Origin of the sequence: Acinetobacter sp. AS5, assembly GCF_048957595.1 — a bacterium.
Lineage (GTDB): Bacteria > Pseudomonadota > Gammaproteobacteria > Pseudomonadales > Moraxellaceae > Acinetobacter.
Genome location: NZ_JARDAL010000026.1, coordinates 1 through 54,704, shown reverse-complemented (window position 1 = coordinate 54,704; position 54,704 = coordinate 1). Strand labels below are relative to the sequence as shown.

Sequence of the window (54,704 nt, the reverse complement as noted above, 5' to 3'; positions counted from 1 at the left end):
TCACCCGATAAAATACCCATAAAACAAGAGGAAGCTCAAATGAGCTTCCTCTTGTGAAAAATTGTGGGACAGCAATGAGCTTAAGCTTCCTTTTTTTATAGATGCTCGATTTTCTAAGTATTTGAAATTTATTATCTCTGTCTATTCTTGTAAGCATTCGCTTACATCAATTCCAGCACTTTGCGGCTGTTTTGAATAGTGTAAATTTCCTATGATAGCTTTAACAGGAACAGGACGTTCCGCACAAGAATAACAATAGATAAATACAAGGAAAGTAAGGTAAGACAGGAGTTATACCAAGCGAACCCATACGGAAAACCCCTGGCAGATGCCAGGGTTTTTCATTTCTATTTCTTTATAGAGCAACGCTTACAACAGCAGTGATTCAGAAACATGATTCTTAAAAATTCACTGTTAATGAGCTAAACAGACAAGTAGAAAACCTTTCACCGAAATTATGAATCTTCAGTGCTAAAAAAAGCACCTAAAGGTGCTTTTTCTTATTGCTGGGCTAAATTATAGCGCAACGATATTGATCGCATTTGGACCTTTTTGACCATCAACCACGCTAAAAGAAACGCGTTGACCTTCAAACAAAGTTTTGAAACCAGAACTGCTGATTTCTTTAAAGTGTGCAAAAACGTCAGGACCTGATTCTTGTTGAATAAAACCAAAACCTTTAGTTTCGTTAAACCATTTTACTGTACCGGTAACTGTAGTAGACATAATATAACCTGTTAAATTTTAATAATTTTAGTCATGCAAATGACTATGGATAACTTGGAAAAACAACAAGAATTGAAATAAAGATCTGAAAAAACTGAGGATTATAAATAATACTGCGGCACTTAAAGAAGCTTAACTAAACAACGCTTTTTTCTAGTTAAACACAGCATAGCCTAAATCATAAAATATTCAAGTTTTTTATATTTATTATTTATTTTTCTTATAAAAGTGGCTCCATTCTCTTTTTTAAAAAAATTCAAGCTAGTCTAGTTCTATTGATTACATTTAAGCTTTAGCGAAGCAAAACAATAAATAAACGTTGTGTTTACGTTACTTTATGTTAATCAGAATCGTTCAGTACTCAGCAAGATTTTACTAAGTCAGTGTATTTTATAACTTTGGGTAAATTAATATTTGTAGCTTTAAGATAGTTATCGTCATTGCTCATGTATAAAAATCCACCTATATTAAAACTCAATTGGAAAAATTAACTATAAGAATTTCTTAATTTTAATTTAAAACCAAATACGAGTGAGTCTCATGGATTACTGGAACAGTGTGTTACTTATATCCATCATCACCATGGTTGGATTGGCCATGATCATCCTGTTCGTCGGATGTAAAATGTGGAAGAACTTGGTGGTCACTTTACTGATTGCCACCTTGATTGGTTTTCTGATTGTATGTGCAATCAATTTTGTTTTTGGCGATCGTCTTCAATTTCTATGGGGTGCCCCTGAGACTGGCGATAGCAATTTTATGCTGGAAATGGGGCTGATGAGCCTGTTAATTGGCGGCGTGAGTACCTTTATCATTATGTTAGGCACTTTGGTTGCTAAAAGTAACAGTAGAAATCAAGGCGATGAAGACTAATTTTTCGCAAAATGCCAAGTGTCTTAATGAGCGGGAAAGTGCAGAAAAACATCGCATATGCAGTGCGTAGGCTTAAAAAATCTTTGTCAGCCAAATGTATAGTGCCATAGCGCTACGGGGCATAAATGGAGCTTCATATCCCGTAGCTGCATAATTTTCTGTATCAAAAATTTAGAACATCATTCTTAGACCTGCACCATAGATCCAGCCTTTTTCAGAATCAGAGCTTTGCTGCCAGGCTGTCTGTTTGTTGCCTTTACTATATTCATAACCCACTTCCAGATAAGGCATGAGCTTTTTGCTCAGTTCATAGCGTGTTTCCAGGCCCAAGGTGGCATGACTAAGGCCGGTTTTTTTCGCATTCGCTGCCTGATCATTCAGGATGACATCCAGTTCGACAAAGGGCTGCATAATCAGTTTCTGAGTCAGTAACAGGTCACGCTCTGTTTCCAGTTTTAATCCGACAAAGTCATCTTCACCGACATAGACATGAGCATCCGTTTCGAAAAAGTAGGGGGCCAGGCCATGCAGGCCAAATACTGCATCGAAGCGCTCGTTCTGCTGGTTTGTAGAAGGCTCGGCTAAATTTTCCTGTCGATAGCGCACCCCGGTCTGCACATCCCAAAAATCGGAAATATTGCGGCTATACAACACTTTGGCATCATATTCGGCCTGATGGGATTCATGTTTGTCGGCTTCTAACTTGAGGAAGATTTTATTTTCATCCGTGCCGACTCTGGCCTGGTTCTTGGACTTGAATGCTCCATTTCTCTCTGAACTATGCTACCATTTCTGGTCCAGAATAATCTGGCTATAAATCTGTGCACCATGTTCTTTACGATGATCATGTGCGCTGGCAGAACTGACTGAATTTTGTGGCGTGCTCAGCACCTGCTGTTGATGCAATAACTTTGGTGGCGGTTGATAGGATGAGGCATCTGCTGTTCCAGTATGCTGTGCGTGGTTATCAGCCATGTTTTGCATGGCATGATGTCCGCTATGATGCTGATGTTCAGCATGGCTTGTATGATCGCTAGAAGCTGCCGCAAAAATACTCAGACTGCTTAGGGTAAGCGCACTGCTGAGCACTGACTTTACAAAAAGATTAGTGATGTGCATGGCTTTCTCCTTGAGCAGCTGCTGGTTTTGAAGGCATTTTTTGTGAAGAAGGGTGAGATGTTTGATCTTCATCTACATGTGCCACAATCAGCTTGTTCATCATGCCGGCACTCATGTGATAGAGCAGATGGCAGTGAATCGCCCATTCTCCCAGTTCGTCTGCTGTGAGCAAGGTCGTGACCGTTTTCCCGGGCGGCACAATCACGGTGTGTTTATTTGGCATATTTGCAGCAGACTGACCATTTTCCAGCTGCATAAACATGCCATGCAAATGCATCGGATGGGCCATCATGCTGTCATTGATAAATTTCAGCTGGATCCGCTCGCCATATTTCACTTGAAGTGGCTCGGCATCACTGAATTTTTTACCATTCATGGTCCAGATGTAGCGCTCCATGGTTCCACCCAGACGAATCACCAGTTCACGTTCTGCTGCGCGGGTATCAGGTTGTGGTGTCAGGGCTTTGAGGTCTTGATATTGCAAGGCTTTGTGCCCTGCAGGCGTAGACATATTGGCCCAGCCCTCAACCGGCTGATGAGGCTGATTGGTTCCGGACATGGCATTATGACTTGCATGCATGTCGTGCTGGGCATGTTGATCATGTTCACTTGTGGCAGTCTGCATGGTCTGACTGCTGTGTGTGTCATGTGACATGTCATGTTGTTCGCCATGTCCCATATCTTCCATGGTCAATAAGGCACGAGGGCGCGGTGTTGGTAATTGAACCGGAGCCAGGGCTTTACTTGAATCAGTTGCCTGATGCAGACTGCCAATGGCAAAGCCTGAGCGGTCGATCGATTCCGCTTCAATCTGGTAATGCGCTGCAGTGGGTTCCACAATCACATCATAGGTTTCAGCGGTTCCGATACGGAATTCATCTACATTGACCGACTGCACCGGTTGTCCATCGGCACTGACCACGGTCATTTTCAGCTGGGGAATACGCACATCGAAAAACGACATGGCAGAAGCATTGATGAAACGCAGGCGGACTTTTTCATTGGGCTGGAACTGGCCACTCCAGTTTTGTTGCGGCGTTTTTCCATTGACCAGAAAGGTATAACCGGTAACATCAGATAGGTCGGTTTTCAGCATACGCATCTGGTTCCACATCTTGCGGTCTGACCAGGTGGCCTTCAGGCCATCACGTTTCACCTGCTTAAATACATCACCCACGGTTTCGCGCTGGTTCTGATAATATTCGGCCGATTTTTTTAAATTGTTCTGAATCTGCTGGCTGCCCTGTTCGTGAAAATCCGACAGCATCACTACATAATCCCGCTCGGTTTGTTCATGTGGAGGTAGCGATATCTGTGCTTTGGGGCGAATCACCAATGCGCCATAGAGGCCGTCCTGTTCCTGACCTTTGGAATGTGCGTGATACCAGTAGGTGCCGTTTTGACGAACCTTGAAGCGATAAGTAAAAGACTGCTTCGGTTTGATCCCCTGAAAACCGTTAAATCCGGGCACACCATCCATCAGCCCAGGCAGGAGGAGGCCATGCCAGTGCAGCGAGGTATCCTGATTGTTCAGGTTGTTTTGTACATGAATGACTGCATCATCACCTTCTTCAAATTCCAGCAAGGGTGCAGGGAATTTTCCGTTTACAGTGATACGCTTGACCGTCTTTCCGGTGAGATTGATCGGGCTTTCATCAATGACCAGATGATATTCTTTTACGGCTGCAAACAAGGCAGACGACGAGATGAGACCGAAGCCCAGACACAGGCTTTGACTGATTTTAAGCAACATAACTTAATCCTTAATGAATAAAAAAATTTAAAAATTCAGGATCAAGCTTTGGGTGGGCGCAGGATTTCTTGCCAGTAACCGGCAAGGTGCTGGGCATGGTAAGCAGGGAGGAGGGTTTTTTCCGGATAACCGTGATCAGGCACGCTTAACTCGGGCGTTGTAATGGGCAGGCTGGTGACCAAGTTCTGGCAGGCCATAGTGCCACAATCCAGACAATCTGATGACTGCTGGGTGCTGTCACTGACACAGTCCGGCTGAATCAGTTCCTGATCTTGATGATGATCAGTCTTATGCAGCGAGTGAGAAGCAGAGGGTTTTGTCATTTCCAGACAATGAGGATTCGTTTTTCAGACGGCATAACCAGATGCATGGTGTTTGCAGATGCGACAGACACACTGCTCCAGCCTATGGCAAAAACCACAAGCATCACCAACCAGATCTGTTTGACGAGCCGTATGAGCAAAAGTACACCCTGAAAAAATGCGCTGCATGTTTGAGCAATAAAAGCATAAACGCAGTAACTCAAATTAGCAAATTCTGGACAAGATTATTTTTTAGGTCACCTACATACTACTTTTTTCATAGGTTCAGGTTGCAGTTTCGCACTTTTCGCATTTTTTACAGTCTAGCAGCATCCCGAGTTTTTCTTTACGTCCTTGCTCGGTCATCACCCATGGGCGATTTTGCCAGGGCGGGGTATGCCGCACATGCTGGCCATGTCCGCAGGCCAGTTCTGCAACCCAATGCTGTTCCTCATCCAGGTGAAAACCGATAATGGCCTGTTGCATGGCATACCTCCCTTGAGCTCAAATTGCCTGAGCATCTATCTAAAAACCTATACAAAATAAGTCATGCAAAATCACCATAAACAAAAGAATCCACACAAGCTATACTCCTTGCCAAGTCATTTTTTGAAAAAGAGCAGAGACACATGCGCGTACTTGTTGTGATGGATCCCATTGAAAATGTAAACCTGAAGAAAGACTCGACCATGGCCATGCTGTGGGCAGCAGCACGTCGCGGGCATGAACTCGGTTATGCATTGCAGGAAGATTTATATATCGATCAGGGCAAGGCCTTTGGTCTGATCGCGCCGTTACAGGTATTTGAAGACTACGACTATTATTATGAACTTGGCGAAAAACAAAAAGAGTCGATCGCTGCTTATGACGTTGTCTTGATGCGTAAAGATCCGCCTTTTGATATGAACTTCGTCTATACCACTTATATTCTGGAGCAGGCAGAGCGCGAAGGGGCATGGATCATCAACAAACCGCAAAGCCTGCGTGACTGTAATGAAAAACTGTTCGCGACCCAGTTCCCGCATCTGCAAGTTCCGACCTTGGTGACTTCGCAGCAAAGCCTGATCCGGGAATTTTTAAAGGAACAGGTCGATGTGATTGTAAAACCGCTGGATGGTATGGGCGGCACCGGGATTTTCCGCCTGTATCAGGATGGCATCAACATCGGTTCAACCATTGAAATGCTGACCAATAATGGTACCCAGCCGATTATGGCGCAGCGTTATATTCCGGAAATTGTCGAAGGCGATAAACGCATCCTGATGATTAATGGTGAGCCAGTGCCGTATTGTCTGGCCCGTATTCCACAAAATGGTGAAGTGCGCGGTAATCTGGCCGCGGGTGGCCTAGGTGAGGCACGCCCCCTGACTGAAAATGACAAAGCCATTGCAGCAAAAGTAGGGCCGTATCTCAGAGAAAAAGGTCTGGTCTTTGTAGGGCTGGATGTGATCGGAAATTATGTTACTGAAATTAATGTAACCAGTCCAACCTGTATTCGTGAAATTGATGCGCAGTTTGGCACCTCGATTGCAGACGATTTATTTGCTGTGCTGGAAGCGGGGCAGGCCAATCAGGTTTAAAAGCAAAATCAGGTGAAAAAAGAGTCTGCTTGCAGGCTCTTTTTTATTTTTTCATTGGGGATAGCGCTTAAATAAAAATGCCGTCATTACCATACCCAGCATCGAAAGGCAGACGGTGATAATGGCAAGATTGGCCCAGTATTGAGTGGCAGATATCAGCGCAGCGCTCAGGGTCGGTATAAAAAACTGTGCGCAGGCTGAGATTTGTAAAACCAGACCCACACTGGCCGCTGCTGCATAGGCGCGTGGTGCATAGTGCAGGGTAATCGCAAAAACAGTGGTTGGGATCATCCCGCCAATCAGTGAAAACAGCACGGCACTGACAACCTGCAATTCAAATGAGAGCCAGGAATTTGCGGCAAATACCAAGCAACTGCTACAGAGCATTGCCACAAATCCGGTACTCAATAAGGTGTACGGTCTATAACCCTGTTGCAGCAACATGCCTGCGCCAAAAGTGCCCCCCAGATTGGCCAGCACGACCATCGAGACCAGCATCCCTGCACGTTTTAAGTCCAGTCCCTGTTCAACATACAGTGTAGGCAGGAAGCCCGTGACAGTAATCCATTGACTGGTATAACAGGCGAAAATAATCGCCAGACAGATAATGGGAGGATGGGTCAGGGTAATTTTAACAATCTGCCAGAATGAGGTATTTTCCTTAGTTGCCTGGGAAAAGTCGGGCTGTGTTATCAGGACAGGTTCAATATTTAAATATTGTTTGATCATGCCAGCAATGATAAGGCACAGGCAGCCCAAAATGGCCCAGATCGTTTGCCAGTCCAGATATTCAAGCAGGATAGGAATCATCAATACGGCCAGACTGACACCCACACCCATATAGGAACTCCAGAGTCCCAGCTTGAAATTCAGTGTTTCAGCGCGGCTGGTACGTTTTAAAATTGCAGGCGCGCACAAGGAGATGGTTAAAAATCCAATTCCTTCCATAAAACGCAATACATATAAAGTGGCAGGTTGCGTAATCCAAAGCCCAGCAAGACTGCTCAGCCCTAAAATGATTAAGGCCATGATCAGGCAGCGCTTTAATCCCATTTTTTCCGAGAAGGCGCCAATGCATAGCGCAAACAGCATTCCGGCGGCCTGCACCAACGCTAATGAAAAACCAGCCTGGGTAAAACTCAGGTTTAAATCCTGCTGCAACACAGGAATCACGGCCGAAAGTTTACCGACATGGATCGCAGCCAGATAACCGGCCAAGATAATCCATACATCACGAAATGATATTTTTGACATCTATCCGAACTGCGTCCATTTAAAGCATCTGCTTGTACATCAAGCATCATTCATATATGGATATGAATAACATGAAAGTTTTATAAATTTATAGGATTTAAGCCTAAGCTCATTAGTCGATGATAGGACATGCAGCAATCAGGTTTAAGCTGTAAAGGGTTCTAAATAAAGCCCTATCCGGGGCAAGATCATTGATAATATAATGAAAAGTGAGTTTAAAATTGATATGATATGTCACTTAAGTCGAAGGAAAAGTGCAGACCTTATAAATAAAACGAGTCCAAACTTGAAATTTGCGTGAAAAAAACAATTAAAGCCTTGTTGAAATAAAGTAAATAAACTTTCATGGCCTGAGGTTTGTGATTACAATTGATTACTTAAATCAGATTTCCTGCTCCATTTTTTGAATTGAAGAATTAAACCGTGACCGAAGCTCAGCAAAAACAGCCTAAACATGTCATGATGATGGCCGCAGGTACAGGTGGACATGTGTTTCCAGCGTTAGCTGTTGCCAAAGATTTACAACAAAAAGGTATACAGGTTTCATGGTTGGCCACGCCCGTAGGCATGGAAAACTGCCTGTTAAAAAACCAGAATATTCCCATTTATCAGATCGATATTCAAGGTGTGCGTGGCAATGGTTTTGTGCGTAAAGCCTTGGCGCCTTTTAAAATTATGAAAGCCACCTTAAGTGCCATGAAATTCATGAAACAGCTTAAGGTCGATGCCGTGGCAGGCTTTGGCGGCTATGTGGCAGGCCCGGGTGGTTTGGCCGCACGTATCTTAGGCATTCCGGTGCTGATCCATGAACAGAATGCAGTTGCCGGTTTTACCAATACCCAATTGTCGCGTGTGGCAAAGACGGTGTGCCAGGCTTTTCCAAATACTTTTCCGGCCCAAGAAAAAGTCGTGACTACAGGTAATCCGGTACGACAGGAAATTAGCGAAATTTTAAATCCGTCCTGGCGTTATCAGGAGCGTGACAAGGCAGGACTACCCTTACGTATTCTGATCGTTGGTGGGTCTTTGGGGGCGCAAGCCTTAAATGAACGGGTTCCAGAAGCTTTAAAGCAACTCAATGTGCCATTAAGCGTCTATCATCAGTGTGGGCAAAACCATGCCGAAGCGACCCGGGCACGCTATGAAAATGCACCGGCCAGTCTACAAGTTGAAGTACAGCCCTTTATTGAAGATATGGCCAAAGCCTATTCTGATGCCGATCTGGTGATTTGCCGTGCCGGAGCTTTGACCGTCACTGAAATTGCCACTGCTGGCGTAGCTGCGATTTTTGTGCCGCTTCCAAGTGCAGTGGATGATCACCAGACGGCCAATGCCGGTTTCCTGGCCAATATCAATGCGGCAAAGATTTGCCCGCAGGCCACGATGACCCCGGAAAGTTTAACAACATTATTAGAGCCGATGCTGAATCGCCAGCTGTTAATGGAAATGGCCGTGAAAGCACGCCGACAGGCTCAACCCGATGCGACTCAACATGTGGTCCGTTTAATTCAAGAATTGTAATCCGAGTAAACTATGTCTCCAACAACCCCAGCTGAACAAGCGAAAAAGTTAATCAAAGTGCCGGAAATGCGCCGTATCAAACACATTCATTTTGTGGGGATCGGTGGCGCAGGCATGTGTGGTATTGCGGAAGTGCTGAAAAACCAAGGCTATAAAGTTTCCGGTTCAGATATCAAGGCATCCAATACCACCGCACAGCTGGAAGCGAATGGCATTAAAGTCTATATCGGACATACTGCAAATAATATTAAGGGCGCCAACGTGATCGTGGTCTCTACCGCGATTGATAAAGAAAATCCGGAAATTAAAACCGCGATTGAAAACCGTATTCCTGTGGTTCGCCGTGCGGAAATGCTGGGTGAGCTGATGCGTTACCGTCATGGTATTGCCGTTGCCGGCACGCATGGCAAGACCACCACCACCAGTCTGATCACCTGTATGCTGGCTGAAGAAAACATGGATCCAACCTATGTGATCGGTGGTTTGCTGAACCGTACCGGTATGAACGCAGCCTTGGGCGCCAGCCGTTATATCGTGGCCGAAGCCGATGAGTCAGATGCTTCTTTCCTGCACCTAGAACCGATGGCTGCCGTGGTGACCAATATTGATGCCGATCATATGGATACCTATGGCGGTAGCTTCGATGTCCTGAAAGATACCTTTATCCAGTTCCTGCAAAAACTGCCATTTTACGGCTTGGCTGTAGTCTGTGGTGATGATGCCAATATCCGTGAAATTATGCCGCGGATTGCACGCCCGTTACTGACTTATGGTTTCAATGAAGACAATGACATCCGTGCAGTAGATGTTGATCAAGATGGCATGCAAACCCACTTTACCGTATTACGTAAAGAGCGTGAGCCATTGCGTGTAACGGTCAATCAACCAGGTTTGCATAATGTGCTGAATGCCTTGGCTGCGATTGGTATAGCAACCGATGAAGGCGTGTCTGACGCTTCAATCTGCCGTGCACTGGAAGGTTTCAGTGGTGTGGGGCGTCGCTTTGAGGTTCAGGGTGAGTTTGCGATTGAGGGCGGTGACGTGAAACTGGTGGATGACTATGGTCATCATCCAAAAGAAGTCGAAGCGACGATTAAAGCTGCGCGTCAGAGTCATCCGGACCGTCGTCTGGTAATGATGTTCCAGCCGCATCGTTTTAGCCGTACCCGTGACTGTTTTGATGATTTTGTGGAAGTACTTTCTACTGTAGACCAGTTATTGTTGCTGGATGTTTATCCTGCCGGTGAAAAACCGATTGTCGGAGCGGACAGCCGTACTTTGGCCCGCAGCATTCGTCTACGTGGTGAAGTCGAGCCTATTCTGGTCGATGCGGCGGACGGCAACCTGAATCAGATCATGAGAAAAGTATTGCAAGCAAATGACTTGTTATTAACCCAGGGCGCAGGTAATGTTGGAACAATCTCAGTCGAACTTGCACAAAATCACTTATATATAAAATAGTCATCTTGTGTGACTGAATTGAATTGACCAGATTGAAAAAAGTTTAAGGATATAAACGTGTCAAATGCTTCAAAATTCGGAAAAGTTGCCGTGTTGCTTGGTGGTAAATCTGCAGAGCGTGAGGTTTCTCTAGACAGTGGTACGGCAGTACTTGAGGCATTAGTGCGTTCAGGGGTCAATGCGGAAGCGTTTGACCCGCAGCAGCGTAGTGTCACAGAGCTGGTAAATTATGATCGTACTTTCATTGTATTGCATGGACGTGGCGGGGAAGATGGCCAGATCCAGGGTGTACTGGAATGGTTAAACGTACCGTATACCGGTACGGGTGTACAAGGTTCTGCCATCGGCATGGACAAGGTCAAGACCAAGCAGGTTTGGCAGGGTTCGGAATTGCCAACAGCGCCGTATCGTATTGTCACTAAAGATTCTGATGCGACCGACATTGTTAATGCTTTAGGCTTGCCTTTGATCATCAAGCCGGTGCATGAAGGTTCCAGTATCGGCATGAGCAAGGTCGAGAAAATTGAAGACTTTGCCGAAGCGATTGCCAAGGCAACTGAACATGATGCCGTGGTGATGGCAGAAAAATGGATTACCGGCCGTGAATACACCATTGTGGTTTTAAATGGTCAGGCGCTACCTGTGATTCGTCTTGAACCACCTCAAGATGTCGCTTTCTACGATTATGAAGCGAAATATCAGCGTAATGATGTGCAATATGGCATTCCATGTGGTTTAACTGAAGCTGAAGAGCAGCAGTTAAAAGCCTTAAGTTTGCGCGCATTCCAGGCAGTCGGTGCCAGCGGTTGGGGCCGGATTGATGCCATGCAGGATGAACAGGGCAACTTCTGGTTGCTTGAAGTGAATACCGTGCCGGGAATGACCAGTCACTCACTGGTGCCAAAAGCGGCAGCTGCAGTCGGTTACAGTTTTGATGAGCTGTGTGTTGCGATTCTGGAACAGACTCTGACCGGTTCGGCACACTAAATATGGCTCAACTTCCTGTTTCCATGCGCCGTAAACGTGCTGCGATTACTTCAATTCACGACAAGCCGCCAACACGCAAAGAAAAGCTGACCAATTTTGGTGGCTGGTTATTGTTGTGTATTGCGCTGCTGGTGCTGGCCTTTGGAATATTGGGCTTATATAAAGTCATGACCAATAGTGACGTGGCAGAGCTGGGCGTGGTAGGTACGCGCTCGGCTGCTGAGCAGCGTCAGGTCATGCAATATGTGTCACCAATTGTGACCGAAAACTATTTTACTTCGGATCTGGAAGCGATCCGCGATCGTACCCTGGAATTGTCCTGGGTGGATCGGGTCGTGGTGTCCCGAGCCTGGCCAAATGGCATTCGAGTGCGGGTCATGCCGCATCATGCGATTGCACGTTGGGGGACAGGGCGTTTATTGAGTGACAGTGGTGTTATTTTCACTGAAGTCACACCTAAGAATTATCAGACATTACCGTTACTACATGGGCCAGCGAGCCATGCAGAAACCATGATGCGTCGTTATAATGAAATTAATCAGTTATTTTTACCACAAGGCATTCGTCTAAAAGAATTATATCTCACCGAGCGAATGACCTGGTTTATGCAGTTTGATTCGGGTTTAAGAATAATTGTGGATAAAGATCAGACCATGAGCAAATTACAGCGCCTGAGCCATCTGTCTCAGAGCGATCTAAAGCCCGTCTGGTCTAAAATTTCGGCCATTGACCTGCGTTATCGCAATGGATTGTCGATCCAGTGGAAAAATTCAATTCCGCCTAAAATTGTAAATGGACATTTTATTGTAACCATTGATGACACGGGCGTTGAGAATAAGGTAACAGTAAAGCCATAATGACCGGCTTTAAAAAATAGAGGCATTTAAAGCCATAAATCTAACAAACACGTAATGGTAGTAGTGAATAATGAGTGAAGCTGTTCCCTCGGTTGTGGCGATTGACATTGGGACACACAAAGTTTCAGTTTTGATTGGCAAGGTACACGCGCCAGACAATATCCAAGTGATTGGTATGGCCACCGCTCGTAACCGAGGCATGAGTAAAGGGAAAATTGTCAGTCTCGATAAAGTTATTACTGCAATTAAAAATGCCGTTCAAGAAGCAGAAGATATGGCGGAATGTCGTGTACATTCTGCCTGGGTCTCTATTCCAAGTGCCGAATTAAAAAGCTTTTATGCTTCAGGTCGCACCTCGATCGACAATAGCGAGCATGCGATTACCACCAGTGAAGTGGTGCGTGCACTGGAATTGGCTAAAGCTAGTCATTTGACTTCAGATCATTATCTGGTCAGTGCTGTGCCTCTGGGTTTTGAGCTGGACGACTCACCGGAATGGGTGTTAAACCCGATTCGGATGTCGGCACATAGCATGACCGGACACTATCATTTGATGATGCTGCCGATCAGTACCATGCAGAATATTGATCGCGCCCTGAAAGGTGCCAATATTGGTGTAGAAAAAATGGTGGTGTCGAGCTTGGCTACTGCTGAAGCCAGCCTGCTGAAAGACGAAAAAGAATATGGCGTATGCTTAGTAGATATCGGTGCCGGCACGACCAATGTTGCAGTGTATGTGGATGGTCGTTTGGCCTTAACCCATACCTTCCAACGTGGCGGTGAACATGTGACCCGTGATATTGCAGCAGTATTGCAAACCACGACCGAAGAAGCTGAACGTCTGAAATTATTGTATGGCTGTGTCGACCTGAAAGTGGTCAAGCCGGATCATATGATTCAGTTCCAGGGGATTGATGGGCCACAAACCATCAGCCGGATTGAATTGACTGAAATCATCATGGCGCGTTATGAAGAAATTCTGGGTCTGGTGCGTGATGAATTGGTGAAAAACGGTGCTCTTCAGGGCTTGTATCATGGTGTGGTATTGACCGGCGATGCTAGTCATATCGAAGGAATGGTGAGCTTTGTTCGCCGTACCATGGGGGTCTCGGCGCATTTAGGTAATCCGCCGACTCAGGTGTATGCAGACGAACAACATCAGGCTGCTTTACGCCGCTCGCAATATAGTACTGTGGCTGGTTTGCTGATGTTTAGTCAGAGTGATACCCAGGACACAATTGTGGAACAGGATGATGTAGAACGGTTGTCATTGGCTAAGCGGGTCAAAAGAGCCTTGTTTGGCTTTAATGACACCTTGAAATCAATCTTTTAAGTCGATTTTTATTGTGAATATTGTTGGGAAGATGTAGTTAATCGGGCTTGTACTTGACAAGTGAACGCATGAGCAGCATTCTTAAAAACAATTTTATTAAGATTAAGGCAGTATACGGGCTTAGTGACTGCCAATTATGAATTAGGAATTTTATAGGTCATGGCCTCATTTGAATTTTTCGAAGACGATCATAGCGATAGCAATGGTCAAGCCCGTTTCACTGTGTTTGGTGTAGGTGGTGCGGGTGGTAATGCTGTACAACATATGTTGCAGTCCGATATCCAGGGCGTAAAGTTTGTTTGTGCCAATACGGACAAGCAGGCATTGGATCGCATGGAAGCCGAATTTAAAATTCAGCTGGGCGAGCAAAGTACCCGTGGTCTGGGTGCAGGTGCAAATCCGCAAGTCGGCCAGACCGCAGCAGAAGAAAGCCGTGAACTGATCCGCCAGCAGCTTGAAGGGACCGATATGGTCTTTGTTACTGCAGGTATGGGTGGTGGTACCGGTACCGGTGCAGCGCCAGTCGTGGCTGAAATTGCGAAAGAAATGGGTATCCTGACCGTTGGTGTCGTGACCACGCCATTTAACTTTGAAGGCAAACGCCGTTTACAGTCTGCTGAAAAAGGCATCGAAGCCCTTGAGCAGCATGTAGACTCATTAATCATCATTCCAAACCAGCGTCTATTGAAAGTCTTCCGTGATATTTCAATGAAAGATGCATATAAAAAAGCGGATGATGTTCTACTGAATGCAGTACGCAGTATTTTTGATTTAGTCGTCCGTCCTGGCCATATCAACCTTGACTTTGCTGACTTGAAAACAGCCATGAGCACCCGTGGTTATGCCATGATGGGTGTGGGTCTGGGGCGTGGTGAGAATCGTGCACGTCAGGCTGCTGAGCAGGCAATCCGTAGTCCATTACTCGACAACGTGACTATCATGAATGCCAAAGGTATTCTGATTAACGTGACCGGTGGCGATGATGTGACTTTCGGTGAAATTGAAGAAATTACTGATGTCGTGAACCAGATTGTCGATTTAGATGAGGGTCAGGTGTTCTACGGTACCGTTTTTGATCCGGATGCGCGTGATGAAATCAGCGTGACTGTGATTGCAACAGGTTTAACCCGTCATGCAGCGGATTCAGTTGAACCGACCAAACGTACTAATGTACAGGCAACTCGTCCAGCAGCAGTTGCACAGGCTGTGGTGGAAGATGATGATGTACCGGCAATTCAGCGTCAGCAGCATGAAACAGGGGCAGCAGCGAATCCAGCGGCGGCTTCGGTTTCTAGCTCGCGCCCAACGCCAATGAGCATTCAGGATTATCTTAAGAATCAACAGCGTAAATAACATGTAACATCATGTGTTTAGATGGATTAGACAGGAAAGGTGGCTTTTAAGCCACCTTTTTGTTTTTTATCAATGGCCAAATATGCTAACGTATAGCGGTTTTATAGATGAACAGATGATAAAAGCATGTTGAAACAACGTACCCTGAAACGTGTCGTGAAAGCGAGCGGAATCGGTCTTCACAGTGGGCAGAAAGTCATGATTAACTTTGTGCCGCACCATGCCGATGGGGGAATTGTGTTTCGTCGTATAGACCTGAACCCACCAGTGGACATTCCAGCTGATGCCATGCTGATTCAGGAAGCCTTTATGTGCTCGAACCTCGTTCAGGAAAATGCCAAAGTGGGCACCATTGAACATGTCATGAGTGCGATCGCTGGTCTGGGCATTGATAACCTGATTATTGAAGTATCGGCTTCTGAAGTCCCGATTATGGACGGCAGTGCAGGTCCGTTTATTTACCTGTTGATGCAGGGCGGTTTGCAAGAGCTGGATGCTGCTAAAAAATTCGTCAAGATTATTAAACCGGTTGAAGCACTGATTGATGACAAACGTGCCATTTTTAGCCCACATGAGGGCTTTCAGCTGAACTTCACCATTGATTTTGATCATCCTGCCTTTAAAAAAGAACATCAGTCTGCCAGTATCGATTTTTCTACTGAAACCTTCGTTTATGAAGTCAGTGAAGCGCGTACCTTTGGTTTTATGAAAGATCTGGATTATCTCAAAGCCAATAACCTGGCGCTGGGTGCCAGTCTGGAAAATGCCATTGGTGTGGATGAAACTGGGGTCGTTAATGAAGAAGGTTTACGTTTCTCGGACGAATTTGTACGTCATAAAATTCTGGATGCCGTGGGTGATTTATACCTGCTCGGACATCAGATTATTGCCAAATTTGATGGTTACAAATCTGGACATGCCTTGAATAATCAACTTTTACGCAATGTGAAAAGTGATCCAAGCTGCTATGAAATTGTAACATTTGATGACGAAGCCAATTGTCCAATCATGTATGTGAATGTGACATAAGTCATTGTGTTTGTGTCTTTATGTTTTTGTTATTGCTTTAATACTGTGACACACATCACATAATGTTTGCTTTTTAATTTATTACATTTGATTGCGATGTTACTTTTTATTGCTTGCCAAACGTAGTAAAGCTTGGCTAAGCTTAGGGTCGCTTATAAAGTCAGCAGCACTACGAAGTAATTCCTGTGTTTCTGCATTTAAGGCTCTTTCAGGTGTTGCTGAAACAGGTGGCGTTTGCGAAGGATTCCGCAGGCAAACTTGAAGTTTAGTGAGATCTGTTAATTCATTTATTTGAGAGAGTTGTGAAATGTATTGCTTTTGAAGATAGGCCAATTGACTGATCATGGCCTGATTTTCACCAGTAATCGTTAACACACCATTTTGATAGCAGACAACTTGCCAGCGTTCCGGTTGGGGCAATAGCGGTTGTACGAGTTTCGTAAGTTTCTGCCAGCCAGCGACTTGTGATGAGAGAAACGAAAAGTTTCCTGTTTTTATCTGTTTTCTTGTTTGTTGAAAAACGTTGACAGGTTCCGACATACATAATTCCTACATATTTATGTCTTAATCTTATGCGCTTCTTTTAGTGGATATCAAGGATAGAGATCTTCAAGGAACTCGATTAAAGCAGTTTAGAGAGGTTTTTTATGCATATGCGACGTATTTTGTTGGCATTTTCTTTATCAGTTTCAGCGGCTTCGGTTGCGTTCGCAGATTTAGTCAATCTAAATCAAGAAAATGGTTCAACAGATCGTATCGAGCAATTGACGCGTACTCTGGCACAGGGTGCATATACTCATCCAGATGATATCGATATTCCAGCACAGACTAAATTGAATGTTCAGCTTCGTGAGAAGCCGGTTGAATTGAACAATCGTACGCTTGCTCAGAAGTATGCCAATACTTCATCCAACAAAGCGGCAGCAAATAGTGCTTATTCTTGGTTAATTTCTCATCCTTTACCTAATTCTCGCGTAAGTTCAAATTACGGTGGCCGTACTATGGGTGGCCGTGCTGAAAATCATTCAGGCCTTGATCTTGCAGCGCCAAGTGGTACACCAATCTATGCAACAGGTCCAGGGATTGTGACCAAATCAGGTTGGGGTACAGGTTATGGTCAATACGTTGAAATCAATCATGGCAATGGCTATTTAACGCGCTATGCTCATGCTTCACGTCTTATTGCACGTGTGGGAGAGCAGGTGCAAGCGGGTGATCATATTGCCAACGTTGGTTGTACTGGTCGCTGTACCGGTCCACACTTGCATTATGAAGTAGTAAAAGACGGTCAACGTAAAAACCCATCTACTTATTTGGCCATGTTACCTTAAGTATAGACCTGAATAACAAGATGCATCTCTATACATAAAAAATCTCCGATAAGCATTTTAAAGCGTTTAAGCTGAAGGCTCTTCAAGTCAACTTGAAGGGCTTTTTGTTTTATCGCTTTTAGATATCATATTATCACCAACTATTATAATGATTGTATAATAAATCGCCTTTATTGACTATTTTTTGTTATGTTGTGTAATTATACGTCACCCATCATTTAGTTCCTAAATAGTACTGCTAAATCGCATTCAGCTGAGGCCATACCTGCTGAGGTCTCAAATATGGTACATATAAGACATTAGATTAGGCTTTTAGGAACTGTAGATTATGGCGTTTTATGGCGATACAGACGCGCAAGAAACCCAAGAATGGCAAGATGCATTTGACTCTGTTTTGCAGCACATGGGCACTGAGCGTGCAGCATTTTTGTTAGAAAAACTTTATCAACGCGCAATTGCAAAGCATGTTCCTATTCAGCGTTTAAATACTCCCTACTTAAATACGATTTCTGTTGAAGAACAACCTGCCATGCCGGGCGACCAGGACATGGAGCGTCGTATTCGCGCGCTGATCCGTTGGAATGCCTTGGCAATGGTCTTACGCGCGAATAAAACCGGTGATGATCTCGGTGGTCACCTGGCGAGTTTTGCTTCTTCCGCAACCCTTTATGATGTGGGCTTTAACCACTTCTTCCGCGCCAATAGCGATAGCTTCGGCGGCGACATGATCTATTACCAGGGTCACTGTGCACCTGGTATTTACGCGCGTTCATTTTTAGAAGGTCGTTTGACAGAAGAGCATTTGAATAATTTCCGTCGTGAAGTGGGCGGTAAAGGTTTGCCATCTTATCCGCACCCTTATTTGATGCCGGACTACTGGCAGTTCCCAACCGTATCGATGGGTCTTGGACCAATCATGTCGATTTATCAGGCACATATTCAAAAGTACCTGATGAACCGTGGCCTGATCAAAGAAGAAGATCGTAAGGTTTGGGCGTATTTGGGCGATGGCGAGATGGACGAGCCGGAAAGCCTGGGTGCAATTTCTCTGGCAGGTCGCGAAAAGCTCGATAACCTGATCTGGGTGGTGAACTGTAACTTGCAACGTCTGGATGGTCCGGTACGTGGTAATGGCAAGATCATTCAGGAACTTGAGTCACTATTCCGCGGCGCAGGCTGGCGTGTGATTAAAGTTGTGTGGGGCCGTCATTGGGATCCACTACTGGATAAAGATAAATCCGGTGCACTGAAAGCAGTGATGGAAGAAGCAGTCGATGGCGATTTCCAGCGTTACCAGGTAAAAGGTGGTGCTTACGCGCGTGAAAAGTTCTTCGGTAAATATCCAGAAGCCAAAGAGCTGGTGAAAGATTTAAGCGATGAAGATATTGATAATCTGAACCGCGGTGGTCATGACCCGTACAAAGTTTTTGCTGCTTATGCCGAAGCATGTGCGGCCAAAGGTCAGCCGACCGTGATTCTGGCGAAAACCGTGAAAGGTTATGGTTTGTCCGAGGAAATCGAAGCAGTCAACAAAACTCACCAAATCAAGAAGATGCAAATCAATTCTTTGAAATATGTGCGTGACCGATTCAATCTTCCTTTCACCGATGAACAGCTGGAAGAAGTACCATTCTACCGTCCAAGCGAAAATTCACCTGAATTGAAATATATGAAGGCACGTCGTGAAGCGCTAGGTGGCTACCTGCCTGCACGTCGTAAAGAAAGCGAACAGCTGGCGATTCCTGGACTTTCAGTATTTGATTCGGTCTTGGCTGGTTCAAATGGTAAAGAACAATCGACCACGATGGTGATGGTACGTTTAATCTCTGCACTTCTTAAAGAGAAAGCGATTAAAGACCGCGTTGTTCCAATCGTGCCAGATGAAGCACGTACTTTCGGTCTGGAAGGGATGTTCCGTCAGCTCGGTATTTATGCCGCGCATGGCCAGAAATATACCCCGGAAGACCAAGAACAGCTGATGCATTACCGTGAAGCCAAAGACGGTCACATGCTACAAGAAGGGATTAACGAAGCTGGTGCGATGAGTGCATGGGCGGCCTTAGGCACAAGTTATTCAACCAATAACCTGCCAATGATTCCGATGTACATGTACTACTCGATGTTTGGTTTCCAGCGTATCGGTGATATTGCATGGGCAGCCGGCGATGCACAGGCACAAGGTTTCTTGCTGGGTGCAACCGCAGGTCGTACTACACTGAACGGTGAAGGCTTGCAGCATCAGGATGGTCATTCACACATCTTGGCCAATACCATTCCAAACTGTGTCTCTTATGACCCATGTTTCGGTTATGAACTAGCAGTGATCGTGCATGATGGTTTACAACGTATGTATGTGAACCAGGAACGTGTGTTCTACTACCTGACTGTGATGAACGAAAACTACGAGCATCCGGAAATGCCAAAAGGTGTTGAAGAAGGCATCAAGCGTGGTATGTACTTACTGGAAGAAGATGAAAAAGCCACTGTTCAGTTACTGGGCTCAGGTGTAATCCTGCGTGAAGTGATCAAGGCGGCGAAGATTCTGCGTGAAGAATATCAAATTCATTCAAATGTCTACAGCGTAACCAGCTTCAATGAACTGGCACGTGATGGTATGGTATGTGAAGAATACAACCGCTTGCATCCGCTGGCTGAAGATGTGAAAGAAGCATGGGTATCGAAACAGCTCCGTGGTACTGAAGGTATCGTGGTGTCTGCAACCGATCATATGCGTGCTTATAGCGAACAGATCCGTGCTTATCTTCCAGATGGCCGTCCATTCGTAGCATTGGGTACTGACGGTTATGGCCGTTCAGATACACGTGCCAACTTGCGTAGTTACTTCGGTGTTGATGCTGCCCATATTGTGGTGGCAACCCTGAAAAAACTGGCAGATGAAGGTGAAGTTGATGCGCGTCTGGTAAAAGATGCGATCTCGACTTTCGAGCTTGATACAGATCGTCCAGTGGCTTGGGCACCTCAAGAAACCCCATCTGTACATGCTGTTGCTGACTACAAAGAGGAGAACTAAGCATGCAAATTACGACTCCTGATATTGGTGTAGACAAGGCAACAGTGGCCGAAATTCTGGTCAAAGTCGGTGATACGATCGCGATCGATGACAGCATTGTGTTACTTGAATCTGATAAAGCCTCTGTTGAAGTGCCTAGCACTTCAGCAGGCGTGGTAAAAAGCATTCTGGTGAGTCAGGGTGATGAAGTCGCTGAAGGCGCGGTACTGATTGAGCTACAAGCTGAAGATGGCAGCGCTGATGTGGTCGAACCACAGCAAGCAGATGCATCTGAAAAAACTTCAGAAAATACCCCGACCTCATTGCCTGACCAGGAAATCATACAGGAACTGGCTTCACATCAGCCTAAAGCTTCTGCTGCTCCTGAGGCACAAGCGAGCTCACAGGTGGTTGATGTTCAAATCCCCGATATTGGTGTAGAAAAAGCCACGGTAGGTGAAATCTTGGTTTCTGTCGGTGATGAAATCGAGGTAGATCAAAGTATCGTGGTAGTGGAATCAGACAAGGCGACTGTTGAAGTGCCAAGTACGGTTTCAGGCACGGTAGAGTCCATCGAGATTAAAGAAGGCGACACGATCAAAGAAGGTGTGGTCATTCTGAAAGTGAAAACGGCTGTTTCGGCAGCACAAGTACAGACAGAAGCACCTCAAGTACCAGTTGCTCAAGCGGTAACCCAAGAGAAAGCAGTTGAAGCGCCACAAACGCCAGCAGCACCTGCAGGTGATGTTGAAGTGAAGGTGCCCGATCTAGGTGTAGACAAGGCGGCTGTGGCTGAAATTCTGGTTCAGGTCGGTGATACGGTTGAAAAAGACCAGAGCATCATCGTGGTGGAATCAGATAAAGCGACTGTTGAAGTGCCAAGCACTACAGCCGGCGTGATTAAAGCCATTCATGTGGAACTGGGTCAAAATGTCTCTCAAGGCATTGCACTGGTGACAATCGAAGCTGAAGCGCAAGCAGCTGCTGCACCTGTTGCAGCCAAAGCAGAAGAACCTAAAGCGCCTGCTGCAAAAGCAGCATCGGCACCTGCTGAATCTTCTACTCAAACAGTCGCGACGTCGGATAATGCCGACAAGCTGACCAAAGAGCAGAATGTCGCTAACTCGAAAGTTTATGCCGGTCCTGCTGTGCGTAAACTAGCACGTGAACTGGGCGTCGTGTTGGCAGATGTCAAAGCATCTGGCCCACATGCGCGCGTTATGAAAGAAGATCTGAAAGCGTATGTCAAAACGCGTCTTACTACGCCGCAGGTGGCTCCTGTCACCGCTGCTGCTCAAGTCGCAGGTCTGCCAAAACTACCAGACTTTAGCGCTTTTGGTGGTGTGGAAGAGAAAGCCTTGACGCGTTTGCAACAAGTGTCTATTCCACAGTTGTCGCTGAATAATTTCATTCCGCAAGTGACCCAGTTTGATGCAGCAGATATTACTGAACTGGAAGCATGGCGTAATGAACTGAAAGGCAACTTCAAGAAAGAAGGTCTTAGCCTGACCATTATGGCGTTCATCATCAAAGCAGTTGCGCACTTGTTAAAAGAAGAGCGTGAATTTGCTGGTCACTTAGCCGATGAGGGTAAGTCAGTATTGCTACGTAATGAGATCCATATGGGTATCGCGGTCGCAACGCCAGATGGTTTGACCGTGCCTGTGCTACGTCATCCAGATCAGAAGTCAATTAAACAGATTGCCACTGAGCTAGGCGCCTTGGGTCAAAAAGCACGTGACAAGAAATTGTCGCCGAAAGATCTTCAAGGTGCGAACTTCACTATCACTAGCTTGGGTTCAATTGGTGGTACAGCATTTACGCCATTGGTGAACTGGCCGCAAGTGGCAATTCTGGGTATTTCACCTGCAACCATGCAACCCGTCTGGAATGGTGAAGGCTTTGATCCACGTTTGATGCTGCCGCTTTCATTATCCTACGATCACCGTGTGATCAATGGTGCAGATGCTGCTCGTTTCACCAACAAGCTGACCAAGCTGCTTAAAGATATTCGTACGCTGTTAATCTAAATTGAATTCGATTCACTCTCTTTTCTCTTGCGCTTCATTGAAAAATATTTCAATTGAAGCTCAGGGAGAAATACAAAGAGGGTGTAAAGAGAAAAACCCTGCTTCGGCAGGGTTTTTTGCTGCTGCATTGAAAAATAATCTATTTGATTCTATACTTGGCGCACTTCATTGGGGAGTAGCCGCTTTTTGCGCAAAGCAGAAGGGTGATGGTCAACATATTTGCTCAACCGAGCATGGTCATCATAGCAAAGAACCAAGTCAGCTTTTCCAAGCTTTCTTTTGTTGGCAAGACCTTTGATTTACCACTCTGCAGATTTTGGCTAGCAGGAGCGGTGAGTCATTGGTATTGGATGCTAGCCAGAGAAAAACCTCATGTATGAATTCCTACTGTCGACTGCAATCGTAGCGCTGGCTGAAATGGGTGATAAAACCCAACTGCTGGCTTTGCTGCTTGCTGCACGTTTTCGCAAACCTGTTCCTATTTTAGTTGCCATTTTATTGGCGACGCTGATTAACCACGGCCTTTCTGCGGTATTAGGGCAATGGGTGACCACGGTGATTGGGCCGGAGGTGCTGCTGTGGATCGTCTCGATTGGCTTTATCGCAATGGCTGTCTGGATGCTGATTCCGGATGAACTCGGGGATGAAAATGCCAGTATCAATAAATGGCAAAAATTCGGGGTCTTTGGTGCGACCTTTATTCTGTTCTTTCTGGCAGAAATTGGTGACAAAACCCAGATTGCTACGGTCGCACTGGCAGCACGTTTCGATAGCGTATTCTGGGTGATGTTAGGTACCACGCTGGGTATGATGCTGGCCAATGCCCCTGCGGTATTTTTGGGTGATAAACTGGCGAACAGACTCCCTATCGGTCTGATTCATAAAATTGGTGCGGCGATTTTTCTGGTGATTGGTGTTGCAACATTGGCTCAACATTATTTCTTTTAAATCATAAAATAATAAGTTACATGAATCCTGAGCTAAAAACTCAGGATTTTTTATGGTTAAAATTCTTTCAAAACATTGATAAATAGTGTGATATAGCTAGTTTTATTGATTGTAAGTTTGATTAATTCCTTATATTTTATACGGGTATAAAAACGTTATTTTTATTATAAATTGGGGGATTTACATGGCTTTTGAACGCACCACATCGCAGGTTCTGTTTGATAACGGGACACATAAATGCATCAGTTTTACCAGTCTGGTTAAAGGTGAAGGCGTTCAGGCAAACCAGTTTCTGATCATTGATCATGAGCGCGCTGCGGTACTTGATCCGGGTGGCGATTTAACCTATGTGCCGCTGACTATGGAGCTGAATAAATACACCCGTTTGACCAATCTGGATTATGTCATGGCCTCGCACCAGGACCCGGATATCATCACCTCGATGCCGCGCTGGCTGGTCTATACGGACGCCAAAGTGGTGGCATCCAAACTGTGGGCGCGCTTCTTGCCGCACTTAAACTCAGCCTTTATGAGTGACCGGATGAAAGGTAACTGGTTAGACCGCTTGGTGGAGCTTCCGGATCATGGTCAAATCATTCCGCTGGGCCAATCAAATATTGTGGCGGTGCCGGCGCATTTTCTGCATTCGGTGGGGAATTTCCAGTTTTATGATCCGATTGCCAAGATTTTATTTTCAGGTGATATGGGCGCGTCTATGGTCGAAGATGCCGCCAAGCCACTAGAAAATTTTGCCGCGCATATTCCGAAAATGAAAAGCTTCCATCAACGCTATATGTGCAATAACAAGGTCATTCGTCTTTGGGTGCAAATGGTACGCAGCATGGAGATCGAGATGATCGTGCCGCAGCATGGCACACCATTTATAGGCAAAGAGCAGATTAATCAGTTTCTGGACTGGATTGAAACATTGGAATGCGGCACTGACCTGATGGATGAAACGGTTTTTACCTGTCCTGAATAGTTCACACAAAAAATAATTTTTTTCTTGTATGGAAAAACAACATTTTTTATATTTCTTCTCCAAAAAACTTTTTTTGATAATGAGAACTTATAAGAAATGTTGTCTCAAGTTCCAAAACCGGATGCATGTTTAAGCTGCGGGGCGTGCTGCGCCTATTTCAGGGTTTCTTTCTATTGGGCTGAAGGTATTCATATGCCTGAGCACTATACCGAACCTGTGACAGCAGTCTATTCATGTATGGCTGGAACCAATCAAAAAAATCCACGCTGTATCGCACTTGATGGTACCATCGGCCAGCAGGTCAGCTGCGGCATGTATGAGCAGCGCAGTTCATCCTGCAAAGAAGTGCAGATTGCCGATGAGCAATGCAATAAGGCACGTGTAGAACACAATATGTTGCCCTTTGTCCAGATTGAAACTGATAAAGCCGACAATGATGACAGTTTTGAATATGTCAGCTAAATCCACCCAAAGCAGAGCTTAGGCTCTGCTTTTCACTCCATTAAAATGATCGGGGTATATTTAAAATAGGGGACTTCATTATCAGAGGTATTATTGATACTGTTTTAGCACCCACATAGATCTGCGTGTACAAAGCTTGAATAAAAAAATAATTTTGCAATTGCAATGAAATTTAAGCCGATATTTGTTTATAATAGTGCACGGAAATTACCAGTGAGACTGTTATGTTGACCATCGTTCAAGACGCGTTAACCTTCGATGATGTCCTATTACTCCCTGCCTATTCTACTGTTCTTCCAAAAGATGTCTCCCTAAAGACACGTTTAACTCGTGGCATTAACCTGAATATTCCTCTTGTATCCGCAGCAATGGATACGGTGACTGAGTCCCGTATGGCAATTGCAATGGCGCAAAATGGTGGTATCGGTATTTTGCACAAGAACATGGATATCGCTGTTCAGGCTGCAGAAGTGCGCCGTGTGAAAAAATTCGAAGCGGGTATGGTCAAAGACCCGATTACAGTCACTCCTGAAACCACAGTACGTGAACTGATTGCGCTGACTCAAGCCAACAATATCAGTGGTGTACCCGTTGTGAAAGATGGCAAAGTGGTGGGTATCGTGACCGGTCGTGATACACGCTTTGAAACCAATCTTGAGCAGCCAGTCAGCAATATCATGACTGGTCAGGATCGTCTGGTAACAGTTCGCGAAGGCGAATCGAAAGAAAATATCCAAGCTTTATTGCAACAGCACCGTATTGAAAAAGTATTGGTGGTCAACGATCAGCAAGAGCTGAAAGGCTTAATCACGGTAACCGATTTCCGTAAAGCTGAATTGTATCCAAATAGCTGTAAAGATGACCTGGGTCGTCTGCGTGTTGGTGCTGCTGTCGGTACTGGTGCAGAAACGCCAAGCCGCGTAGAAGCCTTGGTTGATGCAGGTGTGGACGTGATTGTAGTCGATACTGCACATGGTCATTCTGCGGGTGTAATCGAACGCGTGCGTTGGGTGAAAGCCAACTATCCACAAGTTCAGGTGATTGGCGGTAACATCGCGACAGGTGATGCTGCGCTGGCGTTACTTGATGCAGGTGCGGATGCCGTTAAAGTTGGTATTGGTCCTGGTTCAATCTGTACCACGCGTATTGTGGCGGGTATTGGTATGCCACAGATCTCTGCGATTGATTCTGTTGCCAATGCGCTGAAAGATCAGATTCCTTTGATCGCAGATGGCGGTATTCGTTTCTCTGGCGATATGGCCAAAGCGATTGGTGCGGGCGCAAGCACGATTATGGTTGGTTCATTGATGGCCGGTACTGAAGAAGCACCAGGCGAAGTTGAATTCTTCCAGGGCCGTTACTACAAGGCTTATCGCGGTATGGGTTCATTGGGCGCGATGGCGGGTGCGACAGGTTCTGCTGACCGTTACTTCCAGGACTCCAAGGCCGGTGCCGAGAAGCTGGTTCCTGAAGGTATTGAAGGTCGTGTACCGTACAAAGGCCCAATGGGTAATATCGTACATCAGATGATGGGCGGCCTACGTTCTTCGATGGGTTATACCGGTTCTGCGACGATTGAAGATCTGCGTCAGAATGCCAAGTTTGTGAAAATCACTTCTGCCGGTATGTCTGAGTCGCATGTACATGATGTGACCATTACCAAAGAAGCACCAAACTATCGCGTGGGTTAATCTCTCGTGATTTAAAATTTTAAAAAGCCGTCATGCAAATGACGGCTTTTTTATTTTGGTGTAAAGTGTGACTCAAGGAAAAAAATGGGTGATATCAATCATCCGCTAAGAAGTGAGATAAAGATGAGTTATTTTGGTACGGATGGTATTCGTGGAAAGTTTGGCGAATTGCCGATTACCCCTGAGTTTGCCCTGAAACTGGGATTTGCAGCCGGAAAAGTTTTAAAACGCCATAGTAAAAAATCCAAACCATTGGTGGTTCTGGGTAAAGATACCCGTTTGTCTGGTTATATCCTGGAAGCTGCCTTACAGGCAGGTTTAAATGCCGCTGGCGTTTATGTTCATCTTTTAGGTCCACTACCGACCCCAGCCATTGCTCATCTGACCCGTGCTTTGCATGCCAGCTTGGGTATTGTCATTTCCGCTTCGCATAACCCGTATTTTGATAACGGCATTAAGTTCTTCTCTGCAGAAGGTAAAAAACTGCCAGATGCTTTACAAGACGAAATTAATCAGGAACTTGAAAAAGATTTTTTGATTGAAGATACGGCGAATCTGGGTAAAAGTATCCGGGTTAAAGATGCTAATGGTCGCTATATTGAATTCTGTAAATCGACGTTCCCGTATCATCTGGATCTGAATGAACTTACCATTGTAGTGGATTGTGCCAATGGCGCAGCCTATAACGTGGGGCCTGCAGTGTTCCGTGAACTGGGTGCACGTGTGATTGCGATTCACAATGAGCCGAGCGGTTTAAATATTAATGAGGGCTGTGGTTCAACCCATCCGGAAAGCTTGCAACAAGCTGTGGTTCAACATCAAGCGGATTTGGGTATTGCCTTTGATGGAGATGCCGACCGTGTGGTTCTCGTAGATAAAGCCGGTAATCTGATTGATGGCGACCATATTCTTTATATTCTTGCGACTCAAAGCTCGAAAAAACCTGCAGGTATTGTGGGTACCTTAATGAGCAATATGGCATTGGAACTGGCGCTGGAAAAAGCACAAGTGCCGTTATTACGTGCCAAAGTCGGCGACCGTTATGTATTGCAGGGCCTGGAAGAAAATGGTTGGACCATTGGTGGTGAGCCTTCAGGTCATATTCTGACTTTGGACAAGAGCACCACAGGCGATGCGATTATTGCCGCCTTGCAGGTATTAACGGTGATGGTTGAACAGAAAAAAGCCCTGCATGAACTTGTGGCTGACTTTAAACTGTTGCCAAATGTCCTGGTCAATGTACGTTTAAATGCCATGTTTGATCCTTATTCAGTGCCTGCACTGGCAGCTGAATTTGAAAAAGCCGAACAGCAGCTTAAAGGCCGTGGCCGTTTATTGATTCGTAAATCCGGCACAGAACCTGTCATTCGTGTGATGGTCGAAGGCGATGATCTGGCTGAAGTCACCACACTTGCAAACAGCCTGGCAGATGCTGTGCGTGCCAATGCAGCTTAACGGGAACATAGATAATGAGTGATCTGATCAAGGATCTAAGTGAACTACGCCTGAATTATGAAAAAGGCGAGTTACAGGAACAGCAAGTCAATCCGAATCCGCATATGCAGTTCTTGCAATGGTTTAACCATGCACTGGAAGCAAAATTGCACGAGCCCTATGCCATGTCGTTGGCAACAGCCAATGCACAAGGCCGTCCGCATGTGCGTACGGTATTGCTGCGTGGAGCGACTGACGCAGGGTATGATTTTTATACCAACTATGATAGTCAAAAAGGTTTAGATCTGGCTAAAAATCCTTATGCCGAACTGTTGTTCTACTGGCAGGATCAGGAACGTCAGATTCGTATTTCGGGTCGTGTAAAGAAAATATCGGAAGAAGAATCGACCGACTATTATCATAAACGTCCACGCGAAAGCCAGATTGCCGCGCATATCAGTACCCCGCAAAGTGGCATCGTGGCTAGTCGTGAGGAATTGCAGCAACGTTTTTGGGATTTGCATACCCAGGTTGCCAATCAGCAACAGCTGGACAAGCCGGTATTCTGGGGCGGTTATCGTCTCGAACCCGATTATTATGAATTCTGGCAGGGTCGTCCGAACCGTTTGCATGACCGTTTAAGTTATCGCAAAACCGATGCCGGCTGGACTTTAGAGCGCTTAATGCCATAACCATGCAAAAACTGGAAATCAAACAACGTCCATTGCTGACACGCCCTGAAAATTTACCGGGCGTCCCTGCATTTGTGGCCGAGATTCTGGCTCGTCGTGGGGTGGAATCCGAGCAGGAACTTGAGCTCAAGCTGAAGCATTTGCTGGCACCGACCATGAAAGGCTTGCCTGAAGCCATTCAATTGATGGATCAGGCGATTGATCATGGCCAGAAAATCGTGATTGTCGGCGATTATGATGCCGATGGCGCGACCAGTACTGCACTCATGGTGCTGGCACTGCGTGATATGGGCGCCAATGTTGAATATCTGGTACCAGACCGTTTTAAATATGGGTATGGATTGACGCCCGCAATTGCAGATCTGGCCTTTGTTAATTTCACGCCTGATTTACTGATTACCGTGGACAATGGCATTTCCAGCCATGACGGAGTAAAACAGGCGCAGGATCATGGCATGCAGGTGATCATTACTGATCACCATCTGACGACCAAGCCGACACCAAAAGCCGAAGCCGTGGTCAATCCCAATCAGCTCGGTTGCGACTTTCCAAGCAAAGCACTGGCTGGGGTCGGGGTGGCTTTTTATATACTGGCCAATCTGTCTACCCATCGCAAGAAACTTGGAAAATCCTCTACGGTAATTACCAATTATCTTGATCTGGTGGCACTCGGTACTTATGCCGATGTCGCGAGTCTGGACTATAACAACCGGATTCTGGTCGATGCAGGGTTGAAACGGATCCAGCAAGGGTTATGCCGAGCAGGAATCAGTGCGCTACTTGATATTGCAAAGCGTGATCCTGCTGGTCTGAAAGCTCAAGATTTGGGCTTTGTTTTAGGCCCACGGATTAACGCGGCTGGACGCATGGAAACCATGGATATCGGGATCGAATGTTTGCTGGCTCCTGATCTGACAACGGCTTATCCACTGGCTGAACAGCTGAATCAGCTCAATGTCGAACGCCGTCAGGTGGAAGGCAAAATCAAGCAGGAAGCCTTGCTTGAGCTGGATAAAATTCAGTGGGATGCAGCTGAACTGCCTGCTGCACTGATCATGTTTGAACAGCATTGGCATCAGGGGGTCATCGGGATTGTGGCAGGGCGTTTGAAAGAGCAGTTTCATCGTCCGAGTATTGTTTTTGCCGCGGATCAGGATGGGATTCATATCAAAGGTTCGGCGCGTTCGATTGAAGGTATTCATATTCGTGATGCGATTGAACAGGTGGCAGAGCAATATCCTCATTTAGTCAGTCATTTTGGTGGCCATGCAGCAGCAGCCGGTTTAACCCTGAAAAAAGAAAATTTCGCCGAGTTTAAGCAGGTCTTTGAAGTACTGATTGGTGCGATGGATGAGGATTTATTCACTGCGACTTTATGGACGGATGGAGAGCTGCCAGCTTCTGCTTTTCACATTGAAACAGTCGATTTATTACAGAATTTAAGTCCATGGGGGCAAAAATTCCCCCAACCGATTTTTGATGGTGTGTTCAAAATCATGGACTATCGCTGGCTTAAAGATGTGCATCTTAAGTTACGTGTGGCGTTGGAGAATGGGCAGGTCGTGGATGCGATCGCTTTCAATGCAGCGGATAAATATGACTTTGACCCGATGAAAGATACACGATTGGTCTATGAGCTGGATAAAAATGTATTTAATGGCAATATCAGCTTGCAAATGCGGATTATCCATTTAGAACAATAGGCCATAAAAAAAACCGCTCGGGTGAGCGGTTTTTTTGCTTTTAATCGGAGGGATTAGAAGCGGAAAGTACCGTTAATACCGAAAGAGTCAGCACCGTCAGTAGTTGTGTAGTTAACGCCAGCTGCAATTGCAGGGGTAAAGAATTTTTGAGTACGAACACTAAAAATAGTATCTGATTCATCAGCAGTAGAGTCAGCAAAAGAAACACCAACGCTAAGTGTAGGATCAATATAAAGATCAGCAGCTAAACGATAAGCAGTTTCATCACCGAAATATGTTACTCCCTCGAAATTAGTAAAATGATTACCAATTTGAGTCACATATTTAGCTCGCAAAGAAACAGCGGTGTCTTCACCTACAGCTACACCGTAACCAAGGGTGCTAGCAAATCCAATTTTAGAAGCAAGCATAGGATCTACACTTTCTTTAGCAACTCCTAGAGCCAACAATAACCCATTAACTGGTAAGTAACCAGCTTCTAAAGAATAGCCAGTAGTGTCATCAGATTCATCATAAGTAAACCCAGGAGCACGTGCGCTAGCTGTATAATCCACTTGGTTTAAACTACCAGAAATATAAAATTGAGAGTTGGGAATAAAGAATTCACCATTAACACCAATAATCTCAAACTCTTCTTCTGCATTAATACCAGCTTCGCTCAATTCATTTTGAGCATTAACGTATCCTAAACCAATATTACTAGCTTTATTTAAAAAGGCAGCTTCAGCTAGAGGAGCATTTTTAGTATTTACGGTATTTAAGTAGTATTTACCGTTAACAAAAAATAAATCCCCATCAGAGTCAAGTTCAAATCCACCTAGATTATTTTCAAAGTCAGTGTTTTCATACCCGACATTAAGTTCAGCTTGGTAAGCATGTGCAGTTCCCAGGCCAGCAAGAAGCGCTGTAGCAAGAGCAAGTTTCTTAAGCATTTAGATTTCTCTCTTTGTTATAAAAATATGACTGTTTGATGAACAGTTGTAACAAATTGTACAGTTTATATTCGCCCCGTCAATGTGCAAAAATACCTAAATGCTTGTTAAGAGTGCAATAAAAAAACCCATCCGAGGATGGGTTTTCTATGAATGACTAATTTTTGGTTTTAGATTAGAAGCGGTACTTCGCTGCTACACCAAAGGTATTGTAGTCATTGTTAAACTGTTCACCAAAGCCGACACGGCCTTCTAAGCTCACTTGCTGGTTAATGAACTTACGTGCATTGATACCAAATTCGCTCTTGTCGGTAATATCATTGTTGTGATAATCAGCACCGACACTCAAGGTTTTGTCGATGAAATAATCTGCTGCCAGATTGTATTCATCTAAATCACCAAACGCTGCACCTGCTTCCAGGTTGATGTCTTTACCGTTGCTAAGTGTAGTGACATATTTAGCACGCAATGTTGGATCTACGCCATCATCATTGTCGTTATCCCAACCTTTTACACCCGCCGCAATCAATAGACCTGGCGCTGGCAGATAACCGACTTCAGCTGCATAGGTGGTTAAATCATTTTCTACATCATCATTGTCTTGCAGATCATGGCCATTGACGTTACCGCTTAAGTAGAAGTCAGAATTCGGTACGAAGTACTCTGCACCTACGCCATAACGATGCGCTTCAGAATCACCAATTTCATTATATTGATATTGCGCACTCACGTTGCTAGCACGATCAAGGAATGCTGCTTCTGCTAATGGTGCATTACGTGTTTGAACTGGATTGAAGTAATATGTACCATCAACGCCGAAAGAACCGCTAGTTCCACCGTTGTCAGGATCAAACACTCCTGCTGATGCACCAATTTCTGCTTGGTAAGCATGTGCTGCTGTACCAGTCATTGCTATTGCTGAAAGTAGTGCCGAAGCAATCGCTAATTTTTTCATGGTTACTACCCCTCAAATCGTGAGTTAAAAACATTACACTTTTTGTTACAACTTTCAGTCTAGAGCAATTCCAAAGATCGTCAATCAAAGGAAAGTTACAGTAATGTGAATAGCGTAATCTTGTGTAATTTTTGCTGAACAAGTGACTGAATAATAAAATTAAATTTATAATGTAGTGTTTTATTAAAAGTGTGTAGATATTGTGGAATCTATTGAATTCGCTGATTTTTTATACAGAACAATAAGAAATCCTAAATTATAAAATCAATTACAAAATTATATTTCGGTCATAAAACGGGGCTAAAAAGCCGATAAAAATTTCCGATAAAAAGACGCAAAAGAGTCTATGAGATGTTGAAAATTGGGTGAGGGAAATACAGGTCTAAATGCTCAAGATATTCGAGCTTTAGACTGAATGGATCGTTAAAATAGCGGAAATAGACTGTGCTATAATATCGGGCTAAGAATTTTGTGCCTAATTTTGATTGAGAGTAATTCACGTGGAAATTAATCCGTATCTAAACCAATTAAAAGACTTAAACGAACGTGGTCAAACACTACGGGGGTATCTTTGACTACGATCTGAAAAAAGAGCGTTTAGAAGAAGTCCTGCGTGAATTAGAAGATCCAACGATCTGGAATGATCAGAGTCGTGCTCAAGCAATGGCCAAAGAAAAAGGCGAGCTTGAAAATGTATTAAATGTGCTGGATCGCTTAAGTACCCAGCTTGAAGATGCACAGGCTTTGCTTGATCTGGCGGTTGAAGCGGATGATGAAAGCTTGCTAGAAGACGTACAGGCTGAACTGAGCACGGCTGAAGAAGAACTGGCCAAGCTTGAATTTCGCCGTATGTTCAATAATCCGATGGATCCAAACCCTTGCTATCTTGAAATTCAAGCTGGTTCAGGCGGTACAGAAGCACAGGACTGGGCGTCTATGTTGCTACGTATGTATCTACGCTGGATTGAACGTCATGGCTTTAAAGCAGAAGTGATGGAAGAATCTGATGGCGATGTTGCCGGGATTAAATCTGCGACGATTCGTGTGGAAGGTGAGTACGCCTATGGCTGGTTACGTACCGAATCTGGTGTACACCGTTTAGTGCGTAAATCACCATTTGACTCGGGCAACCGTCGTCATACCTCATTTTCTGCCGTGTTTGTCTCACCTGAAGTAGATGACAATATCGAAATTGAAATCAATCCGTCCGATGTTCGTACCGATACTTACCGTGCATCAGGGGCGGGTGGTCAGCATATTAACAAAACAGATTCTGCCGTGCGTTTAACCCATGCACCGACCGGAATTGTGGTGGCCTGTCAGAACCAGCGTTCACAACATGCCAACCGTGACCACGCCTGGAAGCAGTTACGTGCCAAACTTTATGAGCTCGAGATGAGCAAACGTAACGAAGCGGCACAAGCACTGGAAGATTCCAAGTCTGACATTGGGTGGGGTAGTCAGATCCGTTCTTATGTCCTGGATGATTCACGTATTAAGGATTTGCGTACAGGTGTGGAAAATTCCAATACTGGCGCAGTTCTGGACGGTGATCTGGACAAATTTATCGAAGCAAGCCTGAAACAGGGCTTGTAAGAAGTTGTTTAAATAGCTGGCGTAACCAAGCTTGTACAGATTGTGACTCTTATATCTAAATTATTCGATATATAAATCGTAAAAATACGATATAATGGTCGCAGATGCTGAATAAAGTTTCGTTGCGCCACTGATTGTGATGTGCCTATGGACCTTGATCTAATTTTTAAAGCCTTAGCCAATCCGACCCGTCGACAAATTCTGGAGTGGTTAAAATCTCCGGAGCAATATCTGTCTGCGGAAGAGTGTGGTGGCTTTCAACGTGGGGTCTGTGCAGGTCAAATTGAACGTTTGGGCCAGGTTTCCCAGTCCACCATGTCCAATCACCTGTCGGTGTTACAGCAGACTGGCCTGATCACTGCGACCAAGCATGGACAGTGGTCATATTTCTCCCGCAATGAAACTTTGATTCAACAATTTATCGAACACCTACAACAACACCTTTAACAGGTGGGAGTAACGATGGCTGAATTAAATTCTCCTTTAACGCTCGGTGCGTTAGAGCTTAAAAACCGTGTCATCATGGCGCCGCTGACCCGTAACCGCGCAACTGCTGATCGCGTTCCAACCCCAATGATGGTTGAGTACTATGCGCAACGTGCAAGTGCTGGCCTGATTATTTCTGAAGCCACAGTGATTTCTGAAGAAGCCAATGGCTATTTAAATACTCCAGGATTGTTTACCGATGCTCAGGTCGAAGGCTGGAAAAAGGTTACTCAAGCGGTTCATGAGAAGGGCGGTCTGATTGTTGCCCAGCTTTGGCATGTTGGTCGTGTATCGCATCCGGATCTGTTAAATGGTGAAACACCAGTCTCTGCAAGTGCAGTACAACAGGCGGGTCATGTCAGCTTGTTACGTCCAAAACGTCCTTATGTGTTGCCGCGTCCGCTGGAAATTTCGGAAATTCATGCCATTACCGAGCAATATAAGCAAGCCGCGATTCGTGCTAAAGAAGCCGGTTTTGATGGTGTTGAATTACATGCTGCCAATGGTTATCTGATTGACCAGTTCTTGCAAAGCAAAACCAATCAGCGTGAAGATGAATACGGCGGTTCAGTGGAAAATCGTACACGTTTCCTGCTAGAAGCAACTGATGCACTGATTGAAGTATGGGGCGCAGATCGTGTAGGGGTGCATTTTGCGCCGCGTTGTGATGATCATGACATGGGCGACAATGATCCACGTGAAACATTTGGCTATGCCATGGAGCAGCTGGGTAAGCGCAAGATTGCCTTCTTCTTTACCCGTGAATATCTGGCAGAAGACAGTATTTCTGAATATATGAAACAGCGCTCAAATGGAGTGCCTTATATTGCCAATATGCGCCTCAGCCGTGAAGATGCCATTGAATTACTGGCTTCAGGCAAGGCTGATGCGGTGGCTTTTGGTAAGGCGTATATTGCCAATCCGGATCTATACGAACGTCTGCTCGAAGATGCGCCGCTGAATGAACTGAAGCTGGAAAATATGATCGGAACCAATGTCGCGGAAGGCTATATTGATTATCCGACATTGGCTGAAGCAGAAGCTTTAACTACAGTAGAATAATCTAAAAATGAGCCACATTGATTAACATGTTGATGTGGCTCTGCTATATTCTGCCCATTGAATCTTTGGACAGGGGCGCAATGTGGCCACTCCATTTTGGTATAACGCAGCCTTGGCGCTGGTTAAACCCTTATATCAATCGCGTATACGTAAACGTGCGACCGATCCTGAACAATTACAACAAGAACTGACAGAACGTTTCGGCCCGTTTCAGCCACCCAAAAACCTGCATGCCATCTGGTTTCATGTGGTGTCGGTGGGTGAAACCAATGCTGCCCAACCGTTAATTGAACATTATTTAAAACTTGGCCATCCGGTGCTGGTCACCAATACCACCAAAACCGGTCAGGCACGCGCTAAATCACTTTTTTTAAAAGCGCCTTATCTTGATTTGTTTCAAGCTGTCTATTTACCCGCTGACCAGAAAACTTTAATTCGTGAGTTTTATCAAAAATATCAGCCGAAACTTTTATTGCTGATGGAAACCGAGCTTTGGCCTAATCTGCTGGATCAGGCACCTCAGTTCAATGTACCAAGTGTATTGTTGAATGCGCGTCTGTCTGAAAAATCTGCCAAAGGCTATGCCAAGGTCAAAGGTCTGACCCGTGGCATGCTCAAGAATTTAACTAGTCTTTTGGCACAGGATACTGCCACCCAGCAGCGTTATATCCAGTTAGGAATCGCAACCGAAAAAACAAAGGTTTTGGGTAATATCAAGTTTGATATTACTGCACCTGAGCGCTTTATTCATCAGGCAGATCAGTTGAAACAGGAGTGGCAGCTAGCGGGTCGCAAAGTCATCACATTAGCCAGTACTCATGCTCCTGAAGAAAAAGAAATTCTAAGTGCTTTAAAAGCTGCTTTAGAGACTGATCCAAATTTAGTCTGTATTGTGGTGCCACGTCATCCGGAACGTTTTGATGAGGTATTTCAGGCCGCACAGTCTTTGGGGTTAAAAATCCAGCGTCGTAGTCTAGGGCAACGTATTGAAGTAGATATCCAAGTGTATTTGGCTGATTCGATGGGGGAAATGTGGCTTTGGTATGCTTTAAGTCAGGCCTGTTATGTTGGTGGTTCTTTAAATGAGCCAGGTGGTGGACATAATATTCTGGAGCCGATTACGCTGAATGTGCCGACTGTTTTAGGCAAAAACTATTTTAACTTTCAGACCATCGTGGATGAGTTTGTTCAAGCGGATGCAGTCGCAGTAGTGCAGGATGCACAGCAGGCTACAGATGTCTTACTGGAGCTTTTGCAAGATCAGGTCAAGGCGGAAAATTTGAATGCGGCAGCGCAGCAAATTATGCAGTTAAATACGGGATCGCTTGCCAAGCATATTCAGGTGATTGATCAGTATCTTTAATTTATATTGATAAGTAACGGATATTAGATTTACCAAGATGGCAGGAGAAGCCTACACGATGGCAAGTTTATCTGTGCAGGTAAATGAGGCCGTTGTTAGCTAGATTCGTTCATAGAACTAATGAGCTAATTAGGAACTTTACTTTTGAAGGGTCAAAAGTAACAAGATCCTTTGCGGTACTGAAGGTACTTCCCGTACCTCAGTACCGCGGGCGGCATCCTTGCCGCCGGTCTAAATAGTGGATGTCGTCGGAGATTCTAATAAAGTTCTTTTAGTATCTGCAGTTTTGGTCGTAATCCTATTTTAAATTTTTTTGGTTTCTTTTAATTCTATGAATATCGTCCTGCTTGATCCACGTCAAACCGAAACTGAACTTTGGTCCATTACCTCAACTCGGCAACTGGAACATTTACAGCAGCATGTGCAGATTCAAGTGGGAGATACTTTAAAAGTCGGAATTCGAGAAAGTCAGCGCTACCTAACTGAAATTATTGAAATCTCTGAAAAAGCTGTGTGGCTAAAACCACTACAAGAAGAAGCTGTTCCAGAAAAATTGCCAGTGACTTTAATTGTTGCTTTGCCACGTCCGAAAGTGCTGCGCCGTCTGATCATGGACAGTGTCACCTTGGGTGTTGAAAAAATCATTTTACTGCATAGCTACCGCGTCGATAAAAGTTATTGGCAAACGCCATTTTTACAGCAGTTAAATCATTATATCGAGTTGGGACTGGAACAGGCCGGGGATACGGTTGCACCCCAAATTGAGCTGTATAAGCGCTTTAAACCCTTTGTAGAAGATATCCTGCCGGGTTTGATTAGTACGGATGGTCCGGCTTATGTGGCACATCCTTATGCAGAGCAAGCGATGCCATTTGCGATTGAGCATCCCTGTACGATTATTATTGGTCCGGAGGGTGGATTTATTCCATATGAAGTTGATTTACTGATAAAAAACGGCTGCCAGGCTGTGAGCCTGGGCAACCGTATTATCCGTACAGAAACCGTGATTCCTTATGTTTTAGGTCGACTGTTTAGCACGGGCTGAAGCCTCTTCATTGCCCTCACCACGATAGACTTTGACTTCCTGTACCGGATACGGAATCGAAATATTATGCTCGGCAAAAGCCTGAATCACCCGTTCCTGCACCGCACTGATTGAAGTTCCGGTGCCGGTTTCAGTGGTATCGACCCACCAGAAGGCTTTTAGGGTAATAGAAAAGTCAGCCAGCGCCGTGACATTGACACTAAAGCCAGGCTGGCTCAGGATGGTTGGATCTTTATCTAAAATAGCGGTGATCAGGTCCTTGGCTTTCTGGATGTCATCTTCATAGCCGATACCAACCACGAATTCGCAGCGGCGACGGGTATAGGCAGTATTCACCGTGACCGCACTGGTGTAAACCGTTGCATTCGGAATTACAATACGACGGCCATCCGGTGAGCGTAAAAAGGTCGCACGAATTTGGATATCTTCAACCGTCCCTTCCATGCCATTCACGATAATATCGTCGCCAATCTTGAACGGTTCACTGAGCAGAATTAACACGCCAGAAAGCAGGTTCTGGAAAATATCCTTGAAGGCAAAACCGATCGCGACCGAACCAATTCCGAGGGCACTCATCAGCTGACCCGGGGTAAAGCCAGGAACCGCAATCACCAGTCCAATCAGAATACCAAAGAAAATAATAAAGGTACTGCCGACACGGTTGAGTACCAACACCAGATTCTGGCGGGTATAAGAGCGGTTTTCCAAAGTTTTACGTACGAAAAACTTGAAGACTTTGGAGAGTAACCAGAAAATCGTAATCACGATCAGTGCGATACAGAAATAAGGCACACGTTCCCAGAAACCTTCCATGATTTTGTCAATGGTGCTGTAGGCATCATTATACTTGGCGGTATGTTCAATCACGGTCTTGGTCGTTTTTTCAGTTGCCTGATGTAACAACTCCGTGGTGCCCTCAGTTACCTGGCTTAAGGTATTGTTTTGCTCTGCCACAAAAATTCCACAATTCAAATTTTGCCTATTTTGCCTGATGTTCAGCAAAAAATTAATAAGGGCTCGAAGTCACCAGTGGATAATTTTAAAAATAACGGCACTGTTGTTAAAAGTATTTGGTGGTTTTTTGCATCATTTCCGTGGGGGTAGGTGACTGTTCTTCACCGCTCATATAACTGAATAAAGCGATAGATCCCAACAGGCTAAGCAGGGTCAGGATAATCATCAGCCAGGCCAGAATTTTTTCCCAGAGCAAAGTCATCCGTGCCGGACCATACTGATTACTGCCTCGATCGCCCGAACCAAAAACGATATAAAGCCATACAAAAATGTTTACTAGCGGCACTAAAAATAATAGCGCCCACCAGCCACTGCGGTTCATATCATGCAAACGGCGAACAGTCACCACTAAAGCGAAATACACATACACCAGAACCATGACCAGCACACCGATGCTGGCCAAGCCTTGCAGTGAAATCAGCCAGTTGGGATCCATGGAGTGGGTAGAAATATTCACAATATCAATGCTGAGACCCAGTGCGATACTGCCAAATAAAAAGATGAAATACAGAAATGCCGACCAGGCAATAAAGCTCAAGCGTCCGAAGCGGCCTTTCATCGACAAGGGATGATCCGATGCAGGCAGCGCAGGCGGGTTAAAGTAGGGAGATTCAGGCGATTTCATAAAGCGTATCCTGCTAAATCAGATGAAATAACCACAAGCGGTCAATTTTATTTTTAAGGGCTGTGCTACAGATCATACACAGTTGCGCAGAAGATTCTGTACTGTAAGTTGTGGTTTATTTTGATTGAATTTGTATAAATAATCTACGACGAAAGCATGATTGCCGGATTTGAAATAAGCAGGCCATACTGCCATTATGCATAAAAAACAATCAACAACGCAGCATTAACCTCTCGTGATGAGATAGAACAAAATCAAGGAAGTGACCTATGCAAGAGATCTATCCAGTACCCGAAGAATTTAAAAAAACAGCACGTACGCTTGAAGATCAGTACTTCGAACGTTATCAGTATTCTATAGAACAGCCAGATAAATTTTGGGCAGAACAGGCGCAACGTCTGGACTGGATCAAGCCCTTTACCCAAGTCAAAAATACCAGTTTTAATAAAGACGATTTTAAAATCGAATGGTTTGCCGATGGTCAGCTCAATGTCAGTGCCAACTGTCTGGATCGGCACCTGAAAGAACATCCCTATAAACCGGCGATCATCTGGGAAGGGGATCATCCTTCGCGGCACAAGATTATTTCCTTTGCCGAGCTGCATGATGAAACCTGCCGTTTTGCCAATGTGCTGAAGAAAAATGGCATCCAGAAAGGCGACCGGGTCATGCTGTATATGCCGATGGTTTCTGAAGCCGCGATTGCCATGTTGGCCTGTGCCCGGATCGGGGCGGTACATTGCGTGGTGTTTGGCGGTTTCTCGCCAGATTCCTTGGCCAGCCGGATTGAAGACTGTCAGGCGAAAATGGTGATTACAGCCGATTCCGGCATGCGCGGCGGTAAGGCCATTCCGCTGAAAGCCAATGTCGATGAGGCACTAAAACTGGCAGGTACAGACTCGATTCAAAATGTAATGGTGGTACACCGCACCGGTAACCCGATTGAAATGCAGGAAGGGCGTGATCTGTGGTATCACACAGAAATTATGTCAGTGAATGACATTTGTCCACCGGAACCGATGAATGCCGAAGATCCGCTGTTTATCCTGTATACCTCAGGTTCCACCGGTAAACCCAAGGGCGTGATGCATACCACTGGCGGTTATCTGACCTACGTCAACTGCACCTTCCGTGAAGCATTTGATATCAAACAGGATGATGTATTCTGGTGTACCGCAGATGTGGGCTGGATCACCGGGCATTCCTATGTGCTGTATGGACCACTCTCGAATGGGACCACCACCGTGATGTTTGAAGGTGTGCCGCAATATCCAAGCTGGGCGCGTACCGGGCATATTGTAGATAAGCATAACGTGACCATTCTTTACACCGCACCGACCGCGATCCGCGCCATGATGCGCGAGGGTGATGCTTTTGTGCGGGAAAGTGACCGCAGTAGCTTAAGAATTTTAGGATCAGTGGGTGAGCCGATTAATCCGGAAGCCTGGAACTGGTACTACACCGTGGTCGGTGAAAGCCGCTGTCCCGTCATCGATACCTGGTGGCAGACCGAAACCGGCGGTTTTATGATTACGCCATTGCCGGGTGCGACTGATTTAAAACCAGGTTCTGCGACACGGCCTTTCTTCGGGGTACAACCGGCTATTGTCGATGCCGATGGCAAGGAACTGGAGGGTGAAGCTGAGGGAAATCTGGTGATTAAGGATTCCTGGCCGGGTCAGATGCGTACCATTTGGGGAGACCCGGAGCGTTTTATTGAAGCTTATTTCTCTACCTATCCCGGTACTTATTTTACCGGAGATGGGGCGCGTCGCGATAAAGATGGTTATTACTGGATTACCGGTCGTGTCGATGATGTCCTGAATGTATCCGGACACCGTTTAGGTACGGCAGAAATTGAAAGTGCACTGGTGGCGCATGAATCGGTGGCTGAGGCCGCTGTAGTCGGGATGCCGCACGATATTAAAGGTCAGGGAATTTGTGCCTTTGTGACCTTACAGGCTGATGTTGCCAGTTCAGATCAATTACGTGGAGAACTGGTCAGCTGGGTACGCAAGATTCTCGGGCCAGTGGCGACTCCCGATGCCTTGCACTGGGCGCCGGCATTGCCAAAAACCCGTTCCGGCAAAATCATGCGCCGGATCTTGCGAAAAATTGCAGCCGATGAGCTGGATAGTCTCGGAGATACTTCGACTCTGGCCGAACCGCAAGTGGTGGATCATCTGATTGCAGAAGTACAGCGTAATAAAGTTTAAATTCAAGTTGTTCCAATACCGGCATTCTGCCGGTATTTTTATATCGGGAATAAGCTCTGCATGCTTTCGGATATAGTGACAGGCTGCAATCTGCTAAGCTCGAGCCATGCTGAATATAGGTCCAAAAACAATGAATATACGACAATCATATCTCGATCAGTCGCCTTTAGAGATTGCCCGGGAACTGGCTGAAACTTTTGCCCCAACTGCAGCAGAGCGGGACAAACAGGGGGGGAATCCCAAAGCCGAGCGTGACCTGATTCGTCAGAGTGGCCTGCTCGGTTTGTCTATTCCGAAGCAGTATGGCGGTCAGGAAGCAGATTGGCAGACCATTTTTAGCACCATTCAGACCATTGCCCAAGTCGACAGTTCATTGGCCCATGTCTATGGCTTTCACCATTTGCTGATTGCGACCGTGCAATTATTTTCTCAATCTGAACAATATGCTCCGTGGTTTGAACAGACTGCCCAAAATAATCTGTTCTGGGGTAATACTTTGAATCCGCTGGACCGTCGTACCATAGCCATAAAAGTTTCAGAAAACGAATATATTTTTCATGGCGATAAAAGCTTCTGCTCGGGTTCGATCGATTCGGATATGTTGCTGTGTTCAGGCTATAACGAAGCCGGAAAATTGCTGATAGGTGTGATTCCTACCCAGCGAGAGGGCGTGAGCTTTCTGGGTGACTGGAATAATATAGGCCAACGCCAGACCGACAGTGGTACCAGCCATTTTGAGCAGGTCAACATTCATGAAGATGAATTGCTGTTAAATCCCGGTCCACTGAGTACGCCATATTCCAGCCTGCGTCCTTTGATTGCCCAACTGATTTTCGTACATCTGTTTTTGGGCGTGGCAGAAGGGGCATTTGACGTCGCCAAACAGACCGTAAAAACTCAAAAAGCCTGGTCCAAATCACTGGCAGAAGATGCAGTCAATGATCCTTTTACCCAGAAGCATTTTGCCGAGTTCTATGTACAACTAGAAGGTGGACGTTTACTGGCAGATAAAGCGGTTCAGGCTTTACAGGCAGCCTGGGAGCTTGGGAATGATTTAAGTGCTGAACAGCGCGGTGAAGTCTCAGTTGCCATTGCCACAGCGAAAATTGCCGCAACCAATACCTCTCTCTATATTACCCAGAATATTTTCCAGGTGATGGGTGCGCGGGCCACCACGGCCAAGCTCAATCTGGACCGTTTCTGGCGCAATGTCCGCACCCAGACCTTGCATGACCCGATCGATTATAAATATCAGGAAGTGGGGGAATGGGTGCTGACTGGAAAAGTGCCTGATCCGAGTTTTTATTCCTGATCTAAAAATAAAACAGCCTCTTTATCGGAGGCTGTTTTATTCGGGATGAAAAAGTTTGGTTTTAAATTTACTTAAACGCTTCAATCGCTCTTACACGAGAGGCTTTTAAATCCACAATCGGTTTTGGATAATCCAGTGCAAGATCCGGATTTTTAGCATAGGGTTCATGAATAGATTTAGCATTCAGATGTGTCAGTTCTGGCACCCATTGACGGATGTAATCCCCATTCGGGTCAAACTTCTGTGACTGGCTGACTGGATTAAAAATCCGGAAATAGGGCACGGCGTCCATGCCGGTCGAAGCACACCATTGCCAGCCGCCATTATTGGCCGCCAGATCACCATCAATCAGCTGTTGCATGAACCAGCTTTCTCCCAAGCGCCAGTCAATCAGCAGGTTTTTACATAGAAACATCGCAGTAATCATGCGCACCCGGTTATGCATCCAGCCAGTGGCCCGCATTTGCCGCATACCGGCATCGACAATTGGAATCCCGGTTTGTCCTTGTTGCCAGGCAGCCAGATCTTCAGGAGCATCGCGCCACTGGATGTTATCGGTATTTTCTTTAAAAGGCTGATGCCTAGATACACGGGGAAAATCAAACAGGGTATGCAGATAAAACTCGCGCCAGAGCAGTTCATCCAGCCAGGTCTGCTGACCGATATCATCAATCTGGAAATATCCGTCCTTAAATAGGGCCTGCATACATTGGCGAATCGAGAGGATCCCCATATTCAGATATGGTGACAAGCGGCTGGTACCATCGACTGCAGGTAAATCACGCTCGGTTTTATAGTGAGCCATTTTATCCAAGATAAAATCATCGAGCAGCTCAAAGGCAGCTTGATCTTTTGTAGACCAGAGCTGGGCAGTATGATCGACAGAATAATCAGCCGCAAATTTTTGCAGATCAAATCTGGTCAGCTGGTCTGGTAATTCAAGCGGATCTTGAGGCTGAATGGCAGGATAGCAGCCCGGTATATTCTGAATCAGTCGCTCATAGCACTTTTTCTTGAATGCGCTATAGACCTGATAGGGTTGATTGGACTGATTGCGGATACTGGTCAGTGGAAACAGGCTGCGATCATGATACAGCTCGACCCGGATCTGCTGCTGTTCCAGCATCTGCTGTACCTGTGCATCACGTTGCAGTTCATTCATGCCCACTTCAATATTGGCATGTAGCGTATCAATCTGCAGTTTTTGGCACAGGCTTAGCATTTCGGCCGGCAGGTCTTGCCATAAGGGAACATTTAAAATGATTAATGGAATATTCAGCTGCGCTAACTGCTGCTTTAAGACGTCGAGGCGGCGCAGATAAAAATCGATTTTAATCCGGGCATCCTGATGCAGCTTCCATTGTTCGGGAGAGAGCACCACCAGTGCTATACAGGTACCTTGCTGGGTGGCATGCCACAGCGCGGCATGATCATGAATGCGGAGGTCTTGACGAAACCAGATCAGTTGCATTGTTAAAATTCTTGGAAAGTCGTTAGTGCAGAATTTTAAGGAATTGATGGTCTTAAACCTAGCCAAACAACAATTTTATCACATAAAAAATCCCCCAAGCCGAGCCTTGAGGGAGGGAGTGAATCTGCTGAGATTTATTAGAATGATTATACGGGCTCAGCTTCTTCTTGCTGCACAGGCGTTGCCTGTTGTGCTTCAAGCTCACGAACCAAAGGCAGTACCTTCTGGCCAAAATATTCGACTTCTTCAATAAAATGCAAGAAGCCTGACAGAATCAGATCGACGCCAACTTTTTTCAGCTCGATAATCCGTTCAGCAATCTGCTGCGGTGTCCCGATCAGATTGGTGCGGAACCCGTCATTGTATTGCACCAGATCTTTAAAGGTGGATTTGGCCCAGTTGCCTTCACCTTCCTGACTTGCTGCGCCGGCTTCACGGGTGGCCTCACCAAAAGATTTTACCGCCTGCACATTGGCCTTGCTGATAATTTCCTGCAAGACGGCCTGGGCTTCTTCTTCGCTATCGCGTGCAATCACAAAGGCATTTACACCAATTTTCACCGAGTGATGATTTGCCTTGGCTTTTTCACGAATATCATCGATCTGTTTTTTCAGCTCTTCCGGGGTATTGCCATTGGTGAAGTACCAGTCAGATACGCGAGAAGCCATATCACGTGCTGCCCGGGAACTGCCGCCCTGAAAGATTTCAATATGCGGTTTTTGTAGCGGTTTCGGACTCAGGGTATAGTCTTTGAATTGATAATATTTACCTTCAAAATTAAAGTTGTTTTGGGTCCAGACCCCTTTCAGGCTACGGATAAACTCTTTCGAACGGGCATAACGCTCATCATGTTCCGGCCATTCTTCCCCAATGGCATCAAACTCACCGCGGAACCAGCCACTGACCACATTGATCGCAATCCGGCCATTGCTCAGATGGTCAATCGTCGCCAGTTGTTTGGCAGCCAGTGCCGGCTTCCAAGGACCCGGCAGAATCGCGGCAATGACTTTCAGGCGTTCAGTTTTGGCCAGAATACCATGACTGAAACTCACCGATTCATGCTGGTTTTCTGCATTATAGCCGGCAGTAAAACGGATCTGGGTCAGAGCATAATCAAAGCCTGCCTGTTCAGCGGTTTGTGCCAGACGCACGTTATAGTCATAGCTCCAGTCGGTGCGCTGCTCGATGTTACTGACCACCAAGCCACCACTGACATTCGGTACCCAATAGGCAAATACGATATTTTTATCATTCGACATATTCATCACCCTCTGCAATGCAGTGTTCAAGCCACTTGAGTCTTTGGTGCTTTTTTGCTATGTAAACGCGATTCTGCGGCATCCAGGCTCGGCACGGCTGCAGAAGGTAATACTTCTTCCTGTTCGATCTGTTTGTTAATGCCCAGGTTTTGACTCGCTTGAATGGTTTTTTCTTTAATGACTTCGGCACGTTGACCTTTGGCTGGTGCCCATTCCAGAATCGGCAATGCACGCGCCACAGCCAGGGTAATCCGGTCGCGGAGCAATTCACTGTGAATGGTATATGCAGGGGTGAAATCGCGGTCGGTGGCATAGACCCCAATCGGTAAAGTCTGTGCCTGGAAGAAACTGAATAAAGGACGCAGTTGATGTTCAAGTACCAGTGCATGACGGTCACTGCCACCGGAAGCCGCCAGTAATACCGGAACATCCACCAGCGCCGTTTGCTCGACAAAGTCAAAGAAATGCTTGAACAGGCCGGTAAATGAAGCGCGGTAGACCGGGGTGCCGACAATCAGCGCATCTGCGGCTTCTACTGCTGCCAGATCATCCTGAACGCGTTGCGGCAACTGATTACGGTAAATTGCACCGCCCAAGAGCGAACCAATTTCGCTAAATTTAATGAAATGCACATTGATTGGTGTCGCTTCCCCAAGCTCATCCAGAATGGCCTGAACCAAGGCTTCGGTTTTTGAAGGATGATTTAAACCGCCAGATACGGCAACAATATTTAAGGGTTTTTGCGCATTAAAATTAGACATATTTAGAACCTGAAAAATAGGGATAATCTCGGAATGTCCCTATTAATCCCGATTCAGCGAAGGCGTGTAAAATAACGAAAAGCTGAAAAGTTATCTGATTTTGCGATATACGACAAAGACCTGATTTTTTAAAATTAATTTAGGGTTAAGTTTATGATATTTATATTTATATTGAATGTAGATAAGCTTTTTCAGTGAGGAATAAGTGATATATAAAAAAGTGATGAGAATTAAACAATTATTGCAATAGTGCAAAAATGGGCAATTTTGAAGAAAAACTGCATATTATTTTAAAAATTGTAGTGTCTTGCATATCCTTAACCGGGTTGTGTGGTTAGAATAGGGGCTACCGTGCCAAGATCTCTCTCACGTTGCCTATGAATATTTTAATCGTTGATGATCATCCACTATTTCGTCATGCCTTGATTCAAGCTGTACGTTATAGCCTGCCACAAGCCCAGATTCATGAAACTGCGGCAGTCAATGAATTTTATGAACGTCTAGAAAATGGCCCTGAGCCTGATCTTGTGCTCTTGGATTTAAACCTGCCGGGCGCTTCCGGATTTTCTGCCCTGGTGCATGTCCGCGCACAATATCCGTCTTTACCGATTATTGTCGTGTCTGCGCATGAAGAAGTCAGCATTATCCAGCGTGCGATTGCACATGGTGCGATGGGCTATATTCCTAAATCTGCCCACCCCAGCCATATCGGTGAAGCGATTCGTGAAGTGCTGGAAGGTGAAATCTGGTTACCGCCAAATCTGCCAGCCAATATGAATTTTGATCCGCGTGCTGCCGATGAAACGGCTTTGGCAGAACGGATCCAGTCTTTGACGCCGCAACAATTCCGGGTATTGATGATGGTGGCTGAAGGTTTATTAAACAAGCAGATTGCTTATGAACTGGATGTGTCAGAAGCGACGATTAAAGCGCATGTGACGGCAATCTTCCGTAAACTCGGAGTACAAAACCGGACACAAGCGGTATTGGCCATTAATGCACTGAATATTGAAGACCGCAAAATGTAAGTTCTGCATAGCCGAATTGAAAAAGACCTCCTTGGAGGTCTTTTTTTATGGGTGAAATCTGAAAAATTGAGTGCAAAGGCCTGAGTCAGCTAGGCGATATAATCCTGCTTGCGGGTGAAATCATCACAAAACAATGGATTTAAGGCACATTGCAATTCGTCAATCTGCTCTTCAGTGACATAACCTTTCGATTTCAGATATTCCGCCACGCGATCATCACGCAGACTCAGGAAAGTCGCATCATATACACCCAGATCCACAAACAGTGCCGCAGTTTCCAGACTGTTAAAACGATCCAGATAAACTTCATTGTCATACATCAGGAAGACATGTTCGTCGCGCGTATTCGGATCGACATGTAAACGCTGCGCCAGCTCATGTGGGCAGGTTTTGATAAATAACAGATCAGACAGCTCATCAAATTGGCTGGTGTCCAGACAATCTTCTTCATTTTTGACTTTACCCAGCCAGGCCTTAAAGACCAGTACCGCGCCACCACGCAGCAACATGCTCCAGATCTGATGACGGGTTTTTGCTGGAAGGTCCTCTGTTTCAGCTTCTAAAGACTGAATCAGCTTGTCTTCCTGTTCAGCAATCTTTTCAAATAGTCCCAGACCTTGCGGCTTGTAGGCATAAGGTTCAAAGACATCAAAATGTAATTCATCAAAGACTTGCAGTGCCAGGGGTACTGCACTCTGATACAGCGTTTCCAGTGCCTGATACTGGGCATCATTCAGCTTGCTGTATTTAAAGATCTGTGCCCAGTCAATGCTTGGCAATAAGGCATTGGCGCCATATTGACGGTGAAACTGCTGGGTCTGATTCAGGCCCTGGTTTTGATCTATGTTCATGTGAAGAACTCCGATATGCAGAAATAGATCAGCGACCAAAAAAATTAAGGCTACATGAGATGGAAACTGATCGTTTCTTATTCCTCTATTTTTAGAGCCAAGTACAAGGGATAAAAATACGACTAAAGTTATAGTAGTGGAAAATTACTCTTTAATTTTTATTAAAAACAATAAGATAATTAATTGTAACCAAGTGTACACATGTACATTAATACATTCGTCAGTTTTTGCCATAGTGAATTAAAAAATGAGCATTTTGGTCAATTTATTCAGCTGTATTTTCGGCATATTTGCTGCTTTTAGCACATTAGAATAAATTTTATGCAAGCTAGGTAAGTTTATGTGGCAGTTGAGTATAAAAAATGCCCATTTCAGGGTGTGAAATGGGCATTGATCAGATCGTTATCTACTTAGGAGTCGGAAATTTTCAGTCCAGATAACCATGAACGTAATGATGCCGGTTTCAGTGGTTTTTTCAGCAGAACTATGTTCAACTCTTTCAGACGTTGCGGCAATTCCGGATCGGAGTCGGCGGTAATCAAGGCGACCGGAATATCCTTCGAACGATGTTCCAGAATGAAATCCAGACCGATCTTGTCCTGATTCAGATGTTGATCCACCAGCCAGACCTGAATATTTTCCTGCTGAATCAGCATGGCTGCTTGTTCAGGTTCAGTGGCTTTAAACACCTGATAACCCCATTTGGTCAATAAGGTCGACATGCCTTCCAGAATGGTTTCATCATTATCCAGACATAGAATCTTAAAGGCTTTGCTCTTTAAAGGTACGGCCTGAACCGGTACTGCGACCACTTTCGGTGCTTCGATCACAGGCACTTCAATCATAAAGCAGGAACCTTTACCCAGCGCAGAAGACACATGTACCGGATAGTCCAGCATGCTGGTCATGCGTTGTACGATCGCCAAACCTAGGCCCAGACCCTGTTCACCCCAAGGCGAGGTGTGGCCGCAACGTTCAAATTCCTGAAACAGTTTGATGCGCTGTTCTTCGGCAATGCCCGGGCCAGTATCCCAGACGCCAATACGGATATGATTCGGTCTGCTGCTCGAACGTAATACACCGACCACCACTTTACCTCTGGCAGTATAACGCAACGCATTGCTGACAAAGTTCTGGATAATGCGGCGAATCCATTGTGGATCGGTATCAATCCAGAACTGTGCATCATGCACACTGAACTTGATGCCACGTTGTGCAGCGATTGATTTGAACTGGAGTTCCAAATCGCTGAGCAGGTCATGCAGCGGATAAGCCTGACGTTTCGGCTGAATGGTCCCGCCTTCCAGTCGGGCAATATCCAGCAGGGCAGACAGCATGCTTTCTGCGCCATGCAAGGCACGATCCAGTTGCTGCAAGGTCTTACGATCTTCGTCATTTTGCACACTTTGTTCGAGTGCGGTACTGAACAAACGTGCGGCATGCATCGGCTGCAACAGGTCATGACTGGCAGCGGCAATGAAGCGGCTTTTTGACATATTGGCTTTATCTGCCTGTTCCCGTGCCAGTTGCTGCTCGGACAAGGCATCGGCGAGCTGCTGGGTACGGTCCTGAACCCGGGCTTCAAGTACGGCTTCATTTTCACGGAAAGCGGTAATGTCTGCGAAGGTCGTGACGAAACCGCCGCCTTCGATCGGATTACCGCGCATCTGAATGACGCGACCATCTTTACGAATCCGTTCAAATTCATGGGCACTGCCGACCTGCATCCAGTGAATCCGTTTCCGTACATGTTCTTCGACTGAACCTGGTCCACACTCACCACGTTCAGCGTTATAACGGATCAGATCTGCGATTGGACAGCCGACATAGACAATATCGGTCGGATAATCGAACAGTTTCAGATACTGATTGTTCCAGGCCACCAGACACATGTTTTCATCGACTACGCTGACCCCTTGGGTCATGTGATCAATCATGGTCATGATCAGGTTCTGGTTAAAACGTTGCCATTGTGAGGCCTGATCGAGAATATTAGCGACCTGACCCAGGGCCAGGCCATTATTGACCATGGCCGTGGTCAACAGGGTACGTGCCGAAGCTGCCCCGATGGTGCCGGCCAGATACTGTTCGGTAAAACGCCACCACATGCCATTGGCGCTGCTATTTTCATTCAGTTCTACACTGTTTTGGATACAAAATTGCTGAAAAGCGCGTGTGGTCGGCCCTTCACCGGTAATGCGTTTAGCTAGGGTAATCAGATCACCGACTTTTAAACGGGCGACATCCTGATGCGAATAGCTGACCTCGGTAGAAGGACTCTGCGAGGGTAGTGGCTTGGTTTCATAATAGAAGAAACTTTCGGCCTGAATCTGTTCGGCAATACTCGGACGGAAAATACGGGAAATCCAGATATACAGCAGGGTATTTAAGCCCAGTGCCCAGACTACTCCATGCGTCAGCGGATCAAAAGACTCAAAACCGATCAGGGCTTCCGGTCTTAACCAGTTCCAGCCAAAAGGACCTTGATTCAGCAGGCTTTGACTAAAGCTGCTATAGGCTTCGGGCAGGCTGCGCAAAATGGTCGGAAACAGCAGGGTATAAGCCCACAAGGCAAAACCGGTCAACAATCCGGCATATACACCCTGTTTACTGCCGCCACGCCAGTACAGGCCGCCGATCAGGGCAGGGGCGAATTGTGCCACCGCACTAAACGCCAACAGGCCAAAAACTGACAGCTGGTCAATATCATTAAAGAAGTTGAAGAACAGGAAGCCCATCAACATCACACCCAGGATACAGACCCGGCGGGTAAATTTCAGCACCAACGGCAAGCGTTTGTCATGCCGGGAAATCAGCTTTAAACGCCACAACGCCGGCATGATCAGGTCATTGCTGAGCATGATTGACAGTGCCACAGAAGACACCAGTAGCATCCCGGTAGAGGCAGAGAAACCACCCAGAAATGCCAATAAGGTTAACCAGTCCTGGTTATAGCTGAGTGGCAAAGAAAGTACCGCCACATCCGGAATCGCCAAATATTGCGGTGCCGCATGCAATGCCCAGCTGGCAATGGGAATAATCGCCAGGGTGGTCAGAATCAAGTAAACTGCGAACCAGCGCCGTGCACCGCGGATATGTTTTTCATCGCGCAGCTCAACCACCGCCACATGGAACTGGCGCGGCAGGCAAATAATCGCCAGTGCCGCCAGAAGGGTCTGAATCCAGAAACTTTGTGGCACGCCAAACAGTTGTACATCATGAAAAGTGGTACTGATATCGGTACTGATCTGTGCCAGATTCTCTGGTGCTTCAAACATAAAGAAACAGGCAACTGCCAGCAGGGCGAAGAGTTTGACAAAAGACTCAAATGCCACGGCCAGCATCAGGCCGCCATGCTGTTCGGTATTGGCAATCTGCCGGGTACCAAACATCATCGCCAGTATTGCCAGAACCCCAGTCAGAAATAGCACGCCATTGGTGGTGCCGGTTACACCTGCGGAAGGTTCTAGAATGACGGCGGCACTTAAGGCAATGGCACGTAACTGCAAGGCCAGATAGGGCACAATCGCCACTACCGCCAGAATGGTTACCAGCGAGGCGAGGGGACCACTTTTACCATAGCGTGCTGCGACAAAGTCAGCGATCGAAGAAATGGCATGATGCTGCCGCACCCGTCCCAGACGGCGCCAGATGTCATAGCCGACGGCAACGAAGAGCAGGGGACCCAGATAGATCGGCAGGAAAATAATCCCTTCACGTACCGCAGCACCCGTGGCGCCATAAAAGGTCCAGGAGGAGCAGTACACTCCTAAAGTTAAACTAAACAATAGCATGCGCCCACGGGTACTCAGCCGGCTGGCATGTTTTTCCCCGTAGAAAGCGCAGATAAAGAGTAATGCGATATAGAGGGCGAGTACCCCTATGATGAGCCAACTGTTCATATAGCCTGATGTGTACTGAGCATGCCGCTATGATAACGCATCGTGAACGCTACAGTTTAAATTGATCATTTTTTAACGACCAAAGTCTAAATTACAAACACCTACGATTATTGTTAATTTGCAACAGTGATAATTCGAATTAAAAAATAGGCAGCCCAAGGTTGGGCTACAGGAGAGTAATTATGGATGAGGTACAAGTAGATCGAATTCTACAAAATCCAAAATTCAAGGAAATGGTCCGCAAGAAAAGTACGCTCAGCTGGACGTTGACCGGCATTATGCTATTTGTCTATGTGGGTTTCATGTTGCTGGTTGGTTACAACAAAGAATTTCTACTGTCTTCAATTTCAGGTGGTGTGACCACGTGGGGTATTCCACTTGGTCTAGGTATCATTGTCCTGTCGTTTATCTTGTGTGGTGTGTATTCCTACATTGCCAATAACAAACTTGATCAATTGACTGAAGAAGCAATCCGTGAAGTCGAAGCGATTGCGCATGAAAAAGGACACCACTAAGATGAAATGGAATTCTCTTATTGCCCTGGCGACCACGATAGTGGCTTCAGGCGTTGCATTCGCTGGTCCTGATCTGGGTGCAGCAGAACAGCAGGCGACCAACTGGCACGCGATTATCATGTTTGTGGTTTTCGTCGGTGCAACACTGTTCATTACCAAATGGGCAGCGAAACAAACCACCAGCACCACAGATTTCTATACGGCCGGTGGCGGTATTTCTGGTTTCCAGAATGGCCTGGCGATTGCCGGTGACTATATGTCAGCAGCATCATTCCTGGGTATTTCCGCGATGGTGTTCCTGTCAGGCTTTGATGGCTTGCTGTATTCACTGGGCTTTATGGTCGGTTGGCCGATCGTATTGTTCCTGGTGGCAGAACGTCTGCGTAACCTGGGTAAATACAACCTGTCAGACGTAGTATCTTTCCGCTTGCAGGAAAAACCGGTACGTACCTTGGCCGCTTTAAGCTCGCTGGTTGTGGTTGCGTTTTACCTGATTGCACAGATGGTGGGTGCAGGTCAGCTGATCAAACTTCTATTCGGTCTGAACTATAACATTGCAGTCGTGATCGTTGGCTTGCTGATGATGGCCTACGTAATTTTCGGCGGTATGTTGGCGACCACTTGGGTACAGATCATCAAGGCGGTAATGTTGCTGTCTGGTGCGACCTTTATGGCATTCATGGTCATGAAAGGCGTGGGCTTCAGCTTTACCAACATGTTTGAACAGGCGATTGGTGTTTATTCAAAAGTACATGATTTAAGCCTGACAGATGCGACCAAGATCATGGGTCCGGGTAGTCTGGCGTCTAATCCGATTGATGCAATCTCTTTAGGTCTTGCATTGATGTTTGGTACAGCAGGTCTGCCACATATCCTGATGCGTTTCTTCACGGTAAAAGATGCCAAAGAAGCGCGTAAATCAGTCGTGGTTGCTACAGGCTTTATTGGTTATTTCTACCTGCTCACCTTCATCATTGGTTTCGGTGCGATTCTGTATGTATCGAACAACCCGCAATTCCTTGATGTTGCGAAAATGGCAGTGACTGGCAAGCTGGAGCTGGTCGGTGGTAATAACATGGCGGCGGTGCACCTGTCTGATGCAGTGGGCGGTGACCTGTTCATGGGCTTCATTTCTGCAGTTGCATTTGCCACGATTCTTGCAGTCGTTGCTGGTTTGACCCTGTCAGGTGCTTCAGCAATTTCGCATGACTTGTATGCCAACGTGTTGAAGAAAGGCCAAACCACGCCTGAATCTGAACTACGTATGTCTAAAATTGCGACTTTAGGTCTTGCGATCTTCGCGATGATTCTCGGGATTCTGTTCGAGAAACAAAACGTAGCCTTCATGGTCGGTCTGGCATTCTCGGTTGCGGCATGTGCCAACTTCCCGGTACTAGTATTGTCTATGTTCTGGAAAGGTTTGACGACACGTGGTGCAGTTATTGGTGGTGTTGCCGGTCTGGTAACCGCAGTAACCTTGATTGTGCTGTCTAAAGCAGTATGGGTCGATACTTTGGGTATTTCTGATACGCCAGTGAACCCGTTCAATGGTCCTGCAATCTTCGCGATGCCATTGTCATTCTTGTGCTGCTGGTTGTTCTCTGTGACGGATAATTCGGCACAGGCTCAGGCAGAACGCAAAGCCTTTGATGCCCAGTTTGTACGTTCACAAACCGGTATTGGTATCTCAGGCGCATCGGATCACTAAGATCTGCGCTACGCTAAAAAAGCCCCGTCAGGGGCACTGCTGTCCCACAATTTTTACAAGAGGAAGCTCATTTAAGCTTCCTCTTGTTTGATGGAGACTTTATCGGGTGAAAATAACGCTTTTAAGGTTTTTATTTCAAATAAATTCACTTGAATTATTCTGAGTAAGCGCT

The 54,704-nt window shown here is 45.8% G+C and carries 44 protein-coding genes, 1 pseudogene and 1 riboswitch; of the genes and pseudogenes, 29 read left to right on the top strand and 16 right to left on the bottom strand.

The features are described from left to right. Positions 1-516 precede the first annotated feature (516 nt). Complete coding sequence (locus PV763_RS09960; RefSeq protein WP_004281299.1) at positions 517-726, bottom strand: cold-shock protein; 210 nt, start codon at positions 724-726, stop codon at positions 517-519. Positions 727-1,266: 540 nt separating this feature from the next. Between PV763_RS09960 and PV763_RS09955 the strand changes: the two genes are divergently transcribed. Then, positions 1,267-1,599: a hypothetical protein gene (locus PV763_RS09955; RefSeq protein WP_005105347.1), complete on the top strand. Its 333-nt coding sequence runs from the start codon at positions 1,267-1,269 to the stop codon at positions 1,597-1,599. Between the two features lie 171 nt (positions 1,600-1,770). Here the strand turns inward: PV763_RS09955 and PV763_RS09950 are convergent. The 4 genes and pseudogenes from PV763_RS09950 to PV763_RS09935 all read right to left on the bottom strand — a co-directional run bounded on the left by PV763_RS09950 (position 1,771) and on the right by PV763_RS09935 (position 5,259). Continuing rightward, positions 1,771-2,718: pseudogene (locus PV763_RS09950) on the bottom strand (copper resistance protein B). Then, the gene (locus PV763_RS09945) at positions 2,705-4,471 is read right to left on the bottom strand and encodes a copper resistance system multicopper oxidase (protein ID WP_420937785.1); all 1,767 of its coding nucleotides are present in this window, start codon (positions 4,469-4,471) and stop codon (positions 2,705-2,707) included. The pseudogene PV763_RS09950 and the gene PV763_RS09945 overlap by 14 nt, the downstream one beginning before the upstream one ends. Positions 4,472-4,512: 41 nt before the next feature. Beyond that, the gene (locus tag PV763_RS09940) at positions 4,513-4,794 is read right to left on the bottom strand and encodes a hypothetical protein (protein WP_228284853.1); all 282 of its coding nucleotides are present in this window, start codon (positions 4,792-4,794) and stop codon (positions 4,513-4,515) included. 264 nt (positions 4,795-5,058) lie between these two features. Continuing rightward, a complete protein-coding gene (locus PV763_RS09935) occupies positions 5,059-5,259 on the bottom strand; it encodes a DUF3565 domain-containing protein (protein WP_005245699.1) in 201 nt (66 codons plus the stop codon). A gap of 143 nt (positions 5,260-5,402) precedes the next feature. Here PV763_RS09935 and gshB point away from each other — a divergent pair, with 143 nt between their 5' ends. Next, the gene (gshB, locus tag PV763_RS09930; RefSeq protein WP_420937784.1) at positions 5,403-6,353 is read left to right on the top strand and encodes a glutathione synthase; all 951 of its coding nucleotides are present in this window, start codon (positions 5,403-5,405) and stop codon (positions 6,351-6,353) included. Positions 6,354-6,404: 51 nt separating this feature from the next. Here gshB and PV763_RS09925 read toward each other — a convergent pair whose 3' ends face one another. After that, positions 6,405-7,607 carry a CynX/NimT family MFS transporter gene (locus PV763_RS09925; RefSeq protein WP_420937783.1) on the bottom strand — a complete coding sequence of 401 codons (1,203 nt, stop codon included), beginning with the start codon at positions 7,605-7,607 and terminating at the stop codon, positions 6,405-6,407. Positions 7,608-8,030: 423 nt separating this feature from the next. Here PV763_RS09925 and murG point away from each other — a divergent pair, with 423 nt between their 5' ends. From murG to lpxC, 7 genes are all read left to right on the top strand, one after another. Further along, entirely contained in the window at positions 8,031-9,128 is a 1,098-nt protein-coding gene (gene murG, locus PV763_RS09920; RefSeq protein WP_044111339.1) for an undecaprenyldiphospho-muramoylpentapeptide beta-N-acetylglucosaminyltransferase, read from the top strand. Positions 9,129-9,140: 12 nt separating this feature from the next. Beyond that, positions 9,141-10,589 carry a UDP-N-acetylmuramate--L-alanine ligase gene (gene murC, locus PV763_RS09915; RefSeq protein ID WP_071850280.1) on the top strand — a complete coding sequence of 483 codons (1,449 nt, stop codon included), beginning with the start codon at positions 9,141-9,143 and terminating at the stop codon, positions 10,587-10,589. Positions 10,590-10,646: 57 nt separating this feature from the next. Next, positions 10,647-11,576: a D-alanine--D-alanine ligase gene (locus PV763_RS09910; protein WP_044111343.1), complete on the top strand. Its 930-nt coding sequence runs from the start codon at positions 10,647-10,649 to the stop codon at positions 11,574-11,576. A 2-nt stretch (positions 11,577-11,578) separates the two neighbouring features. Further along, on the top strand, positions 11,579-12,433 hold the full coding sequence (locus PV763_RS09905; RefSeq protein ID WP_044111344.1) for a cell division protein FtsQ/DivIB: 855 nt from the start codon (positions 11,579-11,581) through the stop codon (positions 12,431-12,433). Between the two features lie 70 nt (positions 12,434-12,503). Next, the gene (gene ftsA / locus PV763_RS09900) at positions 12,504-13,766 is read left to right on the top strand and encodes a cell division protein FtsA (RefSeq protein WP_005245712.1); all 1,263 of its coding nucleotides are present in this window, start codon (positions 12,504-12,506) and stop codon (positions 13,764-13,766) included. Between the two features lie 159 nt (positions 13,767-13,925). Further along, positions 13,926-15,119: a cell division protein FtsZ gene (gene ftsZ / locus PV763_RS09895; protein WP_044111346.1), complete on the top strand. Its 1,194-nt coding sequence runs from the start codon at positions 13,926-13,928 to the stop codon at positions 15,117-15,119. Positions 15,120-15,245: 126 nt separating this feature from the next. After that, positions 15,246-16,148, top strand: a complete 903-nt coding sequence (gene lpxC / locus PV763_RS09890) for a UDP-3-O-acyl-N-acetylglucosamine deacetylase (protein ID WP_004647241.1) — start codon at positions 15,246-15,248, stop codon at positions 16,146-16,148. A gap of 99 nt (positions 16,149-16,247) precedes the next feature. Here the strand turns inward: lpxC and PV763_RS09885 are convergent, their stop codons facing one another. After that, the gene (locus PV763_RS09885) at positions 16,248-16,688 is read right to left on the bottom strand and encodes a DciA family protein (protein WP_005245716.1); all 441 of its coding nucleotides are present in this window, start codon (positions 16,686-16,688) and stop codon (positions 16,248-16,250) included. Between the two features lie 107 nt (positions 16,689-16,795). Between PV763_RS09885 and PV763_RS09880 the strand changes: the two genes are divergently transcribed. The 10 genes from PV763_RS09880 to recJ all read left to right on the top strand — a co-directional run bounded on the left by PV763_RS09880 (position 16,796) and on the right by recJ (position 30,431). Next, on the top strand, positions 16,796-17,479 hold the full coding sequence (locus tag PV763_RS09880) for a M23 family metallopeptidase (RefSeq protein ID WP_005245719.1): 684 nt from the start codon (positions 16,796-16,798) through the stop codon (positions 17,477-17,479). A 328-nt stretch (positions 17,480-17,807) separates the two neighbouring features. Further along, complete coding sequence (gene aceE, locus PV763_RS09875) at positions 17,808-20,510, top strand: pyruvate dehydrogenase (acetyl-transferring), homodimeric type (RefSeq protein ID WP_420937782.1); 2,703 nt, start codon at positions 17,808-17,810, stop codon at positions 20,508-20,510. A gap of 2 nt (positions 20,511-20,512) precedes the next feature. After that, the gene (locus PV763_RS09870) at positions 20,513-22,519 is read left to right on the top strand and encodes a 2-oxo acid dehydrogenase subunit E2 (RefSeq protein WP_191112300.1); all 2,007 of its coding nucleotides are present in this window, start codon (positions 20,513-20,515) and stop codon (positions 22,517-22,519) included. A gap of 158 nt (positions 22,520-22,677) precedes the next feature. Then, positions 22,678-22,818, top strand: a riboswitch (yybP-ykoY riboswitch). A 73-nt stretch (positions 22,819-22,891) separates the two neighbouring features. Beyond that, entirely contained in the window at positions 22,892-23,467 is a 576-nt protein-coding gene (locus PV763_RS09865; RefSeq protein ID WP_044111350.1) for a TMEM165/GDT1 family protein, read from the top strand. 184 nt (positions 23,468-23,651) lie between these two features. After that, on the top strand, positions 23,652-24,449 hold the full coding sequence (locus tag PV763_RS09860) for an MBL fold metallo-hydrolase (protein ID WP_044111352.1): 798 nt from the start codon (positions 23,652-23,654) through the stop codon (positions 24,447-24,449). Positions 24,450-24,545: 96 nt separating this feature from the next. After that, on the top strand, positions 24,546-24,911 hold the full coding sequence (locus tag PV763_RS09855) for a YkgJ family cysteine cluster protein (protein ID WP_077067987.1): 366 nt from the start codon (positions 24,546-24,548) through the stop codon (positions 24,909-24,911). Positions 24,912-25,135: 224 nt separating this feature from the next. Continuing rightward, complete coding sequence (guaB, locus tag PV763_RS09850) at positions 25,136-26,602, top strand: IMP dehydrogenase (RefSeq protein WP_004281332.1); 1,467 nt, start codon at positions 25,136-25,138, stop codon at positions 26,600-26,602. A gap of 123 nt (positions 26,603-26,725) precedes the next feature. Further along, complete coding sequence (gene glmM / locus PV763_RS09845; RefSeq protein WP_034437971.1) at positions 26,726-28,057, top strand: phosphoglucosamine mutase; 1,332 nt, start codon at positions 26,726-26,728, stop codon at positions 28,055-28,057. A gap of 14 nt (positions 28,058-28,071) precedes the next feature. Further along, on the top strand, positions 28,072-28,728 hold the full coding sequence (gene pdxH, locus PV763_RS09840) for a pyridoxamine 5'-phosphate oxidase (RefSeq protein ID WP_004281335.1): 657 nt from the start codon (positions 28,072-28,074) through the stop codon (positions 28,726-28,728). A gap of 2 nt (positions 28,729-28,730) precedes the next feature. Next, entirely contained in the window at positions 28,731-30,431 is a 1,701-nt protein-coding gene (recJ, locus tag PV763_RS09835; RefSeq protein ID WP_044111355.1) for a single-stranded-DNA-specific exonuclease RecJ, read from the top strand. A 53-nt stretch (positions 30,432-30,484) separates the two neighbouring features. Here recJ and PV763_RS09830 read toward each other — a convergent pair whose 3' ends face one another. Further along, positions 30,485-31,363, bottom strand: a complete 879-nt coding sequence (locus PV763_RS09830; RefSeq protein ID WP_005180787.1) for a putative porin — start codon at positions 31,361-31,363, stop codon at positions 30,485-30,487. Positions 31,364-31,538: 175 nt separating this feature from the next. After that, positions 31,539-32,318, bottom strand: a complete 780-nt coding sequence (locus PV763_RS09825; protein WP_004729179.1) for a putative porin — start codon at positions 32,316-32,318, stop codon at positions 31,539-31,541. Positions 32,319-32,818: 500 nt separating this feature from the next. Here PV763_RS09825 and prfB point away from each other — a divergent pair. From prfB to PV763_RS09800, 5 genes are all read left to right on the top strand, one after another. Beyond that, a protein-coding gene (gene prfB, locus PV763_RS09820) for a peptide chain release factor 2 (protein WP_101627160.1) occupies positions 32,819-33,914 on the top strand; the annotation gives its coding sequence in 2 pieces (ribosomal slippage) (positions 32,819-32,890 and positions 32,892-33,914; 1,095 coding nt in all). A gap of 147 nt (positions 33,915-34,061) precedes the next feature. Beyond that, positions 34,062-34,361, top strand: a complete 300-nt coding sequence (locus PV763_RS09815) for an ArsR/SmtB family transcription factor (RefSeq protein ID WP_004281346.1) — start codon at positions 34,062-34,064, stop codon at positions 34,359-34,361. 15 nt (positions 34,362-34,376) lie between these two features. Beyond that, positions 34,377-35,462, top strand: coding sequence for an alkene reductase (locus PV763_RS09810; RefSeq protein WP_148335088.1), 1,086 nt, complete (start codon positions 34,377-34,379; stop codon positions 35,460-35,462). 82 nt (positions 35,463-35,544) lie between these two features. Beyond that, on the top strand, positions 35,545-36,825 hold the full coding sequence (locus PV763_RS09805; RefSeq protein ID WP_420937781.1) for a 3-deoxy-D-manno-octulosonic acid transferase: 1,281 nt from the start codon (positions 35,545-35,547) through the stop codon (positions 36,823-36,825). 331 nt (positions 36,826-37,156) lie between these two features. Beyond that, positions 37,157-37,870, top strand: coding sequence for a 16S rRNA (uracil(1498)-N(3))-methyltransferase (locus tag PV763_RS09800; RefSeq protein WP_191112296.1), 714 nt, complete (start codon positions 37,157-37,159; stop codon positions 37,868-37,870). On the opposite strand, the gene PV763_RS09795 is transcribed toward PV763_RS09800, so the two are convergent. Beyond that, positions 37,844-38,824 (bottom strand): mechanosensitive ion channel family protein, encoded by a 981-nt coding sequence (locus tag PV763_RS09795; protein WP_114540950.1) that lies wholly within the window; start codon positions 38,822-38,824, stop codon positions 37,844-37,846. The genes PV763_RS09800 and PV763_RS09795 overlap by 27 nt on opposite strands. A 106-nt stretch (positions 38,825-38,930) precedes the next feature. Next, complete coding sequence (locus tag PV763_RS09790) at positions 38,931-39,509, bottom strand: DUF805 domain-containing protein (RefSeq protein ID WP_148335094.1); 579 nt, start codon at positions 39,507-39,509, stop codon at positions 38,931-38,933. A 269-nt stretch (positions 39,510-39,778) separates the two neighbouring features. Between PV763_RS09790 and acs the strand changes: the two genes are divergently transcribed. Together acs and PV763_RS09780 are read left to right on the top strand one after the other, a co-directional pair. Continuing rightward, positions 39,779-41,725: an acetate--CoA ligase gene (acs, locus tag PV763_RS09785; protein ID WP_004647260.1), complete on the top strand. Its 1,947-nt coding sequence runs from the start codon at positions 39,779-39,781 to the stop codon at positions 41,723-41,725. 130 nt (positions 41,726-41,855) lie between these two features. After that, positions 41,856-43,037, top strand: coding sequence for an acyl-CoA dehydrogenase family protein (locus tag PV763_RS09780; protein WP_071850263.1), 1,182 nt, complete (start codon positions 41,856-41,858; stop codon positions 43,035-43,037). A gap of 67 nt (positions 43,038-43,104) precedes the next feature. Here PV763_RS09780 and PV763_RS09775 read toward each other — a convergent pair whose 3' ends face one another. The 3 genes from PV763_RS09775 to msuE form a co-directional block, all read right to left on the bottom strand. Further along, positions 43,105-44,508, bottom strand: a complete 1,404-nt coding sequence (locus PV763_RS09775) for a cryptochrome/photolyase family protein (RefSeq protein WP_420937780.1) — start codon at positions 44,506-44,508, stop codon at positions 43,105-43,107. Between the two features lie 146 nt (positions 44,509-44,654). Then, positions 44,655-45,767: a dimethylsulfone monooxygenase SfnG gene (gene sfnG, locus PV763_RS09770; RefSeq protein WP_420937779.1), complete on the bottom strand. Its 1,113-nt coding sequence runs from the start codon at positions 45,765-45,767 to the stop codon at positions 44,655-44,657. Positions 45,768-45,793: 26 nt separating this feature from the next. Next, entirely contained in the window at positions 45,794-46,528 is a 735-nt protein-coding gene (gene msuE, locus PV763_RS09765; RefSeq protein ID WP_071850260.1) for an FMN reductase, read from the bottom strand. Positions 46,529-46,905: 377 nt separating this feature from the next. Here msuE and PV763_RS09760 point away from each other — a divergent pair, with 377 nt between their 5' ends. Next, positions 46,906-47,556: a response regulator gene (locus PV763_RS09760; RefSeq protein ID WP_004281370.1), complete on the top strand. Its 651-nt coding sequence runs from the start codon at positions 46,906-46,908 to the stop codon at positions 47,554-47,556. A gap of 89 nt (positions 47,557-47,645) precedes the next feature. On the opposite strand, the gene PV763_RS09755 is transcribed toward PV763_RS09760, so the two are convergent. After that, positions 47,646-48,407, bottom strand: coding sequence for a hypothetical protein (locus PV763_RS09755; protein WP_004281371.1), 762 nt, complete (start codon positions 48,405-48,407; stop codon positions 47,646-47,648). 410 nt (positions 48,408-48,817) lie between these two features. Next, on the bottom strand, positions 48,818-52,309 hold the full coding sequence (locus tag PV763_RS09750) for a PAS domain-containing hybrid sensor histidine kinase/response regulator (RefSeq protein ID WP_253172847.1): 3,492 nt from the start codon (positions 52,307-52,309) through the stop codon (positions 48,818-48,820). A 182-nt stretch (positions 52,310-52,491) separates the two neighbouring features. Here PV763_RS09750 and PV763_RS09745 point away from each other — a divergent pair, with 182 nt between their 5' ends. Together PV763_RS09745 and PV763_RS09740 are read left to right on the top strand one after the other, a co-directional pair. Beyond that, positions 52,492-52,824, top strand: a complete 333-nt coding sequence (locus PV763_RS09745) for a DUF485 domain-containing protein (RefSeq protein ID WP_086044221.1) — start codon at positions 52,492-52,494, stop codon at positions 52,822-52,824. Between the two features lies 1 nt (position 52,825). After that, positions 52,826-54,532 (top strand): cation acetate symporter, encoded by a 1,707-nt coding sequence (locus tag PV763_RS09740; RefSeq protein ID WP_153566901.1) that lies wholly within the window; start codon positions 52,826-52,828, stop codon positions 54,530-54,532. Positions 54,533-54,704: the final 172 nt, after the last annotated feature.

Coding starts and splice junctions, on each gene's coding strand:
- PV763_RS09810 (WP_148335088.1), top strand. CDS start 34,377: ATGGCTGAATTAAATTCTCCTTTAACGCTCGGTGCGTTAGAGCTTAAA.
- PV763_RS09780 (WP_071850263.1), top strand. CDS start 41,856: ATGAATATACGACAATCATATCTCGATCAGTCGCCTTTAGAGATTGCC.
- PV763_RS09905 (WP_044111344.1), top strand. CDS start 11,579: ATGGCTCAACTTCCTGTTTCCATGCGCCGTAAACGTGCTGCGATTACT.
- PV763_RS09740 (WP_153566901.1), top strand. CDS start 52,826: ATGAAATGGAATTCTCTTATTGCCCTGGCGACCACGATAGTGGCTTCA.
- PV763_RS09745 (WP_086044221.1), top strand. CDS start 52,492: ATGGATGAGGTACAAGTAGATCGAATTCTACAAAATCCAAAATTCAAG.
- PV763_RS09815 (WP_004281346.1), top strand. CDS start 34,062: ATGGACCTTGATCTAATTTTTAAAGCCTTAGCCAATCCGACCCGTCGA.
- PV763_RS09775 (WP_420937780.1), bottom strand. CDS start 44,508: ATGCAACTGATCTGGTTTCGTCAAGACCTCCGCATTCATGATCATGCC.
- PV763_RS09760 (WP_004281370.1), top strand. CDS start 46,906: ATGAATATTTTAATCGTTGATGATCATCCACTATTTCGTCATGCCTTG.
- ftsZ (WP_044111346.1), top strand. CDS start 13,926: ATGGCCTCATTTGAATTTTTCGAAGACGATCATAGCGATAGCAATGGT.
- PV763_RS09800 (WP_191112296.1), top strand. CDS start 37,157: ATGAATATCGTCCTGCTTGATCCACGTCAAACCGAAACTGAACTTTGG.
- PV763_RS09960 (WP_004281299.1), bottom strand. CDS start 726: ATGTCTACTACAGTTACCGGTACAGTAAAATGGTTTAACGAAACTAAA.
- gshB (WP_420937784.1), top strand. CDS start 5,403: ATGCGCGTACTTGTTGTGATGGATCCCATTGAAAATGTAAACCTGAAG.
- PV763_RS09825 (WP_004729179.1), bottom strand. CDS start 32,318: ATGAAAAAATTAGCGATTGCTTCGGCACTACTTTCAGCAATAGCAATG.
- PV763_RS09945 (WP_420937785.1), bottom strand. CDS start 4,471: ATGTTGCTTAAAATCAGTCAAAGCCTGTGTCTGGGCTTCGGTCTCATC.
- PV763_RS09880 (WP_005245719.1), top strand. CDS start 16,796: ATGCATATGCGACGTATTTTGTTGGCATTTTCTTTATCAGTTTCAGCG.
- lpxC (WP_004647241.1), top strand. CDS start 15,246: ATGTTGAAACAACGTACCCTGAAACGTGTCGTGAAAGCGAGCGGAATC.
- recJ (WP_044111355.1), top strand. CDS start 28,731: ATGCAAAAACTGGAAATCAAACAACGTCCATTGCTGACACGCCCTGAA.
- PV763_RS09955 (WP_005105347.1), top strand. CDS start 1,267: ATGGATTACTGGAACAGTGTGTTACTTATATCCATCATCACCATGGTT.
- PV763_RS09925 (WP_420937783.1), bottom strand. CDS start 7,607: ATGTCAAAAATATCATTTCGTGATGTATGGATTATCTTGGCCGGTTAT.
- sfnG (WP_420937779.1), bottom strand. CDS start 45,767: ATGTCGAATGATAAAAATATCGTATTTGCCTATTGGGTACCGAATGTC.
- PV763_RS09860 (WP_044111352.1), top strand. CDS start 23,652: ATGGCTTTTGAACGCACCACATCGCAGGTTCTGTTTGATAACGGGACA.
- PV763_RS09790 (WP_148335094.1), bottom strand. CDS start 39,509: ATGAAATCGCCTGAATCTCCCTACTTTAACCCGCCTGCGCTGCCTGCA.
- aceE (WP_420937782.1), top strand. CDS start 17,808: ATGGCGTTTTATGGCGATACAGACGCGCAAGAAACCCAAGAATGGCAA.
- PV763_RS09865 (WP_044111350.1), top strand. CDS start 22,892: ATGTATGAATTCCTACTGTCGACTGCAATCGTAGCGCTGGCTGAAATG.
- ftsA (WP_005245712.1), top strand. CDS start 12,504: ATGAGTGAAGCTGTTCCCTCGGTTGTGGCGATTGACATTGGGACACAC.
- PV763_RS09750 (WP_253172847.1), bottom strand. CDS start 52,309: ATGAACAGTTGGCTCATCATAGGGGTACTCGCCCTCTATATCGCATTA.
- PV763_RS09870 (WP_191112300.1), top strand. CDS start 20,513: ATGCAAATTACGACTCCTGATATTGGTGTAGACAAGGCAACAGTGGCC.
- guaB (WP_004281332.1), top strand. CDS start 25,136: ATGTTGACCATCGTTCAAGACGCGTTAACCTTCGATGATGTCCTATTA.
- msuE (WP_071850260.1), bottom strand. CDS start 46,528: ATGTCTAATTTTAATGCGCAAAAACCCTTAAATATTGTTGCCGTATCT.
- murC (WP_071850280.1), top strand. CDS start 9,141: ATGTCTCCAACAACCCCAGCTGAACAAGCGAAAAAGTTAATCAAAGTG.
- acs (WP_004647260.1), top strand. CDS start 39,779: ATGCAAGAGATCTATCCAGTACCCGAAGAATTTAAAAAAACAGCACGT.
- pdxH (WP_004281335.1), top strand. CDS start 28,072: ATGAGTGATCTGATCAAGGATCTAAGTGAACTACGCCTGAATTATGAA.
- PV763_RS09830 (WP_005180787.1), bottom strand. CDS start 31,363: ATGCTTAAGAAACTTGCTCTTGCTACAGCGCTTCTTGCTGGCCTGGGA.
- PV763_RS09885 (WP_005245716.1), bottom strand. CDS start 16,688: ATGTCGGAACCTGTCAACGTTTTTCAACAAACAAGAAAACAGATAAAA.
- glmM (WP_034437971.1), top strand. CDS start 26,726: ATGAGTTATTTTGGTACGGATGGTATTCGTGGAAAGTTTGGCGAATTG.
- PV763_RS09940 (WP_228284853.1), bottom strand. CDS start 4,794: ATGACAAAACCCTCTGCTTCTCACTCGCTGCATAAGACTGATCATCAT.
- PV763_RS09855 (WP_077067987.1), top strand. CDS start 24,546: ATGTTGTCTCAAGTTCCAAAACCGGATGCATGTTTAAGCTGCGGGGCG.
- PV763_RS09755 (WP_004281371.1), bottom strand. CDS start 48,407: ATGAACATAGATCAAAACCAGGGCCTGAATCAGACCCAGCAGTTTCAC.
- PV763_RS09935 (WP_005245699.1), bottom strand. CDS start 5,259: ATGCAACAGGCCATTATCGGTTTTCACCTGGATGAGGAACAGCATTGG.